The 57,671-nt window shown below is 34.4% G+C and carries 49 protein-coding genes, 2 pseudogenes and 2 riboswitches; of the genes and pseudogenes, 23 read left to right on the forward strand and 28 right to left on the reverse strand.

All coding sequences use genetic code 11. The features are described from left to right. Nucleotides 1-224: 224 nt before the first annotated feature. A complete protein-coding gene (locus HNS40_RS10425) occupies nucleotides 225-518 on the reverse strand; it encodes a helix-turn-helix transcriptional regulator (protein ID WP_172280501.1) in 294 nt (97 codons plus the stop codon). Nucleotides 519-629: 111 nt separating this feature from the next. Further along, nucleotides 630-2,252, reverse strand: a complete 1,623-nt coding sequence (gene ade, locus HNS40_RS10430) for an adenine deaminase (RefSeq protein WP_172280503.1) — start codon at nucleotides 2,250-2,252, stop codon at nucleotides 630-632. A 127-nt stretch (nucleotides 2,253-2,379) separates the two neighbouring features. On the opposite strand from ade, the gene pdxA reads away from it, so the two are divergent. Together pdxA and HNS40_RS10440 are read left to right on the forward strand one after the other, a co-directional pair. Continuing rightward, a complete protein-coding gene (gene pdxA, locus HNS40_RS10435; protein WP_172280505.1) occupies nucleotides 2,380-3,516 on the forward strand; it encodes a 4-hydroxythreonine-4-phosphate dehydrogenase PdxA in 1,137 nt (378 codons plus the stop codon). After that, a complete protein-coding gene (locus HNS40_RS10440; RefSeq protein WP_172280508.1) occupies nucleotides 3,517-6,009 on the forward strand; it encodes a bifunctional UDP-N-acetylmuramoyl-tripeptide:D-alanyl-D-alanine ligase/alanine racemase in 2,493 nt (830 codons plus the stop codon). It begins immediately after the preceding gene. A 749-nt stretch (nucleotides 6,010-6,758) separates the two neighbouring features. On the opposite strand, the gene argS is transcribed toward HNS40_RS10440, so the two are convergent. Both argS and HNS40_RS10450 read right to left on the reverse strand, forming a co-directional pair. Continuing rightward, complete coding sequence (gene argS / locus HNS40_RS10445; protein ID WP_172280510.1) at nucleotides 6,759-8,543, reverse strand: arginine--tRNA ligase; 1,785 nt, start codon at nucleotides 8,541-8,543, stop codon at nucleotides 6,759-6,761. Between the two features lie 231 nt (nucleotides 8,544-8,774). Continuing rightward, complete coding sequence (locus HNS40_RS10450) at nucleotides 8,775-9,392, reverse strand: glucosaminidase domain-containing protein (protein ID WP_172280512.1); 618 nt, start codon at nucleotides 9,390-9,392, stop codon at nucleotides 8,775-8,777. Nucleotides 9,393-9,668: 276 nt separating this feature from the next. Then, nucleotides 9,669-9,765, forward strand: a riboswitch (TPP riboswitch). Nucleotides 9,766-9,803: 38 nt separating this feature from the next. On the opposite strand from HNS40_RS10450, the gene HNS40_RS10455 reads away from it, so the two are divergent. From HNS40_RS10455 to HNS40_RS10475, 5 genes are all read left to right on the forward strand, one after another. Continuing rightward, nucleotides 9,804-12,170, forward strand: coding sequence for a TonB-dependent receptor (locus HNS40_RS10455; protein WP_172280514.1), 2,367 nt, complete (start codon nucleotides 9,804-9,806; stop codon nucleotides 12,168-12,170). 252 nt (nucleotides 12,171-12,422) lie between these two features. Continuing rightward, nucleotides 12,423-13,202 (forward strand): DUF1295 domain-containing protein, encoded by a 780-nt coding sequence (locus HNS40_RS10460; protein WP_172280516.1) that lies wholly within the window; start codon nucleotides 12,423-12,425, stop codon nucleotides 13,200-13,202. A 2-nt stretch (nucleotides 13,203-13,204) separates the two neighbouring features. Beyond that, a complete protein-coding gene (locus HNS40_RS10465) occupies nucleotides 13,205-13,474 on the forward strand; it encodes a hypothetical protein (RefSeq protein ID WP_172280518.1) in 270 nt (89 codons plus the stop codon). A 123-nt stretch (nucleotides 13,475-13,597) separates the two neighbouring features. Continuing rightward, the gene (locus tag HNS40_RS10470) at nucleotides 13,598-14,182 is read left to right on the forward strand and encodes a superoxide dismutase (protein WP_216663690.1); all 585 of its coding nucleotides are present in this window, start codon (nucleotides 13,598-13,600) and stop codon (nucleotides 14,180-14,182) included. A 109-nt stretch (nucleotides 14,183-14,291) separates the two neighbouring features. Continuing rightward, nucleotides 14,292-14,813: a hypothetical protein gene (locus tag HNS40_RS10475; RefSeq protein ID WP_172280520.1), complete on the forward strand. Its 522-nt coding sequence runs from the start codon at nucleotides 14,292-14,294 to the stop codon at nucleotides 14,811-14,813. Nucleotides 14,814-15,067: 254 nt separating this feature from the next. Here the strand turns inward: HNS40_RS10475 and HNS40_RS10480 are convergent, their stop codons facing one another. Next, nucleotides 15,068-15,727, reverse strand: coding sequence for an NAD(P)H-binding protein (locus HNS40_RS10480; protein WP_172280523.1), 660 nt, complete (start codon nucleotides 15,725-15,727; stop codon nucleotides 15,068-15,070). A 63-nt stretch (nucleotides 15,728-15,790) separates the two neighbouring features. On the opposite strand from HNS40_RS10480, the pseudogene HNS40_RS10485 reads away from it, so the two are divergent. Next, nucleotides 15,791-17,233 (forward strand): annotated as a pseudogene (locus HNS40_RS10485) (glycoside hydrolase family 125 protein). Nucleotides 17,234-17,293: 60 nt separating this feature from the next. Here the strand turns inward: HNS40_RS10485 and dapB are convergent. From dapB to HNS40_RS10510, 5 genes are all read right to left on the reverse strand, one after another. Further along, the gene (dapB, locus tag HNS40_RS10490; RefSeq protein WP_172280525.1) at nucleotides 17,294-18,034 is read right to left on the reverse strand and encodes a 4-hydroxy-tetrahydrodipicolinate reductase; all 741 of its coding nucleotides are present in this window, start codon (nucleotides 18,032-18,034) and stop codon (nucleotides 17,294-17,296) included. A gap of 2 nt (nucleotides 18,035-18,036) precedes the next feature. Further along, nucleotides 18,037-18,618, reverse strand: a complete 582-nt coding sequence (locus HNS40_RS10495) for a DUF5683 domain-containing protein (protein WP_172280527.1) — start codon at nucleotides 18,616-18,618, stop codon at nucleotides 18,037-18,039. A 28-nt stretch (nucleotides 18,619-18,646) separates the two neighbouring features. Beyond that, a complete protein-coding gene (locus HNS40_RS10500) occupies nucleotides 18,647-19,540 on the reverse strand; it encodes a ParB/RepB/Spo0J family partition protein (protein WP_172280529.1) in 894 nt (297 codons plus the stop codon). 3 nt (nucleotides 19,541-19,543) lie between these two features. Continuing rightward, nucleotides 19,544-20,341: a ParA family protein gene (locus tag HNS40_RS10505; RefSeq protein ID WP_172280531.1), complete on the reverse strand. Its 798-nt coding sequence runs from the start codon at nucleotides 20,339-20,341 to the stop codon at nucleotides 19,544-19,546. A 208-nt stretch (nucleotides 20,342-20,549) separates the two neighbouring features. Next, nucleotides 20,550-20,885 carry a DUF3276 family protein gene (locus HNS40_RS10510; protein ID WP_172280533.1) on the reverse strand — a complete coding sequence of 112 codons (336 nt, stop codon included), beginning with the start codon at nucleotides 20,883-20,885 and terminating at the stop codon, nucleotides 20,550-20,552. Between the two features lie 130 nt (nucleotides 20,886-21,015). Between HNS40_RS10510 and HNS40_RS10515 the strand changes: the two genes are divergently transcribed. After that, a complete protein-coding gene (locus HNS40_RS10515) occupies nucleotides 21,016-21,402 on the forward strand; it encodes a PKD domain-containing protein (protein WP_172280535.1) in 387 nt (128 codons plus the stop codon). Nucleotides 21,403-21,654: 252 nt separating this feature from the next. Here the strand turns inward: HNS40_RS10515 and HNS40_RS10520 are convergent, their stop codons facing one another. From HNS40_RS10520 to HNS40_RS10530, 3 genes are all read right to left on the reverse strand, one after another. Then, a complete protein-coding gene (locus tag HNS40_RS10520) occupies nucleotides 21,655-23,658 on the reverse strand; it encodes a hypothetical protein (protein ID WP_172280537.1) in 2,004 nt (667 codons plus the stop codon). A 155-nt stretch (nucleotides 23,659-23,813) separates the two neighbouring features. After that, on the reverse strand, nucleotides 23,814-24,998 hold the full coding sequence (locus HNS40_RS10525; protein ID WP_172280539.1) for a hypothetical protein: 1,185 nt from the start codon (nucleotides 24,996-24,998) through the stop codon (nucleotides 23,814-23,816). Nucleotides 24,999-25,080: 82 nt separating this feature from the next. Continuing rightward, nucleotides 25,081-25,968 carry a hypothetical protein gene (locus tag HNS40_RS10530; protein ID WP_172280541.1) on the reverse strand — a complete coding sequence of 296 codons (888 nt, stop codon included), beginning with the start codon at nucleotides 25,966-25,968 and terminating at the stop codon, nucleotides 25,081-25,083. A 160-nt stretch (nucleotides 25,969-26,128) separates the two neighbouring features. On the opposite strand from HNS40_RS10530, the gene HNS40_RS10535 reads away from it, so the two are divergent. Further along, nucleotides 26,129-27,733, forward strand: coding sequence for a CTP synthase (locus HNS40_RS10535; protein ID WP_172280543.1), 1,605 nt, complete (start codon nucleotides 26,129-26,131; stop codon nucleotides 27,731-27,733). Nucleotides 27,734-27,810: 77 nt separating this feature from the next. Here HNS40_RS10535 and HNS40_RS10540 read toward each other — a convergent pair whose 3' ends face one another. Next, a complete protein-coding gene (locus tag HNS40_RS10540) occupies nucleotides 27,811-29,010 on the reverse strand; it encodes a PAS domain-containing protein (protein WP_172280546.1) in 1,200 nt (399 codons plus the stop codon). Between the two features lie 111 nt (nucleotides 29,011-29,121). On the opposite strand from HNS40_RS10540, the gene HNS40_RS10545 reads away from it, so the two are divergent. Beyond that, a complete protein-coding gene (locus tag HNS40_RS10545) occupies nucleotides 29,122-29,610 on the forward strand; it encodes an asparaginase domain-containing protein (protein WP_172280548.1) in 489 nt (162 codons plus the stop codon). 130 nt (nucleotides 29,611-29,740) lie between these two features. On the opposite strand, the gene HNS40_RS10550 is transcribed toward HNS40_RS10545, so the two are convergent. Both HNS40_RS10550 and HNS40_RS10555 read right to left on the reverse strand, forming a co-directional pair. Continuing rightward, nucleotides 29,741-29,956 (reverse strand): YwbE family protein, encoded by a 216-nt coding sequence (locus HNS40_RS10550; protein WP_216663691.1) that lies wholly within the window; start codon nucleotides 29,954-29,956, stop codon nucleotides 29,741-29,743. A 23-nt stretch (nucleotides 29,957-29,979) separates the two neighbouring features. After that, nucleotides 29,980-30,915 carry an alpha/beta hydrolase gene (locus tag HNS40_RS10555; RefSeq protein WP_172280550.1) on the reverse strand — a complete coding sequence of 312 codons (936 nt, stop codon included), beginning with the start codon at nucleotides 30,913-30,915 and terminating at the stop codon, nucleotides 29,980-29,982. Between the two features lie 804 nt (nucleotides 30,916-31,719). Between HNS40_RS10555 and HNS40_RS10560 the strand changes: the two genes are divergently transcribed. The 5 genes from HNS40_RS10560 (at nucleotide 31,720) to HNS40_RS10580 (ending at nucleotide 37,078) form a co-directional block, all read left to right on the forward strand. Next, nucleotides 31,720-32,994 (forward strand): O-acetylhomoserine aminocarboxypropyltransferase/cysteine synthase family protein, encoded by a 1,275-nt coding sequence (locus HNS40_RS10560; protein WP_172280552.1) that lies wholly within the window; start codon nucleotides 31,720-31,722, stop codon nucleotides 32,992-32,994. Beyond that, the gene (locus tag HNS40_RS10565; protein WP_172280554.1) at nucleotides 32,994-33,962 is read left to right on the forward strand and encodes an alpha/beta fold hydrolase; all 969 of its coding nucleotides are present in this window, start codon (nucleotides 32,994-32,996) and stop codon (nucleotides 33,960-33,962) included. Before HNS40_RS10560 ends, HNS40_RS10565 begins: the two co-directional genes overlap by 1 nt. A gap of 95 nt (nucleotides 33,963-34,057) precedes the next feature. Further along, nucleotides 34,058-36,475: a bifunctional aspartate kinase/homoserine dehydrogenase I gene (gene thrA / locus HNS40_RS10570; RefSeq protein WP_172280556.1), complete on the forward strand. Its 2,418-nt coding sequence runs from the start codon at nucleotides 34,058-34,060 to the stop codon at nucleotides 36,473-36,475. Nucleotides 36,476-36,539: 64 nt separating this feature from the next. After that, nucleotides 36,540-36,791: a hypothetical protein gene (locus tag HNS40_RS10575; RefSeq protein WP_172280558.1), complete on the forward strand. Its 252-nt coding sequence runs from the start codon at nucleotides 36,540-36,542 to the stop codon at nucleotides 36,789-36,791. After that, entirely contained in the window at nucleotides 36,788-37,078 is a 291-nt protein-coding gene (locus HNS40_RS10580; protein ID WP_172280560.1) for a type II toxin-antitoxin system RelE/ParE family toxin, read from the forward strand. Before HNS40_RS10575 ends, HNS40_RS10580 begins: the two co-directional genes overlap by 4 nt. 475 nt (nucleotides 37,079-37,553) lie before the next feature. On the opposite strand, the gene HNS40_RS10585 is transcribed toward HNS40_RS10580, so the two are convergent. Beyond that, a complete protein-coding gene (locus tag HNS40_RS10585; protein WP_172280562.1) occupies nucleotides 37,554-38,060 on the reverse strand; it encodes a hypothetical protein in 507 nt (168 codons plus the stop codon). A 165-nt stretch (nucleotides 38,061-38,225) separates the two neighbouring features. Next, nucleotides 38,226-38,353: riboswitch (FMN riboswitch) on the forward strand. Between the two features lie 70 nt (nucleotides 38,354-38,423). Here HNS40_RS10585 and ribD point away from each other — a divergent pair. The 5 genes from ribD (at nucleotide 38,424) to HNS40_RS10610 (ending at nucleotide 42,924) form a co-directional block, all read left to right on the forward strand. Continuing rightward, complete coding sequence (gene ribD, locus HNS40_RS10590) at nucleotides 38,424-39,536, forward strand: bifunctional diaminohydroxyphosphoribosylaminopyrimidine deaminase/5-amino-6-(5-phosphoribosylamino)uracil reductase RibD (RefSeq protein ID WP_172280564.1); 1,113 nt, start codon at nucleotides 38,424-38,426, stop codon at nucleotides 39,534-39,536. Beyond that, a complete protein-coding gene (locus tag HNS40_RS10595) occupies nucleotides 39,536-40,198 on the forward strand; it encodes a riboflavin synthase (protein WP_172280566.1) in 663 nt (220 codons plus the stop codon). Before ribD ends, HNS40_RS10595 begins: the two co-directional genes overlap by 1 nt. Then, nucleotides 40,195-41,418, forward strand: a complete 1,224-nt coding sequence (locus HNS40_RS10600) for a bifunctional 3,4-dihydroxy-2-butanone-4-phosphate synthase/GTP cyclohydrolase II (RefSeq protein ID WP_216663692.1) — start codon at nucleotides 40,195-40,197, stop codon at nucleotides 41,416-41,418. The genes HNS40_RS10595 and HNS40_RS10600 overlap by 4 nt, the downstream gene beginning before the upstream one ends. Nucleotides 41,419-41,501: 83 nt before the next feature. Further along, nucleotides 41,502-41,963 (forward strand): 6,7-dimethyl-8-ribityllumazine synthase, encoded by a 462-nt coding sequence (ribE, locus tag HNS40_RS10605; RefSeq protein WP_172280568.1) that lies wholly within the window; start codon nucleotides 41,502-41,504, stop codon nucleotides 41,961-41,963. 163 nt (nucleotides 41,964-42,126) lie between these two features. Then, entirely contained in the window at nucleotides 42,127-42,924 is a 798-nt protein-coding gene (locus tag HNS40_RS10610) for an alpha/beta fold hydrolase (protein WP_172280570.1), read from the forward strand. Nucleotides 42,925-43,007: 83 nt separating this feature from the next. On the opposite strand, the gene HNS40_RS10615 is transcribed toward HNS40_RS10610, so the two are convergent. After that, complete coding sequence (locus tag HNS40_RS10615) at nucleotides 43,008-43,220, reverse strand: hypothetical protein (protein ID WP_172280572.1); 213 nt, start codon at nucleotides 43,218-43,220, stop codon at nucleotides 43,008-43,010. A 333-nt stretch (nucleotides 43,221-43,553) separates the two neighbouring features. Between HNS40_RS10615 and HNS40_RS10620 the strand changes: the two genes are divergently transcribed. Then, complete coding sequence (locus tag HNS40_RS10620) at nucleotides 43,554-44,153, forward strand: TlpA family protein disulfide reductase (RefSeq protein WP_172280574.1); 600 nt, start codon at nucleotides 43,554-43,556, stop codon at nucleotides 44,151-44,153. Nucleotides 44,154-44,226: 73 nt separating this feature from the next. Here the strand turns inward: HNS40_RS10620 and HNS40_RS10625 are convergent, their stop codons facing one another. From HNS40_RS10625 to HNS40_RS10635, 3 genes are all read right to left on the reverse strand, one after another. Next, on the reverse strand, nucleotides 44,227-44,616 hold the full coding sequence (locus HNS40_RS10625; RefSeq protein ID WP_172280576.1) for a hypothetical protein: 390 nt from the start codon (nucleotides 44,614-44,616) through the stop codon (nucleotides 44,227-44,229). A gap of 286 nt (nucleotides 44,617-44,902) precedes the next feature. Then, a complete protein-coding gene (gene rlmN, locus HNS40_RS10630; RefSeq protein WP_172280578.1) occupies nucleotides 44,903-45,946 on the reverse strand; it encodes a 23S rRNA (adenine(2503)-C(2))-methyltransferase RlmN in 1,044 nt (347 codons plus the stop codon). Then, entirely contained in the window at nucleotides 45,946-46,623 is a 678-nt protein-coding gene (locus tag HNS40_RS10635) for a ferredoxin--NADP reductase (RefSeq protein ID WP_172280580.1), read from the reverse strand. Before HNS40_RS10635 ends, rlmN begins: the two co-directional genes overlap by 1 nt. A 177-nt stretch (nucleotides 46,624-46,800) precedes the next feature. Between HNS40_RS10635 and HNS40_RS10640 the strand changes: the two genes are divergently transcribed. After that, nucleotides 46,801-47,433, forward strand: coding sequence for a hypothetical protein (locus HNS40_RS10640; protein WP_172280582.1), 633 nt, complete (start codon nucleotides 46,801-46,803; stop codon nucleotides 47,431-47,433). Between the two features lie 78 nt (nucleotides 47,434-47,511). On the opposite strand, the gene HNS40_RS10645 is transcribed toward HNS40_RS10640, so the two are convergent. The 7 genes and pseudogenes from HNS40_RS10645 to HNS40_RS10675 form a co-directional block, all read right to left on the reverse strand. Next, on the reverse strand, nucleotides 47,512-48,573 hold the full coding sequence (locus HNS40_RS10645) for a DUF3089 domain-containing protein (protein WP_172280584.1): 1,062 nt from the start codon (nucleotides 48,571-48,573) through the stop codon (nucleotides 47,512-47,514). Nucleotides 48,574-48,711: 138 nt separating this feature from the next. Then, nucleotides 48,712-49,002, reverse strand: coding sequence for a hypothetical protein (locus HNS40_RS10650; protein ID WP_172280586.1), 291 nt, complete (start codon nucleotides 49,000-49,002; stop codon nucleotides 48,712-48,714). Continuing rightward, nucleotides 48,999-49,571, reverse strand: a complete 573-nt coding sequence (locus tag HNS40_RS10655; RefSeq protein WP_172280589.1) for a sigma-70 family RNA polymerase sigma factor — start codon at nucleotides 49,569-49,571, stop codon at nucleotides 48,999-49,001. The genes HNS40_RS10650 and HNS40_RS10655 overlap by 4 nt, the downstream gene beginning before the upstream one ends. Nucleotides 49,572-49,913: 342 nt before the next feature. After that, nucleotides 49,914-51,572, reverse strand: a complete 1,659-nt coding sequence (locus tag HNS40_RS10660; protein ID WP_172280591.1) for a peptidylprolyl isomerase — start codon at nucleotides 51,570-51,572, stop codon at nucleotides 49,914-49,916. Between the two features lie 164 nt (nucleotides 51,573-51,736). Further along, a complete protein-coding gene (locus tag HNS40_RS10665) occupies nucleotides 51,737-54,754 on the reverse strand; it encodes a PAS domain S-box protein (RefSeq protein ID WP_172280593.1) in 3,018 nt (1,005 codons plus the stop codon). Nucleotides 54,755-54,952: 198 nt separating this feature from the next. Further along, nucleotides 54,953-55,408, reverse strand: a pseudogene (locus tag HNS40_RS10670) (sulfatase/phosphatase domain-containing protein); the annotation flags it as partial. A 251-nt stretch (nucleotides 55,409-55,659) separates the two neighbouring features. Then, nucleotides 55,660-57,576: a T9SS type A sorting domain-containing protein gene (locus HNS40_RS10675; protein WP_172280597.1), complete on the reverse strand. Its 1,917-nt coding sequence runs from the start codon at nucleotides 57,574-57,576 to the stop codon at nucleotides 55,660-55,662. Nucleotides 57,577-57,671 lie beyond the last annotated feature (95 nt).

A 57,671-nucleotide genomic window follows, 5' to 3' on the forward strand; every position in this document is an offset into this window, starting at 1 on the left:
TTCTTTAGATTTAACAGAAGGAATCATCGCCAATCAATTTTAGATAAAATCATTCAGAGATGCGTAGAGCATAAACCGATTGCTTACGCTTCGATTAAATTACACGAGACTTAAATGGGTAACCCTATTATTTTATATTGATATTTCATTGTTTTAACTTTATCATCATTAAATAGCTTGGAAAAGTCAATTAAAAGTTAAATGATAAGAAAAAAAAAATCCATTTAATGACAACGATTCAAACATTGAACCATCTCTCCAATAATTTCATTATTTAAACTATAAATAATGTGTTTACCGGTTCTTTCTGATTTTAAGATATTTCTATTCTTTAAAATATTTAGGTGATGAGATGCGCTGGCTTGTTCGATATCTAATTTACAAAAAACTTCGCTTACGCACAAAGGACCATTTTCATCTAACATTTCAATAATAGCAATACGAACAGGGTGAGCCATCGCTTTTAACCTAGCGGCTGCTTTCTCAAGATGTTCTAAATCAAAATCAATTTTATTCATGCGGCATTTAACATTTATGAGGCCGCAAATTTAATAAAAGCATTTCAATACCAAATTCACAGTGTCTAGTTTATAACCATTCTAATAAAGTGATAAGCCAGGAAAAATGTATTAAACCTCCAAAGTTGTTAAACTAAATGTACTTCCATCAAACAGTCCTTTGTCGGAGAGTTTTAATTCTGGAATCACCAACAAAGCCATAAAAGACAGAGTCATATATGGTGCATTTAGCTTCGTTCCGAGAGATTTAGCCAATTGATCCAATTGTTCATATTTTTCAGCTACCTGATATCCATCCATATGTGACATAATACCTGCAACGGGAAGCTCCAAAACTGCTGTTCGATCTCCATCTACCCAGCTCACTCCACCTTCCGACTCATTTACTAAATTTACTGCTTTTACCATTTCCTCATCAGTAATTCCGATGGCTACAATATTATGACTATCGTGGGCCACACTCGATGCTATCGCTCCTCTTGTAAACCCAAAACCTTGAATAAACCCAATGGCAGGTTTCGATTTTTGATAACGATTTAGTACCATTATTTTGAGCACATCGGCTTTGGTATCACTAATAATTCCTGAAGATTCTTTTGGAGGAGTATATTCTATTTTATTAGTAATTAATTCTCCATCCATAGCTTGCATAACCTTTATTGTATTCCCTGTATTGGATATATACAAATCTTCGGGCTTAATCTCATTTACATGAAACTTATTGATAGGTTTAACAGAGATACTCTCAATCAAAGTCTTACCATTCTCAGCTACTAATTTACCATCTACAAAAGTTTTCAAGATAGTAAAATCATTCAAATTATCGACCAATATCATATCAGCAGCATTCCCTACTTGCAATAGGCCAATATCTAATTTATAATGTCGTACAGGATTTAAAATACAAGCTTGAAGAATATTCATAAAATCGTATCCATCAGCCAATGCTCGCTTAATAACCTGGTTTACATGTCCTTTTTCTAGATCATTGGGATGCTTATCGTCGGAACACAACATCACAAAATCAGGATGACTATCAATTAATGAAGAAAGGCTTTCATAATTTTTCGCTGCACTACCTTCTCTAATTTGAACAAACATGCCACTCTTTATTTTATCAATGGCTTCCTCGATGGTAAAGCACTCATGATCGGTAGTAATTCCGGCACCCACATATTTAGCGGCATCTTCACCTTTTAATCCAGGAGCATGACCATCAATAGGTTTACCATATTTCTTGGCCGCATTTATCTTGGCCCAAACTTCTTTATCATTAAATAAAACGCCAGGGAAGTTCATCATTTCAGAAAGATATTTAATATCATCTCTTGCTAACAAATCACCTATTTGCTGGCTATCGATACTTGCACCACTAGTCTCGAAAGTAGTGGCAGGAACGCAACTAGGCGCTCCAAAATAGAACTTAAATGGAACCTGTTTTCCATTCTCAATCATAAAATTCACTCCTTCAATACCCATCACATTGGCAATCTCATGGGGGTCACTAACTGTGGCTACTGTTCCGTGTGCTGTTGCCAAGCGAGCAAACTCAGATGGTATCAACATACTACTTTCTACATGAATGTGAGCATCCACCAATCCTGGTAAGATATAATTAGTCTCGGTGATAGAATCGTTGGGAATAATCTTAGAAATCTTATTATCAATGATATGTAATTCGCCTTTAAAAATCTTTCGGCTTATTATGTCAACAATTTGTCCTTTTAAAATCATATGAAAATATTTTGTGTAAATATACAAATGTTAAAAGAATGAAATCAATTGCAAAATACACTGAAATGAGGAGGCTAAAAACAAGTGAAATTCCAACAATCTTGTATATTTGCACAAAACAAAAAGCATGGAGAAAAGACAAGCGAAGGATCCTCGCCCTAGTATAGGAATCAGTCATGGAGACATCAATGGAATCAATTATGAAATCATTCTTAAAGCTCTGGAAGACAAGCGAATGAATGAGCTTTATAACTGTATCCTTTATGGTTCATTAAAAGTGGCCAATTTTTATCAGAACTCCATGGACTTACCAAAAACTAATTTCAATATCATTAAAAGGACAGATCGTACCAATATCAAAAAGTATAATCTGATAAACATTAGTGATAAAGAAATAAATATTGAACCAGGGAAAAGTACAAAAGAAGCTGGTGAATTAGCCTATTTGGCTTTAGAAAGAGCTGTTGGAGATTTGCAGAAAGGCTATATTCAAGCCTTGGTAACTGCCCCAATCGATAAAAACAATATACAATCAGAGCAGTTTAATTATGCTGGCCATACCGATTATTTAGCTGATAAATTTGAGACTAAAGATTATATTATGCTATTGGTTTCTAATTCGCTTAGAATTGGTGTCGTTACAGGTCATATTCCAATAAAAGAAGTGGCACAATCCATCACCATTGAATTGATTCTTTCAAAACTTAGAGTCATGCATAAGTCTATGATTTATGATTTTGGTGTTAGAGGGCCTAAAATTGCAGTACTGGGATTAAACCCACACGCTTCTGATGGTGGTTTAATTGGTAAAGAAGAACAAGAGATTATTATTCCAGCTATTGAAAAAGCACAAAAAGAAGGAATGTTAGTTTATGGGCCTTATGCCGCAGACGGATTTTTCGCTTCCAATAATTATCAAAAATTTGATGCTGTATTAGCCATGTATCACGATCAGGGACTCATACCTTTCAAAACACTTTCATTTAAAGATGGAGTGAATTTCACTGCAGGGCTTCCTATTGTCCGTACCTCACCTGCCCATGGTACTGCTTTAGATTTGGTAAATCAAAATAAAGCATCTGAAAGTAGTTTAAGAGAAGCTATTTATTTAGCCTCAGATATAATTCAAAACAGAAAGACAAATGATTATTATGGTAAAAACCCGCTAAAAACTCAAAAATCAGTAGATAAGCATAGTAAAGATGAAGATATTTCTGCATTACCTAGTCAACCAGACGAAAGCATAGGAGGCTTAAGCATATAAATGAAGGAATTGAACTATTCCATCTCCTTAATAAACCAAATAGTTAAAGGAGAATTACACAGCAGTTGTGATGATGATACAATTATTTATGAATTATTAATCGACAGTAGAAAACTCATAAATGCCAATAGTAGTATTTTCTTTGCTCTTAAAAGTAAGAGAAACGACGGACATAAATATATTAAAAACCTATATAAACGTGGTTTAAGAAGTTTTGTAGTTAGTGAAATTCCAGACCAATTTGAATACTTGGTTAATGCCAATTATATTCTGGTTAAGGATACGCTAAAAGCACTTCAAGCCTTAAGTGCTTATCATCGTTTGCAAATGGATTACCCAGTATTAGCCATTACTGGCAGTAATGGTAAAACCATAGTGAAGGAGTGGATTTACCAAGTTCTACAGGGTGACAAGAGCATCCATCGTAGTCCCAAAAGCTATAATAGTCAAATTGGGGTCCCGTTGAGTGTTTGGCAAATGAAACCACATCATGAAATGGCTATTATTGAAGCAGGTATTTCGGAACCTGAAGAAATGAATAATCTCCAAAAAATCATACAACCCACTATCGGTATCTTTACTAATATTGGTGAGGCACATGGTGAAAACTTTATCAACAATACTCATAAAGCTGGTGAAAAACTAAAACTTTTCACCAAAGTAGATACTCTCATATATTCTCCAGATCAAAAGAGGATTCAAGAGGTTCTTATTCGTTCTGAATTATTAGAGCAAATAAAATCATTTACCTGGAGCATGGAAAGCTATGCTGATGTTCGCATCACAAAGGTAGAGAAATCACAGCAGCATTCTACCATTAAAGCTATTTATAAGGAGAAAGAAATCTCCATAGAAATATTATTTATTGATGATGCCTCAATAGAAAATGCTATTCAGGTTTGGTGTCTTCTACTTTTATTGGGATATGAAGCTGATGTGATTTCAGAGAAGATGTTAGGTCTGGCTCCTATTGCTATGAGGCTAGAGTTAAATGAAGGAATTAATAATTGTAGTATTATTAACGATAGCTATAATTCTGATATCAATTCTTTAAAAATTGCACTCGATTTTCTAGAACAACAGAATCAACATCAACAAAACACCCTCATTTTATCTGATATCTTACAAAGCGGAAAGAATGAATTGGATTTATACAGTGAAATCGGACAACTGATCGAAAAAAAGAATATTACCCGATTTATTGGAATAGGATCAGCCATCAGAAAATACGCTGATAAATTTAAAATTGAAAAACATTTCTTTCAAAATACTAAGGAATTTCTGAATCAGTTTAGCTTTTCCTCATTTAAGAATGAGAGCATTCTTTTAAAGGGTGCACGCTATTTTGAATTCGAACAGATCAGCAAAGCCCTGCAGCAGCAAACCCACCAAACAGTATTGGAAATCAATATGGACCATATGATTTCTAATTTTAACTATTTTAGATCGAAATTAGAAAAAGACACCAAAGTCATGTTGATGGTGAAAGCCTTTTCCTATGGCAGTGGTAGCTATGAAATTGCCAACCTAATGCAGTACCATAGAGCTGATTATTTGGCAGTGGCATACGCTGATGAGGGAGTAGAATTGAGAAAAGCTGGCATCAGCTTGCCCATTATGGTGATGAGCCCTGATGAAGAAAGCATGGATAGTATTTTAAAACACGATCTAGAGCCAGAAATCTACAGTTTCAATATTTTAAATGCATTGGAGAGTTGTATACAGAAGGCAATTCATCCGAAAGACAAACCTGTTAAAATCCATATTAAATTGGATACAGGAATGAATCGCCTCGGCTTTGAAGAAAAAGATTTGGGAGCACTAATCAAGCGCATTCAAATGAATAATCTTTTGCTACCTCAATCTGTTTTTAGTCACTTGGCAGGTAGTGACAATTCTGAGTTAGAAGAGTTTAGTAGACAGCAATTTGAAAAATTTAATTATTTAGCCGCTCAGATACAACAAAGTTGTGAACAAGAATTATTAAGACATATTCTTAACTCGGCTGGAATCACAAAGTTCGCTGAATACCAAATGGATATGGTGAGATTAGGACTGGGATTGTATGGTTTATCTCCTTTTCCTGAGGAGGAAAAAAATCTAAAGAATATTAATAGACTAAAAACCTGTATCACTCAAATAAAAACTATCCAAAGAGGCGAGAGTGTTGGCTACGAAAGAGCATTTATAGCTGAACGAGAAATGCAAGTTGCTACAGTGGCCATTGGGTATGCAGATGGTGTTCATCGTTTTCTAGGTAATGGTAAATTTGCCATGATGGTCAATGAAAAACCCTGCCCTATTATTGGAAATGTTTGCATGGATATGTGCATGCTCGATGTATCTGATTTAGACTGCCAAGAAGGTGATGAAGTTATTGTTTTCGACAACCAGAAAAAAATTAGAGAAATGGCCAATATTGGTCAAACTATCCCCTATGAAATACTGACTGGCATTTCGCAGCGCGTGAAGCGTGTTTATTATAAGGAGTAAACAAATCCTTTTGTTTTGATATAAAAAATGCCAACGAAGAACTCGTTGGCATTTCTGTATTTATCATCTATCTATAAATGATGTAGCAAAAATATTAAAATAATTGGAATTGAATTATTTTTTTTTCAAAAACATTATTTCTCTGTTAAGCCTGTAACATTGAAAGCTTTCAATTCAATTTACATTATCAACCGAAACAAAATAAATTAATGTAGATCAATACTCTATCCATAAATACCGGACATAAAAAAAAGCCAGCGAAGAACTCGCTGACTTTGCATTTACCAATTATCTATCTCGATTCATTGACAAAAATACAATATTGCCAACCTAAAGTCAAATATTTTTAAACTTTTTTTTCTAAAAATTATTTACATTGAAAAAACCAAAGGAAATTGAGACATAAAAAAAGCCAACGAAGAACTCGTTGACTTTGCATTTACCAATTATCTATCTCGATTCACTAACAAAGGTAAGAAAAAAAATCTTTACGTGAACAATTTTATCAATTTTTATTCCGGAAAAGAATATACACTATAAAAGTAAGTGATTAAATATTGACATAAAAAAAAGCCAACGAAGAACTCGTTGACTTTGCATTTACCAATTATCTATCTCGATTCTTGACAAAGATACACATAAATCAGATTTTGTCAAGTATTTTGACCAATTATTTCTCCCCTTTTTAAATATTAACAAACTAAAAGACTATATATCTGCTAATTACAATTGGTATTTTTTTTAAAAAATTACATTCTATTAGGAACTTGGATACCTAATATCGACATTCCACTTGCAATAACTCCCGCAACTTGCTTGGATAACTCGACTCTAAAAGCTTGTTTATTGGTATCCTCTTCTTTCATAATAGAATGCTCCTGATAGAATTTATTGTATTCTTTTACCAATTCGAAAATATAATTTGCTACCATACTGGGACTATAATGTTCCCCAGCTTGTTTTATGGCAGCTGTATAATTTCCTAAATGTTTTACTAAAGCTTTTTCTTTAGCCTCTAATTTTAGGTTACCATTATAGTGGGCAGAAATACCATTCTCGTGAGCCTTACGAATAATAGATTGGATACGAGCATAAGTATACTGAATAAAAGGCCCTGTATTTCCATTAAAATCAATAGATTCTGCAGGATTAAACATCATCTGTTTTTTAGGATCTACTTTTAATATAAAATACTTTAAAGCTCCTAAACTCACTGTTTTATATAGTTCAGCAGCTTCTTCAATAGTAAAATCTTCTATTTTGCCAAGTTCCTCAGTGGTTGCTTTAGCCGTATCATACATTTCTTGCATTAAATCGTCGGCATCTACTACAGTTCCTTCTCTCGACTTCATTTTACCATGAGGAAGCTCTACCATACCATAAGAAAGGTGATGAATATTTTTTGCCCATTCTTTACTTAATTTCTGAAGTACAATCTTTAAAACATCGAAATGATAGTTCTGTTCATTTCCTACCACATAAATCATCTCATTAGGGCTATAGTCCTCTTGTCGTAATTGCGCCGTTCCAAGGTCTTGTGTCATATATACAGAAGTTCCATCCGCACGAAGCAATAACTTCTCATCCATCCCCTCATCTGTTAAATCACACCAAACGGAGCCATTTTCCTTTTTAAAGAGAATACCCTTTTCTAGGCCCTCCTCCACTAATTTCTTTCCTAAGAGATAGGTTTCTGATTCATGATAAACTTTATCGAAGTCAACACCCATATTGGCATAAGTAATATCAAAACCATCATAAACCCATTGGTTCATTCTAGTCCATAGCTCGTAAACTTTTTTATCTCCAGCTTCCCATTTCAGTAACATTTCTTGAGCTTCTAGCATTAGAGGAGCTTGCTTTTTGGCCACATCCTCCTCTATTCCACTCTCTACTAAAGTTTTGATTTCTACTTTATATTTTTGGTCGAAAAGCACATAATAATCGCCAACAAATTTATCTCCTTTGGTATCTGTTGATTCAGGAGTTTTATTTTCACCCCATTTTTGCCAAGCCAACATAGACTTACAAATATGAATACCTCTATCGTTGATCAGGTTCACTTTTTTCACATTCTTACCATTGGCTTTAAGCAATTCAGCTACCGACCAACCTAAGAGGTTATTTCTAATATGTCCTAAATGCAAAGGCTTATTAGTATTTGGAGAAGAATATTCTAAAACCAGAACATCTTTTTCATCCATGGGAGTAAATCCATACTTTTGAGCATTTACAATATTCTCTAAGATATTGAGATAATAATCATCCTTTATCACAAAATTTAAAAATCCTTTAATCACATTAAAGCTATCGATAAAAGGCTCAGCAGCTAGCATTTTTTGGCCTAATTCCTCAGCCGTTTGCTCTGGAGATTTTTTCGATAATCTGGTAAAACCAAAAACAACAATGGTGAAATCACCTTCTAAGTCCTTACGAGTTTGTTGAACGGGAATTTGTTTGGCTTCAATATCTTGGCCATATAGTTCTTTTAGTGCTAATTGCGCTTTTTCTACGAGTTGTATTTCTAATGTCATGCTTTTAAATTTTGGGCTGCAAAGATAGGATTTTTAGCTTGAATTTATAGCGATGAAAATCAAGGTTGTAAATTTTATAAATATAAAGAAAAAGCATGGATTATCAGTCACATAGATTCAAGTAATGCCAGTAGGAAATGATGCATTCTTATTGATTTTAAAATAAAGGTCATTTCAACATCGGTAGAATTTGAAAAGAAGCATATATTATGCAATCTGTTTTTCGATTTACTAATAATCAGCTATTTCATTAGGAATATAATTCTTAAAAAGGCTATTGATGATCTTCTGATACTCCCCTCCTATTTCACTATAGGAATTTAAGCTTTCTGCTAGAATGATTAAATCTTTATCATCTGTGCTATAATAGTGCTGACGTGCTTTACGAAACCCATTCGTGCCTTTTTTTGTATTTAGGAAAAACATATATCCATCCACAGAAGATTGAAGATTGGGGTAGGTTTTAACGAAAACTTTTTGATCATCCTTACCGAATTTCATACCACAGCCCTCTTCATAACAATGAATACCAAAATAGGCATGCCCCTCTTTGGCAAAACGAGATTCGCCCCATGCTGATTCAATAATAGCTTGAGCTATTGCCAAACGCACAGGCACCATCTGAACTTTTAACATCAATTTATCTATGATTAAAGCTACTTGTGAAGGTTCTGTATGATCAATTTCCTCTTTAAAATCATATTTTTTGAGGATTTTTTCAATTTTTATGATCTGATACTTTGTTAATGAACTACTTTTATTAAAAGCAATGTTGATTTTTTTTAAAATAGATCTGTCCTTGTTAATCTGATAATTAGAATATTGTGCTGCTCTTATAATATCTTTCATAAACACAAGCTTCGGTTCAGTCAATTCTTTCTTCCCTTCAAAACTAAGGTTCAGATCCTTACCTTCATAAAAAGACTTCATATCTCTTTCGTAATTATAGAAAAATAAAATAAGTCCCATGCCTATCAGCATCAGGAAAAACAAAATGAATTTAAATCTATCTAACATCTTCCAAAAATAATACTTTTAAATATATACTATCAATATATTTCATGTCAAGACCTAAAAACATCTAAAAACACTTCTATTCATTAAAAAATTCTACCTTTGCAGCGATAATAACAATAGAGGTGCCTTAATACTACGGGCTGAGAACACACTCTTAAAACCTGATCCAGGTAATGCTGGCGGAGGGAATTAAGTATCAATACCACTCTATTGGTTTTTAATAATTCATTCAAAATCAATAAAATGTTTAAACAATTATTAGTTATTTTAGGAATCATTGCTCCAATGGTTTTATTTTCTCAAATTAAAATGAGTGGCCAAGTGGCTGATGATGAATCAGGCGCACCTTTAGTTGGTGCACACATTCAAATTAATGGAATCCAGAGTTTTCAGATGGTGACCGATAATAGAGGTGCCTTTGCTTTTAACAATATCGCAACAGGAACTTATGAGGTTAAAGTTAGCTTTGTGGGTTATCAAACCTATAAAGAAACTTTAGAGCTTGCTGATGATTCTCATATTTCAGTAAATCTAAAAGAAGGCTTGGTGGGTGAAGAAGTAGTTGTCTTTGCTAATAGAGTTAGTGATAATGCTCCTTCTGCTTTTCAAAATTTAAACAAAGCCGAAATTAACAACAGAAACAATGGTCAAGATTTGCCATTCATTCTTAACAACAGTCCATCTCTAGTGGCTACATCAGATGCTGGTAATGGTATTGGCTATTCTGGCTTCAGAATTCGTGGTTCGGACATGACTCGTATTAATATCACCATGAATGGTGTTCCTATGAATGATGCAGAAAGTCATTCTGTTTATTTCGTGGATCTTCCAGATTTGGCTTCTTCATTAGATAATATACAAATTCAGCGTGGGGTTGGAACGTCTACTAATGGAGCTGGGGCTTTTGGTGCCAGTATCAATATGCAAACGACCACTCTAAACGATCAGCCTTATGCTAAATATGATGGTCGTATTGGCTCTTATAATTCCATGAAAAACACAGTGAGTTTTGGAACCGGTTTATTAAAAAACAATTTAGCATTTGATGGTCGTTTATCAAAAGTTCATTCTGATGGTTATATTGACCGTGCTTCTGCCGATTTAAAATCTTTATATTTCTCTGGAGGATACTATGGAGAAAAAGATGTGCTTAAATTTATGATTCTAACTGGTAAAGAAGTTACTTATCAAGCTTGGGGAGGAATGCCAAAAGCTTCCCTAGACACCAACAGAACCTATAATCCTTATACCTATGATAATGAAGTTGATGATTATCAACAAGATTATTATCAATTACATTATACTCACTCTTTTACTGATAAACTAGGCTTTAATGCTACCGCTTTCTATACCAGAGGAAAGGGGTTTTACGAGCAATCTAAAGAGGGTAGAAAATTTGAGGACTATTTATTAGACGATGTAGTTATTGGCGGCGATACCATCACAAGAACCGACCTAATCCAAAGAAAATGGTTGGATAATCATTATTATGGAGCCAATTTGAGTTTAAACTACCAAGACAGAAAATTGGAAGCCAATATAGGAGCTGGATGGAACCAATATGATGGAGACCATTATGGACAAGTCATTTGGTCACAATATGCTAGTAATGGAGATATTCGCCATCAGTGGTATGATAATAATGGCTTAAAGACAGACTTTAACATATACGGTAAAGCCAGTTATATGATTACTCCTTCTCTTTCTGCTTTTGGAGATCTACAATACCGTCATATTGATTACAAGATTAAAGGAACTCATGATGACTTAAGAGATATTAGCCAAAATCATGATTTCAATTTCATCAATCCTAAAGTTGGTATAACTGGTCATATTGGTAATTTAATGAAGGTATATGGTAGTTTTGCCATTGCCAACCGTGAGCCAAGCAGAAGCAATTATAAAGATGCTGACGAAGGATATAACCCTAAGCCAGAGCAATTACAAGATATTGAAGCCGGAATGAGAGTGAATAGTCAAGCCTTTGCTTTCAATGTAAACTTCTTCTATATGAATTATAAAGATCAATTGGTAGCTACAGGTAAAATCAATGGTGTTGGCGAAGCTATTATGACCAATGTTCCTAAGAGTTATAGAATGGGTATTGAAATAAGCGGGGGAGCTCAAATCATTGATCCACTGCGTTGGGATTTCAACCTTGCTTTAAGCAAGAATAAGATTAAAGATTTCACTATGTTCATTGACAATTGGGATACTTGGGGACAAGAAGAAGTTGCTCTTGGAGAAACCAACCTTATCTTATCTCCAAATACCATTGCCAACAGTATAATCACCTATTCTCCTTTTAAGAATTTCGATATGCAGTGGGTGGCAAAATATGTAAGTCGTCAATATATCGACAATACCAGCTATGAGTATAATAGCATAGACCCCTATTTTGTAAATGATTTGAAGTTTAGCTATGGGTTTTCAACAAGTTTCTTCAAAACTATTCGTTTACATTTAGATGTTCAGAATGTACTTAGCGAAAAGTATGAGTCTTATGCCTGGGTTTATAATTACCAATATGGTGGAGAAAGAGATGTAATTGATGGATATTTCCCAATGGCACCCATTAATGTTATGGGTGGGATAACTATTGAGTTTTAATTAGTCTATTCAATTATTCTAGGGCGTTAACAGCCTAACAAAAGCTTCTTAACACAAATGTTAAGAAGCTTTTGTCTATATATGGATTCCTTTTTCATGCTTAATATGAAAAGAATGTAGATTAAATATCGACCATCCCTTAGTTAAAGAGCTCTTTCCTTTAACAGCTTTTTAATAAACCTAAATCTCACCATTACAGAAACTTTATTACTTTTGTTTAAGTATTATAAATATACATTAAACAAATAAATAATGGATTTTCAATCAATATATTTTCAAGGCTTAGCTCTTATTAAAGCATTTATGACCATACTTTGGGTAATAAGTGTGATTAAGAAAAATGCCAGCATTGTTGATGCTTTCTGGGGCGCTGGTTTTGTTCTACTGGTCTGGTTTTACTTTTTCCAAACAGAAGGTTTAGGAGAACGCAAAATTTTAATCACCACTTTAGTGAGTATTTGGGGGCTGCGCTTATCGCTATTTATTGGCAAAAGGAACTGGGGGAAACCTGAAGATTTTCGCTATCAAAAATTCAGACAGGACTATGGGGCACATAGATACTGGTGGGTGAGTTTCTTTCAAACCTTTATTTTACAAGGTGTTTTATTATGGCTCATTTCTGCTCCTCTTCTAGGAGCTCAATCTGGAATAAACCAAGAATTAAACTTTATTGATTATGCAGCGGCTGTTATTTGGCTCATTGGTTTCGCTTTTGAAGCAGGTGGAGATTATCAATTAGCAAAATTTGAAAAAGAACCCAATAATAAGGGGAAAGTACTTAGTTCTGGTTTTTGGAAGTATACTCGTCATCCCAACTACTTTGGGGATGGTTTTCAATGGATAGCATTTGCATTATTTTCAATAGCTAATGCTTGTTACCTGCCCATCCTCAGTGCCGTTTTAATGAATTTTCTTTTAGTAAAGATATCTGGTGTAGCCTTATTAGAAAAAACTTTAAGTAAAACAAAACCACAATATCAAAATTATATAAATAGAACTCCCGCTTATATACCTTGGCTCCCAAAAAGTTAATTATGGATTGGATATTAGATAACATATGGTTTCTACTCTTTCTAATTTGGGGATTTCCACTTGGGATTTATAGAAGTAAATTCAGAAAATGGGTTTATCAAACCGATAGCTGGACCATTAATATTAAACCCATATTTGTAAAAGAACTAAAAGCGCTATTTCAAAAAGCAAGTTCAGAAGAAGTTGAATTTGTTAGATTTCAAAAGTTCTATAGATTTTATTTAGTAGTATATATGATTTTGTGGATAGCTTATATTAGCTTAGAATTCTAATCAAATGTGCTCCCGCTTTCAACAAAGCACTTATTCATTTGTATAGTTAAAAAATTCTTATTTTGAACAATTCTAAATAATCTTTGCTATTTTTGTATCCTAGTAAACTTAAAACAAACAATCATGCATATATTACCTGAATTACCATTTGATAAAAAAGCGTTTGGCTCCTATATTAGTGAGGAAGGCTTCGATTATCATCATGGCAAACACCATAACGCTTACGTTACCAATTTAAACAACTTAGTAAAAGATTCTGCTCTAGCTGAACTTTCTTTAGAGGAAGTGATCAAAAAGAGTGCTGCAGATGGACAAGTTGGAATTTTCAACAATGCTGCTCAGCATTTCAACCACGATTTCTTTTGGAATTGTCTTTCACCAAATAGTGGTGGACAGCCAACTGGAGAAGTGGCTGGATTAATCACCCGTGATTTTGGCAGCTTTGAAAATTTCAAAGAACAATTTTCAACTTCTGCTGTTAAATTATTTGGATCTGGTTGGGTTTGGTTAGTGGCTAATAAAGATGGTAAATTAGAAATTAAACCATTTGCAAATGCCGATACTCCTGTCACCTCAGATTTCAAACCTATTTTAACCCTAGATGTTTGGGAACATGCCTACTATATCGATCATAGAAATGCACGTCCTAAATTTGTAGAAGGATATTGGGATATCGTAAATTGGGATTTCGCCAATAAAAACTTATAATTCTAGGTACACCTAGTTTTTAAAGAACTATTCTATAACAATTTGAGCCTACATCTTACCTAAGGATGTGGGCTTTTTCTTTATCTTTGACCAAACTAAATGCGTCATTATGCAAAAGAAAACACTATACTTAATTATAACCATATCATTCCTCGCCGGAATCTTAGTACACAGCTACTTAAGCCCTAAAACCACAGAGCTCAAAATAGAAAGAATAGCGATGGCTTCAGACACTAACGCTGTAATGGATATTGTGTTTAAGGATTTCCCCGAAGCTTATCAGAAAGGAGACTATTCCTCTCAAAAGATAGCTGATTTATTTTGGGAAGAAGCTGATTTGGTGGTTCTAAGTTCCCCATGGTTAAAAGGACAAGATGCCGTTAGCGACCGCTTTAGTTATTTAAAAGATTTCCCGGAAGGAAGAAGTATTTACTTCGAGTTGGTATCTATCCGTTTCATTGGAGATTCTGCAGCATGGATTAATGTAAACTCATGTGATAAAGGAGGAAAAAACGAGGAGGGCGAAGCATTAGGAATATACTGCGACAGAGGAAGTTTTCTTATGGAAAAAAGAGCGCAGCAATGGAGAATATTAGCTGTACGAGCCTTTGAAGCTCCTTTAGAAGAATAAATAGCGTTCGTCTATAAAGTCCAATTTCGTCGTTATTGCTCAAAATCCAAATCCTCAAATACACTAGTATTCTGCGGTTTGAATTCTTCACAGCCTAGAACCGACTGAAAGGAGCTCACGAACACAAAATAAATGTACTATTTGACTTGAACTTTATAGTTCAAACACCTGACTTTATGGACAGACTCTAAATAGGGCTATTAGCTTTTTGCCCTTGGCCCTGGCCTTGGATAGTCTTCCTGCTTCCTGCTTAATTACACTTTAAATATTTCATCCAACACAAATACTTTCAAACCTTTATCTTCTTCCTTAAGATAAGCATTGAGCATTCCTCTAGCTACTTCTTCACCTTTTATGGGACGCCACTTTCTCATGGGAGGAATGATTTTTGACAAAACCCGAATTACCTTCGCACTTGACTCCTCCCCACTCCTTTTCTCAGATCGCTCACCCACCAATACACTAGGCTGAAAAACATATAAGTTAGAGAAGTCCAATACTTTTATAGCCTCTTCTAATTCGCCTTTCATTCGGGAATAAAAAATCTTTGATTTGGCATTGGCTCCTGAGGAGGAAACTAAAAAAAAAGAATCGATACCATTCTCTTTAGCTGCTTTGGCAACTCCATATTGATAAGTATAATCAATTTTCCACTGCACATCTTTACTACCGGCAGCTTTCAATGTTGTGCCCATACAAGAAAATACCACGTCAGCCTTAATCATTTCTTTAAACGAAGATATGTGATCAAAATCAACTACATGCTCTTCCAATTTGGGGTGAGATTTACCTGTATTTCGTCGTAAAAAAAGTATTACTTTGTCTATTTTTTCTTCCTCTAATAACTGATTAACAAGATGTCCACCTACCAATCCTGTAGCTCCAATAACAATGGCTGTTTTTTTGTTTTCCATAACACAAAGATAAGTCTATAAATCAATTTTAATGCATATTTTTAAGCTTTCAAAACCATCACTATGAACAGAAGAAATTTCATCATCAAAACGAGTTTAAGCTTAGGCGCATTAAGTTTCTTACCAAATATCGGTTATTCCTCCATTATGAGCTCCTCAAAAGGCTTCACAAGCCAAAGGCCCATGATATCAGATAGAACATACCATAGTGATGCTGTGGAGGATCTTTTATCAGAGGTAAAATCGAAAATAGCTGATGAAGAATTGGGCTGGATGTTTGAAAACTGCTATCCTAATACCTTAGATACTACCGTTGATTTTGAAATGATTGATGGAAAAGAAGATACTTTCATCATCACCGGAGATATTGATGCCATGTGGCTTCGAGATTCTACGGCTCAAGTTTGGCCCTATATGCCATTAATTCCTAAAGATGAAAAAATCAGACTACTCATCAAAGGATTAATCAACAGACAAGTAAAATGTATATTAAAAGACCCTTATGCCAATGCTTTTTATAAAGATTTAAAGAAAGAATCACATTGGAAAAGCGATAACCCAAACCCTATACCAGGAGTTCATGAACGTAAATGGGAAATTGATAGTCTTTGCTATGTGATTAGACTCTCACATGAGTACCATAGAATTTCGGGGGATGCTAGTATTTTTGATGACTCTTAGGATGAAGCCATGAAGTTGATTGTAAAAACTTTTAGAACAGAGCAATTAATTGATGAGCCCTCTCCTTATCGTTTTTCTAGAACCACCAATCAAATGATTGATGCACCTATTTTTAATGGAACAGGAAGACCCGTTAAGCCCGTCGGACTCATTGCCTCTCAATTTCGCCCATCGGATGATGCCACGCTATTTCCTTTCCTCATCCCATCTAATATTTTTGCTATCCTTTCTCTAAATCAGTTAAATGATATCTATTCTAATATTTTTAATGAGCCCGAATTTGCCAAAGAATGCGCTGACTTTGCCGAAGAAGTAGAAACGGCTGTAAGAAAATATGCCATTTTGGAACATCTCGATTTTGGCAAAATATATGCTTACGAAGTGGATGGTTTTGGTAATGCATTATTTATGGATGATGCCAATGTGCCTTCTCTCATGTCTTTAGCCTATTTGGGTGCCCATCAACCTGAAGATGCTTTATATAAAAGAACCCGTCAATTTTTGTTGAGCGATAATAACCCTTATTTTTTAAAAGGAACAGTAGCCGAAGGACAAGGCAGTCCTCATACTTGGAAGGAAAAAATCTGGCCCATGGGTTTCATTCTAAGGGCGATGACAAGTACAGATGAGCAAGAAATAATACATTGCCTACAAATGCTTAAAGACAGCCATGCCGATACTGGGTTTATGCACGAAGCCTTCCATAAAGACGATCCCGCTGATTATAATAGAGCATGGTTCGCCTGGGCCAATACTCTATTTGGGGAATTAATAATTAAGGTTTATCAGGAAAGACCAAGTGTTTTGGAGATGGTTTATAAATAATAAGAAGACGGATATTGGATGACAGATGTGAGAAACAAACTATTCACATTTAGCTGTTACCTATAAACTCTCAAAACCCAAGACATCACTCATATTATAGAAGCCTTTTTTTCCAACCAACCACTCGGCTGCTAAAACGGCTCCACTGGCGAATCCTTTTCTATTTTTGGCTTCATGTCGGAGCATAATTTCATCAATATCACTGGTGTATCGAATCTCGTGAGTCCCCGGAACTTGTCCTTCTCGTGCATGGCTAATAGGTAAATAGGAAGATTCTATTTCGTGACTCTCCTCTAATTTCCAAGTATCTAGAAGTTCATTAGAGTCAATTATCCCATTGGCTAAACTGATAGCTGTGCCTGAAGGGGCATCTAATTTTTGGGTATGATGAATTTCGTGAATATGGACTTTATACTCAGGGAATCGAGCCATAGTTTTAGCCAATAACTTATTGAAATGAAAGGTGATATTAACTCCAAGACTAAAATTGCTAGCCCAGAGCAAACTCCCATTTTTCAGGTTAACCTCATCCTCTATTTCATTCATTTGCTCATACCATCCTGTGGTGCCAATAACTAAAGGAATATTCAGTTTCAGGCACCTTTTCATGTTAGAAATAGCAATTTCAGGAATACTAAAATCTATGGCGACATTAGAATTCAATAGTAATGATTTTTGTGTCACCCAATCTTCAAGGGTATCAATTCTGGCTTGAATGACATGTTCTTTAGATAAAGCCACCTTCTCGATTTCTTTACCCATTCTACCATAACCAATCAATGCTATTTTTAAATTATTCATCTCTAATCTACAGCTAGTTTATAACGTATTCCTATTCCTGGAGTCACTCGAGGGCCAAACTCAGTTGGTACTAATTGTGGTTCAAAGTGTATGCTTAAATCATCATCAATATCATAATCATATAAGTGAGCATCTACGGTAGCATCAACGATTTGTAAAATATAAAATACTCCAGTTAAGATATAACTCAATTCCAAACTACTTTGGTAATACTCTCTTTGAGACAATAAATCAGCCTGTGAATAATTCTCTACGAAAATATTATCAGAAGACTGCCCTTCAGGCAATTCGACTTTTATAGCATAAGCCTCTTTATACCTATTATACTCATATCTATTCTGAATAACAAAAAATGCCATCGTACTAAAGCCAGCATAAATAATAGGAATCTTCCAATATTTCCCATTATAATACTGCCCTAAACCTGGTAAAGCCGCCGACATCCAAGTAGCTTTCACAGGAGAATGAGCAGGAAAATAGCGATATACCGTATCTTGATGAAGATGAAGGTCAGCCGTTTCTTGTGCCATCACTGATGAACTTTCCCCAAATAGAAAAAGAAGTAACATTATTGTTACTCCCATTATTCTTATTAGTCTTTTGGAAAAACGATTAGGCATCTTCTCCTGAGATTATAAGCATTAAATTTCTCAACTCTTCCTCTGAATCAAAATCGATTAAGATTTTACCTTTTCCCTCTTTACCGGGTTTAAGCTGGATATCTCTTCCCAGTACCTGACTAATTCTATTGGAATATTCAATCATAGCCGGAGTAGATTCCACAGGAACTTTTTCAGTGAGTTTGGCTAAAGGATTTATTAGTTCTTTCACTAATTTCTCAACTTCTCTAACAGATAGCCCTTGTTCAATAACTTTCTCTAAAATCTTGAGTTGCGAGCCAATATTGTCAATATTTATTAGGGCTCGCGCATGTCCCATAGAAATCTGGTTAGATCTCAAAGCCAATTGTACTTCTGCAGGAAGTTTTAACAAACGGATATAATTGGTGATGGTTGAGCGATTTTTACCTACTCGTCTACTTAGTTCCTCTTGCGTAATCTGACATTCATCTATCAACCTTTGATAACTGATACCGATTTCAATGGAGTTAAGGTTCTCTCTTTGAATATTTTCAACCAAAGCCATTTCTAGCATTTGCTCGTCATTGGCTACTCGAATATAGGCTGCAATAGTTGTTAATCCAGCTTTTTTACTAGCTCTAAATCTACGCTCTCCAGAGATTAATTGGTATTTATCAAAACCTAATTTACGGACAGTAATCGGTTGAATGATTCCTTGTTTTTTGATAGAGGTAGCTAATTCTTCTAAAGCTAATTCTTCAAATTCGGAACGAGGTTGAAAAGGGTTGGTTTCTATTTTACTTAGTTCAAGTTCTGCTACAGCTCCAACCACATAATTACCTGATATATCGGACGATGTGATATCCGTATCAGGGCTAGATAAAATGGCATCTAAGCCTCTCCCTAATGCTCTCTTCTTACTCATTCGCTATAATTTTTTATCTTGATTTGACATTGCTGTCATATTATTCTTCTGTAAAATTTCACGGGCTAAATTTAAATAATTTATAGCGCCAGTACTCGTTGCATCATGCATAATAGCAGTTTCACCAAAACTTGGTGCTTCACCTAATTTAATATTTCTATTAATCAAAGTTTTAAAAACCATTTTCTGAAAATGAGTTTTAACTTCTTTCACCACTTGTTTTGATAACCTCAAACGGCTATCATACATAGTTAAGAGGATGCCTTCGATATCTAAATTATTGTTTAAACGAGTCTGAACAATTTTTATAGTATTCAAAAGTTTTCCAAGTCCTTCGAGTGCAAAATACTCACATTGTACCGGGATTATCACCGAATCGCTGGCTACAAGTGCATTTACGGTCACTAAGCCTAAACTTGGAGAACAATCGATAATGATAAATTCATAATCTTCTCTAACGCTTTCTAATGTTTTAGCAAGCATTTGCTCCCTATTGGGCATATTTATCATCTCTATTTCGGCTCCAACCAAATCGATATGAGCAGGAATGATATCTAAATTAGGAGTACTTGTTGAAGTAATGATGGTCTTAGGGTCAATATTATCCATAATACACTCATAAACACTTGTTTCCACAGATTTAGGATCAATACCTAATCCACTAGTGGCATTTGCCTGAGGATCTGCATCTATAATAAGTGTCTTTCTTTCTAAAACAGCAAAACCAGCACCTAAATTGATAGCTGTAGTTGTTTTACCTACCCCGCCTTTTTGATTGGCAACAGAAATTATTTTAGCCATTAAATTGAATAGATTTATGTTTCTACAAAATTACAATATTAAACCGAAACCACTTTATTTTTTTGTTAACAGTGATGTTTCGATATTATTATACCAAACAATGAAAATTAGGAGATTTTACGCTTTATCATGACCCAACAATGATCTAAAGAAGCATATCAACAATCATATAAAAGGATTATGGTAAAGATTTGTAGGCAAACTATTATCAGCTATCTAAACTATCGAAATCTACCTCTTTAAGTTTTTCAAGGGTATGATCCTCTTCAATTTCTGTAATTAATTCACCGTTAATATAATTCACCGCGTTTTGAAACCCATCTAGGAACTTCTCAAAATCTTCTTTAAAAAGAAAAAGCTTATGCTTTTCATAGGAGAATTTACCACTTTCGTTATCGAAGCGTCTCTTACTTTCTGTGATTGTTATGTACTTATCATCAGATTTAGTGGCTTTCACATCGAAAAAATAGGTCCTCTTTCCAGCTCTTACTGCCTTAGAATACAATTCTTCTCTTGATTCGTAATTGTCCCTTTTGCTTTCCATTCTCCGTTTATTTATAATATTCTTATTTAAAGTCGAGCAAAAATATAAAAACCTTAAAATAAATCATAAATTAATATACATTTCAAAAGAAAAAAAAACGACTTATATTTGGCAGCTAAAAACTTTTACTATGTTAAAAAAATCCATAGGCTCAGCTCTTCTTACAATAATGTCACTTTTTATTTTCTATGCCTGTTCTAATACAGATAAAGAAATCGAAGTTCCTGCTGGTTTAAACGACCCCATTGCATCATTTTCCTATTCGGGTAATGATGGACCCGCCCCCGTCACGATTGTTTTCACCAACTCCTCTGAAACCATTATTGCAGATAGCGCAGAATACATTTGGACATTTGGTGAAAATGGTCAAACCTCCACTGAGAAAAATCCTATTGAGACCTTTTATAATGCCACTAATAATGCTAAAGTTATGTTGGTAACATTGGAAGTACGAGATTTAGTGAGTGACAGGTACCAGCGTCGTTCTCAAGCCATTACAATTTTACCTAGCAAATAATTGTTATCCCAAGATTATTTTGGCTATTTCATTTAGAAAGCATCCTACTTAACATAAAAAAAAAAAACACTTAATAACTACCTTGATTACAAGGTCTTGTGGTTGCATTACGCCCTTTTATTACAAACTTTAATACGGTCACAAACTAAAAATGCTTGCCTAAATAGAAATCCCAAGCATCTTCAATTCATTTCATTATTCATAAAAAGGGACAGACATTCCAAAAGAATATCTTAGGAAACAGAATTTCTGTTACCGCACTACCTTTAGCCAATTTCCAGCTTTAGTTTCCACCAGATGGGCATCGGGTAGTGCGAATTGCATGCGGACGTATTTTAGGAAGGCTCTTGCAACCTGCTCGTTTTCAAACCTCCCAATGGTGTACCTGTAATCATCCCGATACGTCCACTCTGTAATTTTCTCTTTAGCTACCCAATTTTGAAGCTGTCGTAAGGGTATTGGATAGCCTGGAGATACTGCAATTTCAATGCGGTAAACAGAAATATTATCATAATTAGAAACCACTTCGAAGCTAGGCTTCTTGGGTTCTTTTATATCTTTTTCAGAATCTTTTTTCTTTTTGGTATTTAGTGGCCTTATGCTTTTTTTCTGGTAAGGTGATAATTTAGCCATCTTGGTTTCACCAGTCTCATCTTGGTAAGTAGTTATACTTCTTGATGGTTGTTCGGCAGGAACAGAACGTTCACCATTTTCAAATTCAACAATAAAAGCCTCTCTAATAAGGTGCTTGTTTCTTACCAGCAATAAAGCCTTCTCAGCTTCTTTAATACTGCCCAAATTATATATACTATAACGCCACCAGCCAGCAGATTCATAGGTATACACTTTTCTTTCTATCTGATGCTTTTTCAAAAACTCGTTTACTCTATTACTGGGTTTCCTACAAGCCAATATCTGAATTCTATAGGTTTTATCTCCAGTAGACTCCTCCAATTTATCTGTAACATTAATCGGTGCAATATAATCAGGGTCTGCGCTTTCAGCTTTAGGTTCAACTGATCTCTGGTCTATGGGTAAATCATTATAATCGACTCCTGAAGAAATTTGAACATATTGCGCATTTTTAATGGAAAACATCTTTCCGGCCTGATTCATCACTTCTCCTTCAATAAAGAAAGGATAAGTGCCATCTTCTCTTTCAGATATGTTGATTTCTATAGGAATGTTTAAGGTATCTTTATTCATAGGAAGATAGAAATCGAAGTCATAATTATATCCGATTCTTGTATAGGTCACCTCTTTCACCTTGGGTGCAACAGGATAGAAACCAGAAGGTAATGACATTCTAAAATATCCATTCCCTGTAATTCCACGTTTCTTAATGCTCACTAAAACTTGAAGTTTTTTATGATTGGCTTGACTTGGAACCCAAAATTCTACCCGATATGGATTAGTTGACATTACTATTTTCTCAGACTCCGCAGCTTCCTTTTGAAACATTTCCTTTTTAGTTATCCTATCTACTTCTGGATCCTGAAACGGATCAAGACTCATATAATCCAATAACTCAATTTCATTAGATTTCTTCTTATTCATTAATGGTACATTTCGAATAGCCGATTGTAGCATAAAATGGTAATTAATTCCAATGCCTGTATACCAATAATAATCAAATTCGATTCCTCCTGGTTTGGCATCTAAGAAATCGGAGCCTGAAATAGATAAAGAGGAATGAGCATCAACAGAAAAATTCTTATTGAGATAATACCGCATATATAAGCCTACTGGTATCACCACTGAAGTTTCATATTTCTTGGTTCCCCATTGGAGGAGATTGATGGTATCTTGAGTTGCGTAATTATAGAGAATGCTTTGCCATCGGATTCCTCCAACTCCTAATTCAGCCCAAACAGAGAGTTTATTGAGCCTTGCCCTTCTATTAAAGAGCTCAAAAATATTCACTTGCAAGTTCAGTGTAGCAACTTGAGTCTTGGCATCAAAAGTTCTAATTAGAGCATTGGTTTTCTTTGTTCCAGACAGTTTAGATAGGTTAACATCTAATTTTAATGAGGTTTTAGGAGAAAACTGTTTTCCTAAGTTAAAACCATAGCCAAAAGTAAGTTCGTTATATTTAAAGTTTGGAAGGTATTCTGTATATTTAATATCCCCAAAAAAGATATTAACACCACCTTTAGCTCCAATAAACCAAGCATTCTCATTGAGTTCTGCTTTTCGTTTTTTTTGGGCATAAACATAGTTAGTCATCCCAATAAGGATGACCAATATCATAGCCATATGGTGCCGATTCAGCTTCATATAATTCTGGGATACGGAATTTTACAGGTACACCTTCCCCAGTTTTCTTCTTTTAATAACCAATTTTATACGTAGAACATGAGTATAAAGTTGTATTTTTTATATTTATTTCTCAATAACAAAAGCTAAATAGCTTATATATCTTTTAGCTTTCCCTTACAAAGCTTCTTGATATGCTTAATAGCTTCCTCATCAGACAAACCTAACTTTTTCGATTTATTCATATCACGACAAGCATTTTCCTTGTCCTCCATAAAATATTTCGAAACTCCTCTATTATAGTAAATCCTAACCCAAGCAGGTTTTTGGGTAGGATCGGTTGGTTCAAATAAAATGGCTTTATCAAAAGCCCGCACTGCCATTGGGTAATTCTCCAACTCATGTTGAGTATTTCCTAAATAAGCATACAGCATCATAAATCTATTTTCGGGCTCCAATTGAACAGCTCCATTGAAATCGCTCAAAGCACCTTCAAAATTTCCTCTATTATATCGAAGAACTCCTCTCTTATAAAAATCCACAAAATTTTCAGGTTTATCAATATTAAAATCTGGAATAATTACTTCAACAGAACTAAAAAACTCTACGAAATCCTGATAAGGAACTTCATAATATGATTTATCAAATAGCTTGTCTTTATTTTCTTCTAATAAATACTTTTGATATAGACTCTTCTTATTCAACAACTTAATGAGTTTAAAACGATAATACTTCTTCCCATTCGTAATCACAGGCATGAGATTAAGAATAGCTGTAAACTGAGCCTTACTATTTAATTCCCTAGTTCTTAATATATTATATGATATTTTAGTATCTAATTCTTTTTTATCAAAATTGACTAAGTTATCGTAAGCAAATACTTCAAGGTTCACAGCATAAGGGTCATTAAAGTTTGCTTTAAGAGGAAGGATTTTATCAAGTTTTTTGGCATTAAACACAAAGTATTCTGCATTTTTTGTCTTTTTAAACCCCTGTTCCAGATCTGGAAAAGTATAATACCCTCCTGTATAATAGCGAATGAGAACAACAAACTGCTCATCTCCAACCAAAACCTCTTTAATCAATAACTCTTGAAAATTACTCTTTCCCAACTTGTCCATCGGACTAGGATTCCTATTTCTTTCACTATTTCCTAGTAATATCTTTCCTTGAGTAGAATTCCATAATCCATTGTCTTGTAATACCCAGCCTAAAGCATTTTTTAGCTCACCTTTCGTTTCGCTAAGTATAGGCAAATTGGATTGACTCCTTTGAACACTTTGCCCAAAAAGAGTCAAATGACTAAAAATAATAACTATGATAAATCCTATTCTATACATTTTTAAGCAATTTTATCTAAATATAATAAAAAATCAGCAATGCACAATCATCCTTAAAACGAAATTCAAAGCATTAAAATCATTACATAAAGAATCCAGTGAAGTTAAACCTAATATATGGCGCCCAATGCAAGCCCCAATCACTATAGTGCTCTAAACTGATATAACTATAATAAAACTGAGAAAGTATATCAGCAGAAATACCATCAGCAAATTTTATTTGTAAGCCAGGGGTAGCATAAGCCCCATAACCTATTCCACCTTGTCTAAAATTATACTGCTGCACATTTCCTCCTGGCACATAATCACCAGGTCCTTTATATTTAATATCTAAGACTAAGCTATAAATCTCAATTTTATTCATAACCACAGTGGTATTATTCAAATTGAAACCCACTTCAAATATAAAATTCATACGTTCATGTATTGGAAAGCTATTGACTAATCCAATATCTATATTCACTCTTTCTTCTTGTCCTGCTATATTTCCAAGTACATATTGATCTTCTTTGTTACTTGGTGGAATATCACCATCATTATAAATCACAAATTGGTCTTTGGTTACTAACCTTGAATAATTCATAGAAGCTGAAATAGCCATTTTCCTATTCAGCCAATATCGACCAGTTAAACCAGCATAAATCGCTGGCTGATATGTCATGTTCTGAGGATATTCAGTATGATATAATCCTTCTTCCAAAGGATAGCGATAACCATTCTGTTCGAGAACATCATTAATCATATTCAAGTAGTTAATATTATTAATGATTTTATCTGCACTATTCATTCCATCTTCGTTACCAGCCCCATTATAAAAATTGGCTGTATTATTATTTCCAAAATAAGCTCCTATGTTTAAACCAGCTTCAAATCCACTGTATTCATCATCTAAAGTTTCTGAAGTAACTTGAGCTAGCAAACCCGTATATAAAAAACAGATTAATAGAAGGCTTGTATATATTCTAATCATGGAAAAAGGTTTTTAATTGCTACAAATATAAGGAAGCCTGCAAGAATATCACATAATTAATTACCACTGTGAATAAATAATAAAGAAATCCTGAATTTTTATGGATCTTCAATCATTTTATTCGTTTCTTTGCACACTTATTTATTACAAATAGGTAAGGATGTCAACAAAAACAAAATTTATCTTCGTAACAGGAGGTGTTACGTCTTCATTAGGAAAAGGAATCATTTCTGCTTCCTTAGCTAAACTACTACAAGCCAGAGGTTATAAAGTAGGAATTCAAAAATTCGACCCCTATATCAATATAGATCCAGGAACTTTAAACCCATACGAACATGGCGAATGTTTTGTAACGGATGATGGTGCAGAAACAGATCTTGACCTAGGTCATTATGAACGTTTTCTTAATGAACCCACCAGTCAGGCAAATAATGTAACTACTGGAAGAATATATCAAACAGTTATTAACAAAGAACGCAAAGGTGATTATTTGGGAAGTACTGTGCAGGTGATTCCTCATATTACCGATGAGATCAAATATCGTGTAAAGTTACTTGGAAAGAAAAACAACTATGATTTTGTAATTACTGAAATTGGTGGTACTGTTGGTGACATAGAATCTTTACCTTATATTGAATCTGTGAGACAGATGAAATGGGAATTAGGTAAGGATTGCCTTGTGGTTCATTTAACTTTGGTTCCTTATTTAGCAGCTGCGGGAGAATTGAAAACCAAACCCACTCAGCACTCTGTAAAAATGCTTTTAGAACAAGGAGTTCAACCGGATGTCATTGTCTGTAGAACTGAACATCCCTTAAATGATAATATTAGAGATAAAATAGCTCGCTTTTGTAATGTAAGGTCTTCTAGTGTTATTGAATCTATTGATGCTGATAGCATTTATGATGTTCCGATATTGATGAGACAAGAAAAACTAGATACAGAGGTTCTAAAGCTTACTCATACCCCTGTAGAAAACGATCTCGACATCCAAGACTGGGAAGAATTCCTTTCAAAACTAAAAAATCCTAAATCTAAAATCACCATTGGCTTAGTTGGTAAGTATGTTGAATTGCAAGATGCCTATAAATCTATTCTTGAATCAATAGTACACGCTGGAGCTCATAGTGAAATTAAAGTAAAGGTAAAGATGATTCATAGCGAAAATGTGAATCGCGATAATGCCAATGAAGTTTTAAAAGGTTTAAATGGTATTTTAGTAGCTCCAGGATTTGGAGAGAGAGGAATAGCAGGGAAAATTGAAGCTGTGAAATTTGCCAGAGAAAATAAAATTCCTTTCTTAGGTATTTGTTTGGGGATGCAATGTGCGGTTATTGAATTTGCGAGAAACGTGCTCAATTATCCTGATGCTCATTCCACTGAATTCAATTCTAGAACAAGTTACCCTGTTATTGACATGATGGAAAACCAAAAAAAGATTTCAGGACTTGGTGGAACCATGAGATTAGGTTCTTATCCTTGCGAAATTAAAGCTGAAACCATTGCTGAAACTACTTATGGTAGTAAAAACATAAAGGAACGTCATAGACATCGTTTTGAATTTAACAATGCCTATCTTGAAAGATTCGAAACGGCTGGCATGTCAGCAACTGGAGTAAATACCAAAGATGATTTAGTAGAAATTGTTGAAATAAAAGACCATCCTTATTTTATGGGCGTTCAGTTTCATCCAGAATATAAAAGTACTGTGGCTAAACCACATCCTGTTTTCCTGAGTTTTGTAAAAGCTGCAAATAAGAAATAGGATATCCTTTGATATAAAAAAATGCGCTTCCATATTCATTTGTGAGCGCATTTTTTTATTTTTAAATTCATTCATTCCTACTCCCAATCCAATAATCGCTTGTCACCTTCGAGTTTTACAATCTCACTTATTTCTTGAGAAACCTCTACTACCCCTCTAAAAACACTGTCTTCATCACGAACTGCAAAATATTGGATGAGCACAAAATGAGGCCCCATGTGTATCCAAAAGCTGGCTTGGTCTTTCTCTCCTATTCTAAAAGCCTCCACAATTTTCTCTACCACATGAACTGAATCTGGAGGATGGCAATTACTCACATCACGCCCAAGTATAGCATTGGTTCTAGGAAAAATACGATGTTTCGGAGTCGAATAGTATTGTACCTTATTATGCTCGTCCACATAGGTAATGTCCACTGGTAAATGATTAAATACCATTTTAATTTGGTCTGGTCTCATGGCACCACTTCCCAATTGTACCAATCCACTTATCATATCTGATGCCTCCGATTCTTCTTGTTTACTGTTAAAATCTGGTTTCACGAAGGGAAATTCCAAATCTTTAGACTGACTCAATAATCCATCTACTTTTTCCGTAGAAATAGTATCCAATATATGAGGGAATAATATCTTCTCGTCTCTAAATTTAATAGCCGTTATTCTAAAACTAACATCTCCAATCAAGCGATTAATTCTTGATAAATCAATTACCCCCTTAGCTTCAAGAATAGAAATGACTTCTTTAATGTCTCTTTTTATATCATCATGAAAAGCCCACATCAGTTGAGAACATCTGAAGTCTGGCCACTCTTTCTCCAAAACTGGAAAAACTACATTTTCTTTAATGGTATATATTTTAGTGAAAGCTAATAACTCTTTATAAATGGATAATAATTCTTGAACAGACTCCTCCCAGTTTTTCGAATTAAGTTTCTTGATGAGCTGCGAAGTATCCTCCAATAAACTAATGGCCTTGATATTATTTTGCTCCAAATACCAAAGGATATCTCCTTTTTTAACGGGAGTAGATGGAAAATCGTTAATTGGCTGATAAACTAAATTAAGCAGCTTGTTAATCGCTGTCTTCAAAGCTTCTAGCTCTATTTTCTCTTGCATTAAAGCATCAACAGCAGCAATGATATCAGAAGGCATCAGCTTTTGAATTCCCTCCAAATATTGCTTGTATAAGTCCCCTACGTTCTCCTTCTTCAGGATGGCTTTAGTAAGTTGGACGAGCATTTTCACCCTATTTTGTTTGTGATGTGTGAATTCAGACATGATTATGATTTTTCACAAATATAAGGAAAGATAGTTTTATTTATTAATGCCTATGGGGAATATATACTTCTGTGATTTCTTCTATCTTTGATGAATAATCGAAAAGAAATTATGAATATTGCTTTTATACAAACCGGTGGTACCATTGACAAAGATTATCCTCATTCCATAAAAGGATGGGCTTTTGAAATTGGAAGCCCTGCATTTATCGAGATTCTTAAAAATGCACAACATCAGCATGAGATTAGCTTTTATGAATTTTGCAAAAAAGACAGCATGGAATTGACTCTTGAAGACAGATCTGCTCTTAAGGAAAAATGCATAGCTCTTCAAGAAAAAGCCATCATCATTACCCATGGTTCTGATACTTTAATTGAAACCGCCCAAGTTTTAAGTTCTATATCAAACAAAACTATCATCCTTACGGCTGCCATGCTGCCAGAAAAATTTAAGGATTCCGATGCTGCATTCAATTTAGGAATGGCCGTGGCTGGCGTTCAAAGTTTAGAACCTGGATTATATATTGCCATTCATGGGTATTTAGCTCATTGGAATTCATTTGAGCGAGATATGGAAACAGGAAAGTATTTACTAATATAGGGTAATCATCCATTAATAAGTCGAAATCTTCTATTAAGAGTACTCAATAGAACACTAACTTCATTTTGGTTCATATAACTAGAGAATTAATATTGTGCATATATTATTGAGTTTATAATTAAAAAGATATCTAATCTTCTAATAAGATGTATTTCACTCGTCCCACCTCTCCTGTCTCCAACATCACTTTTATGCCATGGGGATGATTTGGTGAATTGGTCAAAATCTTTTTCACAACACCTTCGGTGAGTTCTCCGCTCCTCTGATCTTGCTTTTGTACGATTTCTACATCTGCACCGATTGCTATATTTTTTCTATTTTTTCCGTCTATTCTTTCTATTTCCATCTCAGTAATTTTCAGCAAATGTACTATTTATTCTTTGTTCCCATGATAAATTCAAGAGGTGTTGTCAATCGTTTTTTCCAGGAGTTTTCCGAATGCTCTTCCCCTTCAAACTTGAGTGTTATCCAATTCTCTTTAGTATATCCTTTTGCTTTCATCACCTCATCCATTCCTTTTTGCGGAAGTTCATAAAGAGCATCTAAAGTCTCCGTTCCATAGTCAAAATAAATAAGGTGAGAGGAGGCTTCCGGAAGGTTTTCTTGCATATAATTTTGGAATGCATTGGGTACTGGATTATTCTCCATTTGGAAAATCCCAGGCCAATGAGTCGACAAGCAAGCCGCTCCAGCAAATACATCAGGATACTCACAAATGGCATACATCGATATTAAACCTCCCATACTAGAACCAGCAACAAAAGTGTTTTCTTTTTCTATGTTGACAGAATAATGAGCATCTATATAAGGTTTAACTTCTTCCACGAGAAATTTCAAATAATTATCGGACTGCACAGCTTTTGAAAACAAGGGATGTCCTTCATATCTTTCAACTCCCATTAATGAGTCTCTAAAATTTTCCGGAAGTGACTCAAATGGCTTTTGTGGAAAGAAATCGCTATGTCTATCATTGGCATCATTAAATATCCCAACAACGATACATGGCTTAATTTTTCCTTCAGAAATTAATTCTGAAATGCACTCATCAACTCCCCACTCCTGCTTATTCCAAGTGGTATTGGCATCAAAAAGCATTTGCCCATCATGCATATATAGAACATTATATTTAGACTCCTCAGAATATCCTTCTGGAAGCCAAACATCTATATTTCTGTCATTTACATATTGAGATTTAAAATTCTCAATCCTTTCAATTTTCCCTGAGCTAACTTGAGGAAGATTTGTTTGTGCATTTGACACTATTATTCCAGTCAATAGTAAAAAAATAATTATTGTTTTTTTCATAAGTCATTTTTGAATGAGTAAAATTACAAAATACACTCTATCAAAAATATAAACTTATTCTTTTGTCAATATTTCTTTACTTCTGAAGTATAAAATCCTGTTAACAGTAAAAAATATCTTGCTCGAATAAAAAAACCTCCTATATTTGCCCCCAGAAATGAATAATCAAAATACAAATATGTCCATGATGATGCGTATGCAAAGCAACGTAAAGGGACGAATTGTATAAAAAACATAAAACAGATATACAAAGACGCCCTTGCCAAACAGCAGGGGCTTTTTTTATGATTTAAATTTACAAGAGATGAAAATAATAATGGCAAATACAATGATGATGAACATGTTTATGATGATGTATATGATGATGCAACACATGCTCCGGTATTGCCTAAAATGACAAATAAAAAGAATCTCTTTTAAGTCCCTTTGGTAATATCGAAACCAAAGGGACTTTTTTTGTAGCTGTAAAGAAGCTTTATCTTTTCGTTGGATTCGAATGAAATCTTAGTCATTTACCTTAGTAAACTCCTGAAATTTCATTCTTCAATCGCCTCAACCTAAAGCTTCTTCAATCACTACAAAAGTTCTCAAAATTTGAATATGGATTTTCTCTACTCCCTTTAGGTCGTAACGATGCTGTTCGCCACGATAAATGTAGCGATAATGATAGTATCGCCATTAATCGAAGCGTCAGCTGTCGGAGCAAATAGAGAAAATAATAAAATTAAATAAATACAAATAAATATGGCAGACTTTGTGTCATAGTGTGGCCAACAAACAAGAAATATAAAAAAATAAATAATAATGGGAAATTTAAAAATAGCAAGCAAAGCTTTACATGCAGGACACGATACCAATTTAACTCAAGGAACCAGAGCTGTTCCTATTTATCAAACCACTTCTTATGTATTTAGAGATACAGAACATGCTTCCAATCTCTTTGAACTAAAAGAGCCAGGATATATTTATACCCGACTTAACAACCCAACCAACGATGTACTAGAACAAAGACTGGCACAAATAGAAGGTGGCATTGGAGCTGCGGTTTTTGCTTCTGGAACAGCCGCCATCTCTACTTGTCTGCTCACCTTACTACAAACTGGCGACCATATTGTTTCTTCAAGCAGTCTTTATGGTGGAACCTATAATCTTCTCAATGTGACCCTCCCCCGTTTTGGTATTACTACCCAATTTGTAAATCCAGATCAAATAGAAAATTTTGAGGAGGCTATTCAAGAAAACACCAAAGCTATATTTATTGAATCTCTCGGCAATCCGAAACTCGATGTTTTAGATATTGAAGCCATAGCGAAAGTGGCACAAGCACATCAGATTCCATTAATTGTAGACAATACAGTAGCTTCTCCTAGCCTATTAAACCCCATAAAACATGGAGCAAACTTAGTGATTCACTCCCTCACCAAATATATAGCTGGACAAGGAAATTCACTAGGCGGCATTGTGATTGATGCCGGAACTTTCGATTGGGCCAGTGGGAAATTCCCAGAGTTTACGGAGCCTTCCAAAGGATATCATGGTTTAATTTATGCTGAAGTACTTGGCGAGGCCGCATTTATCACCAAATTAAGAATAGAAGGATTGAGAGATTATGGTGGAGCTTTAAGTCCATTGAGTGCTTTCCAAATCATTCAAGGATTGGAAACCTTAGAAGTCAGAATTAAACAACATTCTAAAAATGCATTAGAATTGGCTGAGTGGTTAGAAAGCTTAGAGGAAGTAGCTTGGGTGAATTATCCTGGATTAAAGAATAATAAATACTATCCCTTAGCCCAAAAATATCTTCCCAAAGGTCAAAGCGGAATTGTCACTTTCGGATTAAAAGGAGGATTTGAAGCCGCTAGAAAATTCACCGACAGCACTCAACTTTTCTCACTTCTAGCCAATATTGGCGATACTAAATCATTAATCATTCACCCTGCCAGCACCACGCATCAACAGTTAACCGAAGAGCAACAAGAATCAACTGGTGTCACAAAAGATTTAATTCGATTGTCAGTTGGTTTAGAAGATATTGTAGATTTGAAAGCAGATATTGAACAAGCCATAAAGAAAATCTAATGAGACCCGAATTAATCAGCTATAAAATTAAAGATTTCACCACCTCAAGCGGGGTTCTTCTCAATGAGTTGAACCTCACTTATGAGGTTTTTGGAAAACCTTTACATACTGCACCAATAGTAGTAATTAATCACGCATTGACTGGAAACTCTGATGTTTTAAGTGAAGAAAAAGGCTGGTGGAAAACCATCATTGGAGAAAATAAACTCATTGATACAAACAAATACACCATTCTAGCTTTTAATATCCCTGGAAATGCCTACGATGATTTAATTATAGAAAACTATAAAGATTTCTCAACTCGAGATATTGCAAGCTTGTTTTTAGAAGCCATTGATGGTTTAAAGATAGAGAAGCTTTTTGCAGTCATCGGAGGCTCTTTAGGAGGTGGAATCGCTTGGGAAATGGCAGTGTTAAAACCAAAACTCATTGAAAACTTAATCCCCGTGGCTTGTCATTGGCAAAGCTCCGATTGGATTATTGGGTTTAATGAAGTGCAAATGCAAATTTTAGAATTCACTGATAAGCCTTTAGAAATTGCTAGAATGATGGCCATGTTATTTTATAGAACACCGGCCAGTTTAGAGTCTAAATTCAACAGAAGCCAAACTGCAGATGGAAAATTATTCAATATTGAATCTTGGCTTCGGCATCATGGAAATAAATTAAATGGCCGCTTTGAGGTTTCTGCCTATCGCTTAATGACTCATTTATTAACCACGCTTGATATCACCAGTCATCATGAGACTTTTGAGGAGGCTGTTAAAGAAATCGAGTCCAATATTATTCAAGTAGCTGTAGACACAGATTGGTTGTTTGTGAAGGATGAGACCATCGAGACCAAAAACAAGATGGACAAGTTGGAGATTAAAAACGAATACCATGAAATAAAATCCATACATGGCCACGATGCTTTCTTAATTGAATTTGAACAACTTGAAAGTTTCTTGAAACCCATATTCAAATAGAATCATCCTTCACTAGAATTTTACAAGTCAATAATTCACAACAAACTTTGTGCAACTCTGTGTCTTAGTGCCTCTGTGGTAAATAAAATAAAAATATGAAAATAATAAAATTCGGAGGGAAATCCCTCTCCAACGGAACCGGAATAAACGCTGTAATCAGCATCATAGAAAATAAAATTAATAATAATGAGAAGTTTGTTGTTATAGTTTCTGCTAGAGGAAATGCCACAAATGAACTAGAAAACATATTAGAACTAGCCAGACAAGGAAAGGAATATAAAACGCAGTGGCAAGCATTTAAAAGTTACCAAATTTCACCTGCTCCTGCTATAGATTTCAGCAAAGAATTCCAGCTATTAGAAAAAATATTCGAAGGCGTTCAATTATTAGAGGAAGTGAGTTTAAAAATAAAAGACCTCGTATTAGCCCAAGGGGAATTACTCGCTGCCAAAATGATATCGAAGCTTCTGAATGACAAAGGAATTAAGGCAAAAAACATTGATAGCAGAAAAATTATTGTCACTGATGAGCAATATGGAAATGCAGTTGTCTTAGAAGAAGAATCAAAAAAAAGATGTCAAACTTTCATCGATGAATTAGAAGAAAACACCTTGGCTATTCTTACTGGTTTCATTGCCAATAATGAACAAGGTTCTACCACCACTTTGGGAAGAAATGGTAGCAACTATTCAGCTGCATTATTTGCCAATTTCCTAAATGCAGAAGAATTACAAAATTATACCCATGTAGATGGAATATACACTGCCAATCCTGATTTAGTAGAAGAGGCAAGAATTATTGATCAAATCAGCTTTCAAGAAGCCAATGAATTGGCCAGTTTTGGAGCTTCCATTTTACATGCCAAAACCATTATTCCACTTATTGAGAAAAACATTCCCCTTAGAATCCTCAACACTTTTAATTCTGAAAGCAAAGGAACACTCATCTGTAGGAATGGTCAGAAAAAAGGTGTAAAATCCATTTCTGTAAAATCAGGAGTGAGTCTGATTAATTTGGAAGGAAAAGGCTTATTGGGGAAAATAGGTGTAGATGCAAGAATATTCAACACTTTAGGAAGAGAAAATATTAATATAGGTGTCATTTCCCAAGGAAGTTCAGAAAGAGGAATTGGATTTGTGGTAAATAGTAAAGATGACGACAGAGCAGTAAAATCTCTCCGTAAAGAATTTTCAAATGATTTTTCCAATAAAGATGTGAGCAATATCACTACCATTAATGATGTATCGGTGGTTAGTATTGTGGGTCAAAATTTACAAGGCTTTTCAAAACCCTATCAATCTTTGGTGAAAAATAATATTGAAATTCTATTGATTAATAATAATATTTCGGGGAATAATATCAGCTTATTAATCGATAACCAGCAGGTTCACAAAGCCATCAACATTATTCATTCTCAGATATTTGGGGTAGCTAAGAATATAAATATCGCTATTTTTGGAAAAGGAACAGTGGGCGGAAGTTTAATTGAACAGATTTTAAAAAGCCAAGAACAAATCTTAAGGAGAAAAGAAACTCGTCTAAATATTTTCGCGGTTGCCGGAAGTAAAAACCTTCTTCTCCAAAAAGAGGGCATTGGAAATAATTGGAAATCTGAATTTAAGAATGCTAAGCAAACAAAAGATTCTATCAAAGAAGTTATTGCCTTTGCTGAACAACATCATTTAGAGAATTTAATAGCCATTGATAATACTGCTTCTAGCGAATTTATCAAAAGCTATCCCCTCTTGATTGAGAATGGATTCGATTTGGTTTCCTCCAATAAAATAGCCAATACTGTAGGTTTTGATTTCTATAAATCATTAAGGAAAGAATTGAAGACTCATAACAAACAATATTTATACGAAACCAATGTGGGCGCAGGTTTACCGCTCATCGATACCATCAAACTATTACACGATTCCGGAGAGAATATCACCAGAATTAAAGGCGTATTTTCAGGCTCACTGAGTTATATTTTTAATGCTTTTTCTGAATCTGAAGAAAGCTTCTCAAGCATTGTGAAACAAGCCATGGAAAAAGGATTTACAGAACCTGACCCAAGAGAAGATTTATGTGGAAACGATGTGGCTCGTAAATTACTCATTTTGGCTCGTGAACTCGATTTGGAAAATGAACTAGACGAAGTTCAAATTAGAAACCTCATTCCTGAAAACTTAAGAGGAGGCCAAGTGGATAACTTCCTCCAAAGAATTGAAGAATTAGACCATCCTTTTGAATTACTAAAAGAAGCACAAGAAAAAGACCATGTTCTCAGGTATGTGGGCGATTTACATGGCGACCTTCAACAAAGCAAAGGTGAGTTGGATGTGAGTTTGGTAAGTGTCCCAAAAAACAGCGCTTTAGGCCAATTGAGCGGAAGTAATTCCATCTTCGAAATCTATACCGAAAGCTATGGGGAGAACCCAATTGTGATCCAAGGAGCCGGTGCTGGTGCGGCAGTAACTGCCCGTGGTGTATTTGGTGATTTGTTGAGGATTGCTGAGAAGAGGTAGACTTAATGACAAAATAAATATTCAGTATCTTTGCTCTTTAATTATGATTATAAAAATCTGAAATATGAACTCAAAGACTTCTGAATTAAAAGAAATATTACATCAACTAGTTACTAATACTAATGATGAAGGTATTTTGAGTCAGGTTCAAGCCTATTTTTCAGCTTTGCAAAAAAAGCCAATCGATTGGTGGGACTATTTAAGTGAAAATGATAAATCAACAATTGAATTAGGATTATCTCAATTGGAGAATAATGAAGGTCATTCTCATGAAATTATTCAATCAAAAGTTGACCATTTATTGGGCAGAAAATGAGACCACCTCATATCATATGGTCTCCAGTTGCAGAAGATTCATATTTAAAAACTATTGAATATATTCTAGCAAAATGGTCTCTTAGGGAAGCTGAAAAATTTGAATCTAAAGTTAACCATCTATTAAATAAATTGATGGTTCATCAAAAACTTTGTCCTGAATCAATAAGTTTCAATGGCTTAAGAAAATGCGTAATAAGCAGTCAGACTTCTTTAATTTATAGAGTTCATAAAAACTCCATTGAATTGATTGCGTTTATTGACAATAGAAGTAATCAAACGATTTAATTATCTGAATCTGATTCTGTAGCTTGGCATATTTTTTTTGTGATACTTTTATAGAGGTCATCGAGGCTCTGTCCATTCTAATGATTACCTTTTTTAGCTATTGTCTTTTAATTACAAACAAAAGGTGCAGAGCACCGAAACATCTATAGAAATTTGAATGCAATGATAATTTCAAAGTCACCAGATAAGTCTCAGCAATTTGCTAACAGAGCAGCGACGACAACAGAAATCCCTAAAATACCTAAATTGTTTCGCTACTCTGTAGCTTGATACCAAATTTTCTTATTTCTTTTATAGAGGTAGACGGGTCTCTGCCCCTTGTTAATGATTGTTCTAAATTAGCTCATTATCTTTCAATTACAAACAAAAGGTGCAGAGCACCGAAACATCTATAGAAATAAGAACATCGTGAATATTTCAAAATCGCCAGATATACCTATGTAACATAGCAATAGAACAGCAATAATATCAGAAATTAATCATCAAATGGATTTACATCAATAGCCTCAAAATATACCTTTGTTTCTGTTGAAAGCTTTGGAACCTTAGCCCAATAAACAAAAGGTATTGAAATGATACCAGAGCCTGCACACTGATTTTCCATAGAGTATTTCACATACATTTTAACTTCATCTTTTTGTGTATTCCTACATACCCATGCCATTGTATTAATGCCTTGGCCAGAACCTCCCCCTCCCATGCCTAAAAGAGTGTGTTTTTCAAAATCTACCTCTATTGGCTTATGCTCTGACATTAAAGAATCATATTGAGTTTGTCTCCTTATGACTATTGGAGAATTATTAAAGTCAAAACCAGTAATAGATCCTTCAATTATTTCAGCAACTGTCCATTCATTATAACCATTATCACAGAAAGGTTGGCCAAGTGATTTAGTATTACATTTACCACAGCTAAAAAACAAAGAAGAGATACAAAGAATAAATAGAATTAGTTTGATTGTGTTTCTATAGATTGATATCATTCGAATCTGATTTTGGTTAATGATAACCAAAGATATAACCTTTTTGCTATTGCTATAAATCGATTGGCTATTTAAACCCATTCCAAAATACCAACATTAAATAGCTATTTTGCATTTGTTAACATCCATATCCATAAAAATGAGATACTTTTGCAACGTAATAAAAAAATTCTTCAGGGCAGGGTGTAATTCCCGACCGGCGGTGATAGTCCGCGACTCATGACGATAATCGTCACGATTGATTTGGTGAAATTCCAATACCGACAGTAAAGTCTGGATGATAGAAGAAGATTTACAGATGAATAGCCTATTTTGGCTTTTCTTTGCACTGCCCTGTCGACCAAAAATACGAGGGCTTTTTTTATGTCAAAGAAATCAGCAAACTTTAGCAAGTTTGACCAAAAAATGATGAAACGCTGCCTTGAGCTCGCTGCACAAGGAAGTGGTTTTACAGCTCCTAATCCTATGGTAGGTGCAGTTATCACAAAAGATGATGAAATCATCTCAGAAGGTTTTCATGAGTATTATGGTGGGCCTCACGCCGAAATTAGAGCTATTGAAAATGCTAGCCAAGACTTAAAAGGAGCACATTTATATGTGAACCTAGAACCCTGCTCCCATCAAGGCAAAACCCCTCCTTGCTCCCTTGCACTTGTCAAACAAGGATTTTCTAAAGTATTTATTGCCAATATCGACCCCAACCCTTTAGTGTCTGGAAAAGGAATTAAAATATTAAAGAAAGCTGGCATTGAAGTGGTAACTGGCTTATTGGAAAAAGAGGGATTAAAACTGAATGAAAAATTCTTCCATTTTATCCAATATAAAACTCCATTCATCGCCCTTAAAACGGCTACTAGTTTAGACGGTAAAATTGCCACTTATAGTGGGGAGAGTCAATGGATTACCAGTGCTGAAAGCAGAAAAGTAGTTCATCAATTGAGACAAGATTATACAGCCATTTTAGTAGGAATAAATACCGTATTAAAAGACGATCCCGCCCTTACAGTAAGATTAGACAAAGAAGTAAAAAACCCTATTAAAGTAGTGGTGGACACCACTTTAAAAACCCCTCATGGATTTAAAATACTCGATGACAAAGCTCCTTTGATTATTGCAACTACTCGTATGGCAAGCCAAGCTCGTATAGCTGAATTTGAAGAATACAAAAACGTTCAAGTTTGGGTTTGTCCATTAAAAGATGGAGTAGTAAACTTGGAGTACTTACTCGAAAAACTAGGAGAAGAAGGTATTGATAGTTTGATAGTTGAAGGTGGTGGCTCTATCAACTTCAGTGTTTTACAACATCACCTTCCTCAAAAAATATATGCATTTATCGCTCCCAAAATTATAGGAGGAATGAATTCGAAATCATCTTTTACAGGTAAAGGAATCAAACATTTAGGCGATGTTCCAGAATTAAAAGAGGTTCATTATAAAACTATTGGAAACGATTTATTAATGGAGGGCTATTTTTAATGTTTACAGGATTAATAGAAGAAGTAGGAGAAATAAGTAGCATCAGAGCTGGCCAAAATTCTTATCAATTTACCATTAAAGCCAATAAAGTTTTAGAGGATGTAAAAATTGGAGATAGTGTCTGTACCAATGGAGCATGTCTTACAGTTACAGCCATCACATCTCAAAGATTTACCGTCGACATAATGTCTGAAACGGTTGAAAAAACCAATTTCTCGGAATTAAAAATCGGTTCAAAAGTAAATCTAGAAAGAGCCTTAAGGCTATCCGATAGGTTAGGAGGTCACTTGGTTTCAGGACATATAGATGGCATTGGAAAAGTAAAAGCCATTCATAAAGATGATATTGCTTGGCGGATTCATATTAGTACTACAGCCTTTATTCTTCATCAAATGCTAGATAAAGGCTCCATTGCTATCGATGGAATCTCTCTAACTATTATAAAAGTGGAAGACGATTCTTTTGAAGTTTCCATTATTCCACACACCGCACAAGAAACTACCCTTTTAGGAAAAAACATAAACGATACTGTCAACCTGGAAACAGATATGATAGGAAAATATGTGCAGAGGTTTTTATCTCCAAGCACAGCACAAACCAAAAACCAACCAAAGAAATCATTCGATATGGATTTCTTAGCTAAAAATGGATTTTTATCATGAACAAGATATTCAACACCATAGAGGAAGCTATTGCCGACATAAAAATGGGCAAAATGGTCATTGTAGTCGATGACGAGCAGCGAGAGAACGAAGGTGATTTAATTATGGCCGCAGAAATGGTCAGCCCCGAAGCTATCAATTTTATGGCCAAAGAAGCTGGCGGATTAATTTGTACACCTATGACCGGAGAAAGGCTACAAGCCTTGAAACTTGGTAAGATGGTGGAAAACAATACTGATTCCCATCAGACAGCTTTTACAGTAAGTGTTGATGCCATGGAAACTACCACAGGTATCAGTGCCCACGAAAGAGCTCATACCATTCAGCAATTAATTAATTCTGAGGCTTTTGCCGAGGATTTCAAAAGACCTGGTCATATTTTTCCTCTGGAAGCAAAATCTGGTGGAGTCATACAAAGAGCAGGCCATACCGAAGCAGCTGTTGACTTAGCAAGACTAGCTGGTCTTTATCCTGCTGGTGTCATTTGCGAAATCATGAACGAAGATGGTAGTATGGCTCGAGTTCCTGATTTGGAAATTTACAAGAAGAAACATGACTTAAAATTAATCACCATTGCTGCCCTCATTGAATATCGTCGTCGGCACGAAAGCTCTGTGGAGAAAATCACAAGCGTAGAGCTCCCCAATAAATGGGGTGATTTTATCGCTCACGGATTTCTAAGTAAGAATAATGGTGAAGAACATATTGCAGTTAGTTCAAAAGATTTTAATCCTGAAAAGGCTGTGTTAGTGCGAGTGCATTCTGAATGTTTAACAGGTGATGTTTTCGGAAGTCATCGATGTGATTGTGGTGAACAAAGAGACGAGTCTATGAAACGTATTGCTGCTGACTCCAATGGTGTTCTCATTTATTTAAGACAAGAAGGACGAGGAATTGGGCTCAATAATAAATTAAAAGCTTATAAACTTCAAGAAGCGGGAATGGATACCGTAGAAGCCAATGAAGCTTTAGGTTTTGCTCCAGATTTAAGAGATTATAAAGCCGCTGCAGACATGCTTAGAGAATTAAGGGTAAAAAAGGTTCGTTTACTTACCAATAACCCAGATAAAGTTCATTCTCTGGAAAACTATGGAATCGAAGTAGTAGAACGCGTTCATATTGAAGCTAATCACCATGAAAGAAATGCTTTTTACATGGCAACAAAGGCTAGTAAGATGGGACATGTTCTTAGAAATTTGGATGTGAAAGTGAAAAGTTAATAGTGAAAAACTAAAAGTTATTAGTTTCTAGCTACCAGCCATTTGCAAAAGCTAATTAAAAAAAAAATAAATACATATACAAAATGAAAATAATAGAAGGTAAATTAACAGCTGGAAATAACCGATTTGGTATTATTGTAGGTCGTTTCAATGAGTTTATAGGTGGCAAATTATTAGAAGGAGCGATTGATGCGCTAAAAAGACACGATGTCAATGAGGAGAATGTTGAAATTGCATGGGCTCCTGGTGCTTTTGAGATTCCATTGGTAGCACAAAAAATGGCACAAACTGGTCGATTCGATGCCATTATCTGCTTGGGTGCTGTCATCCGTGGTTCAACCCCTCACTTTGATTTTGTTTCTTCTGAAGTTTCTAAAGGTATAGCTTCTGTTTCTATGGCAGAAGGATTACCAGTTATCTTTGGTGTTCTTACTACAGATAGTATTGAACAAGCTATTGAAAGAGCAGGAACAAAGGCTGGGAACAAAGGCTTTGAAGCAGCTATGGGAGCCATTGAGATGGTTAACTTATTGAATGAAATATAAACATTTAAAGAAGCTTTATCTAGTCAACGCTATAAAACGCAAGCTTCGGTTTGCGTTTTTTTTAATTTAAGAATGTTCAAATATTCGAAGATAGGATTGAAAACTTCAAATTGCTATCCTACAATGACAATGAAAAACCTTATTTTTACACAAAATTTATTGCATGCAAAAACAAATTATATTTCAAAATAAAAATATCAATTATCAAATTGAAGGTCAGGGAGAATGCATCGTATTATTACACGGATTTATGGAAGACCTTGGCATGTGGAATTACCACTCCGAGGAACTTTCGAAGAATTATCAAGTTCTTTGCATCGACTTACCAGGGCATGGTGAAACAGGAATATGGAGCAAAAGTCATGGAATGGACTTTATGGCCGAAATAGTAGAACAAGTTTTACTTGCCGAAACCATTGAAAAATGTATCATGGTGGGACACAGCATGGGTGGATATACCACACTAGCTTTCGCTGAAAAGTATCCACAGCGCTTGAATGGTTTTGGATTATTCCATAGCCACAGTATGGCGGATTCTGATGAAGCTAAAAAAAATAGAGAGCGGACTATAGAAATAGTAAAGCAAGAAAAAATGAGCTTCATCAATCAATTTATTCCTTCTCTTTTTGCGGAAAATAATCAGTTAATGTTTAAAAAGGAGATTGAGAATCAAATTGAAATGGCTAATGCCATGAATCCCAAAGGAATAATAGCAGCTCTAGCAGGTATGAAAGAGAGAACAATGCGTTTGGATGTAATAGCATTTTCAAAAGTTCCTGTATTGTTTATTCTAGGTAAGAAAGACAGTAGAATTGCTATTGATCATGCATTGGCTCAAGCTTCAATAGCTCCTTTAGCACAAATTACTATTTTAGGGAACTCTGGACATATGGGATGGCTAGAAGAAAAAAGCAAAACTACAACCGCCATCAAAGGTTTTTGTGAATTTTGCTTCAGTTAATTTCTTGTTTTAAGTAAAGACCCTAAGGGTCATTCTATTATGCCCCTTATAATATACTTATTATTATAAAAACATATACAATACTACATCGTAAACTTACTTTTTGTTTTATCCCAACGAATATACACAGCGTCTGGATGTTTACCAATAAACTGTAAATATTGTTCTGCAATTGCTGGATTAACTTCTAAGTATTTTTGATAAGTGGTATATTTCCCCTTATGGATAGTCATGATTTTCTTACCACGTTCTGTATAATCCTTCCCTTGGAAAAGTTTGCCAAATAATTTACTCATATTCTTTGTGTTTTGGTGTAATGTGTATTCAATTTGTGTGTGTCAAATTTATTAAAAAAGATATCTTTCAGAAAACTAAATCGTTTTAAATTTTCTGAGTTATGCACAAGACATGTTGATAAATAAAAAGTTGGCTATTTTCAAATATTTCACAACTCACTAAGTGCCATACACATAAATGCATAACCATAATGAAATTGAATAGAAACAAACAAAATGGCATAGAATTAACGAACCAATTCTCATTCTATTGTTTATAATTTCATTTTCCTCTAAAAAATTTTCAAAACGGAATAGAGAAGAATAATACTACTTTTGCAAAAAAACCTAATCATGAATTTTTTGCAAAAATACTGGGTCAAACAAAAGAAGAAATCTTGGTGGGCTTGGGTGTCTGATATATTCTTTATTCTTTTATTCGCAGGCCTTTTAATTCCTGCTACTCGAACTCCCATCATGGTATTCATTAAAGAATTAACCAATTTTGCACCTTCAGTTTCAGCTGACGATCAGTATGGTGAATTATCACCTATTGATTATCAATGGACCTTATTAAATGGTGATAATCAAAAAATCCAACTAAAAGAATTATCAGACAAACCCATTCTTATTAATTTCTGGGCAACTTGGTGTCCACCTTGTATTGCTGAAATGCCTTCTTTTGAGAGATTGCAAAATGATTATGGCGACAAAGTATATTTTCTATTTATCAGTAATGAAAACCAAAGTATTACAAGAAATTTTTTAAAAGACAAGAATTGGGATTTAAAATCTTACCGCCCACTAGATCAAGAACCTAGTCAACTTTCTAGCACAAGTCTTCCAACCACCTATATTATAAATAAAGAAGGTATCATCGTTGTGAAAGAAACTGGAAATAAAAAATGGGACAGCCAAAAAGTAAGGGATTTACTTGATGAACTTATAAAGTAACACCCCAAATTGATGGAGGCCAAAAGCCAAAACCCAATATCAAATTTCGACTTCTTACCCCTAAATGATATCATCAATCGTTATACTGCGAACAAGATTCACTTAAAGAAAGTGAGGAGCTAGCTGAATTCCCAGTTATACTAATAGAAATACTTCCATTTGTGGTAGTAGCATCTGCTGTAAGCGCTATAGTACTTCCAGCTTCTCCTGAAGCACTTAGGGTCCATGGAAGTGTAGGATTAGTGAGTATTTGTTCTGATCCTGCAATAGAATAAGTGATTTTAGTACAATTAGCATCCCCAGTTTTAACAACAGTGAAGACCAGTGCCATATCCGTATCGAGGGTATCACTCTTTATAAGGTTGCATGTTTTTGTTTCTGGGTCATCGTCTTTTTTGCAAGAGTTAGTTAATAAAGCAAAGCCGATAAGGAGAATGCTCAATAGTAAAATATTCTTTTTCATTATTTAAAAGTTTAATGTGTTGCATAGTAAAGTTAAGGAAAAATATAGCTCTCACTCCTTATTATCCATATTTTCTTTGAACGAATAAACACACTTCTCAAAAGAAATTTCATTCATATAGCAAGACTCTGATTACGAACATGATCATAAACGCAATGTTTCGCTTCGTCAAAAAAACTAGAAAATAGAATTACCTAAATACAGCAAAAACTACTGAAATAATAAGAGTTAAGCCAAATAAAGTGATCAATTAGGAGCAATATATAGAATGATATTCCATAAAAGGTTAAAAATCCTCCTCTTCCTTTCGTTTCACTAATTCTTTGGTAGAAAGAAGTCCACAAGCCGCAAAAATGTCTTGTCCACGAGAAGCTCTAATGGTAGTCATGATGCCTTTTTTCTTAAGGTCTGCTTGGAATTTGAGGATGGTTTCATCATCGGAACCCAATAGAGGAGTTCCTGGAATGGGATGAAATCTTATTAGATTGATTCGAGATTTAATACCATTTAGAATTCTGGCCAATTGGTCAACTTGAGTTTTTCCATCGTTGAAATCTTTGAACATGATATACTCAAAACTCACTCGTCTTTGCCCACCAAACTCAAAATTACTAATCACTTCCAATAATTTCGGTAGATTATATACATTTTCTATGGGCATAATCTTTTTACGTTCCTCTTCAAAAGGAGAATGCAGACTAATAGCCAAATGCGCTTCTGATTTCTCCAAGAAAGTTTTCATTGCAGGAATGATACCAATGGTAGAAACGGTAATTCTCCTTGGACTCCAAGCCATTCCATAATCAGCAGTAAGAATCTCAATACTTCTCAAAACATTATCTAGATTATCAAAAGGCTCTCCCATTCCCATATATACCACATTGGTCAATTGGTCGAATTCTGGAAGACTATAAATTTGATTCAAGATTTCGCCAGTTGATAAGTTAGCTTGGAAACCTTGTTTTCCCGTCATACAGAATAAACAGCCCATTTTACAGCCTACTTGAGAAGAAACACAAAGTGTTGCACGGTCTCTATCTGGAATAAAAGCAGCCTCAATAAAATGGCTACCTCTTACATGAAAAAGATATTTCTTAGTTCCGTCAACTGATTTTTGTACAGTTCCATGCTCCACTCTTTCCAATTGATATTTCTCATCTAATAAAGCCTTGGCCTTTTTAGAGATATTATGCATATCCTCAAATGTTCGAGCATTATTTTTATACATCCACTCTGCTAATTGAGTTCCAATAAACTTTGCCAAACCTAAGCCTACAACCAGTTCTTGTAATTCTTTTTTCGTTTTACCGAATATATTTTCTTTTACCATTAAAAGTATATTTCTGCTATGATTTTATCGTAATCTACTCCCCTATCTATCAATATATCTCGAACTTGCACCACCATTTCAGAGCTACCACAAATGAAGAATGTTCTATCTAATTCCAGCTCTTCAGTTTTTAAGTATTCTGTAAGTCTTCCACTATAAAAGCCTTCCTTCTCCATGGTAGAACTACAAGGAATATATTTCAATGAATCATCCTTAATAAACAATGAATCAAAGTAAAAGGATTTTTCAGCTCTCCCACCATGTATCAGAGTCTTCTGAGGAGCTAAACCACTTTTTTGCATAGATACAAATGGAGCAATTCCTGTTCCTACAGCTATCCAATAATCAGCTCCTTTACTACCATAAAAGGCCCCAAAAGGCTGGCTAACTAATATGGTGCCGCCTATTTTAACTTCAGCCAAACGAGGTGTTAAAAAACCATCAGGTTTTACCTTAAACAAAATAGCTACCTCTTCATTTTTAGGTTCACTCGCAATACTATAAAGCCTAGGAGGCTCATCTTTTTGTAATGAAATAGCCACCACCTGCCCTGGTTTAAAATCGAAAAACCGTTTGAAATAATAGACAAAAGCATTCTCACCTAAATCATCTATTCTGGTCACTTTTGCTTTGAATAATTCTATTTCACCTAAGCTATGTTTATCTGCGTAATGCATAAATTAAATTTGTGCAAAGGTAGCATTCCCATGAAATCTAATTTGAAGCAATGGTTCTTAAAGTTTTTATTTTTTGTTAAAATTATTTTTAATTCCTCAAACCCTTATATTTGCTATAAATAACGCTAAGAAATCTTCATTTTATTTCTGAAGGTTCTGGATCAAAACTAAACTCAAATGAAAAAACTAATACTCATTGCCCTTCTATTTACAGGTTTATCCACCTATTCACAAGTAGAACTCTCTCCAATGGTTGGATATTTCTTTGGTGGAAAAAGTAATTTCTACGAAGGAAGCCTAAAGATAAAAGACAATATAAACTATGGCCTTCACTTAGGTTTCGACGCTGGTGGGCATAGTATGCTGGAACTTTCCTATGCAGTTAGTTCTTCAGATGCACAATGGCGACCAAACTTTAGTTACATAGACTTATTACCTTCTAGAGAATTTGATATACAAACTCATATGTTTCTTATTGGAGGAACAAAAGGGGTAGAATTATCTAATCCTCAGCTTATTGGTTTTGGTACTTTTAAAGCTGGAGCAGTATATTATAATGCTACGAATGGCGATATTACTGATGTGTGGCGTTTTATGATCAATTTGGGTGCAGGAATAAAATACTATTTTACAGATAAAGTTGGAATCAAATTCCAAGGAAATATGTATATGCCTATGTACTTTAATGGAGGAGGGATTTACTGTGGTATTGGAAGTGGAGGAAGTAATTGTGGTGCTAGTGTAAGCAGTACAGTGGTTATTTTCCAAGGTGATTTAACTGCTGGTTTGATATTCAAATTGGGACAGTAGGGTCATAAATCCTAGTTAATAAAATAAATAGCCATTAGATTTGATTTTATCGAACTAAAGGCTTTTTGGATCTCCTATTTATCTCTTTTCTTGAAAATAAATAGCCTTTCTTAGCGCGATATTTGCCTGCAAATTTCTATAGAAGAATAGATAATCATAGATATGATATTCGCCTTCTTTAAAAATAGGCAGTATTGGAGGATAATCCTCAGGAAGAATATCGATGACTTTAAGGGTTCCCCTAGAAGGAGAAATATAGGCTCCAGAAAACTCTTTTATTTCCCTATTTATACCTCCAGCATAATCGGTGAAACAAGCCCCTAAATTTAAGCTTTTATCAGCAAGCACTGAATCAATTCTCCAATTTAATGGATTGATAGACAGACTAAATTTGGGAACAATAATAGAGGAAGCTATACCCTCTGATTCACTGCTATAACAGATAATCACTCCTAAATCCCTATCGTTTTGAGCAGGTTTTAAATGAGGATATTCCATGACCTCCTCTTCCTCTAAACGCCAACCAATAGCATAGGCGGCGATTAATCGGTTTTGCAATCCCTCATTTTGAAAACGATGCTTTAACAGCTTCATTATCATCTCACTCCCTTGACTAAACCCTGCTAAAATAAAAGGCTTATCACTTTGAGAAAGATAATAATCAAAAGCCTCCTCCACATCAGAATATGCCAATTTAAAAGCCATATTTACTGAAGGATTTTCAGATTCCTCTGCATATCCTCTGCTCATATAAGCTGTTAAACTAGCTTGACGATAATAAGGCGCATAAAAATTAGCTTCAGCATCATAAATACCTTTTTCCATATTTATGGCACCTATAAAGTTCCCTTTTAGATCCTCATTCTCAAGCGAAAGATTAAAACTCACACTGTCGCCACTATATACAGTTGGAGCAATAAAGAATATATCCATATCATCCTGATTAGAAACCGGATAACAAGCCCAATTTTGGTTTAAGGAATAGTCTATTTTAATAAAGCCTTGCTTGACTTTTCTTTGAGTACAGGAATTTATAAAAAGTAAAAAACTCAATAGAATAATCAACTTTGAAAAAACTAAAATCTTTGGACTTTGGGGAAATAGTTCGATTTGATGGTTATAGTTCCTTAGTGCTTTCATATGAAAAAATAGACTTATTTAAATGTTTATACCAAAGGTAATATAAATCTAATATAGGAGATTTAATTAAGGCAATAGGATAAATAGGAGATTCAACGTAACCATAGAAATCTAAAGAAAAAGCTTAAATGAGAATCATTAAGTCTGCTCACATAATTTTTGTAACTCTTCTTTCTTCTCTTGTGGGAGCTCTATGTTTGGAGAGGTATTATTAAGCTTTAATTTTTCAAGATTGACTAAATTTTTATCAATAAAATCGCTCTGAATTTTAAAACGACGACATAATTCACATCCTGCCAAATGCATTTTTAATTGCACTCGCTTGATGCAGCCCACCTTAGTCATCTCCGACTTGGTAATTAAGTATGTAGCTTCTTCGCAACTCAACATGATGGCATCCATCCCTCTTATCATCATTTTCTTCATCATACTTCTAACCAATTTTTTTCAATACAAGCTCTCATCTTCAACTTTGCTCGATGCATAATCACCCACAAATTAGACGAAGTAATATTTAAGTCCTTACAAATTTCTTCTCCACTACACTCCTCCATCATCTTCATATGAAAAACCTCACGCCATTGAGGAGGTAGAAGACTCAAGCATAAGTCTAAAGCTTTTTGAAATTCATCTTTTTCCAGATCATTTGATTGATCAATATTCCATTGTCCAGGTTCACCATCATCACTCCAATGGTTCTTAAAAGCTCCATCGGCATTAAAAGGAAGACTGAAATCTGTATTTGTTGTGTTTTTCCTAACTGAAGATTTGCGATAATGATCGATAACTTTTCGCTTCAAAATAGATACCAACCAGGTGCGCTCCGTGCTATTTCCCTTAAAAGAATCTTTACCCTTAAGGCCAGCAATAAAAGTGTCTTGAACCAAATCTTGAGCAATCACATCATCACTAACTTTATATACAGCGTAATTATAAAGGTAGTCGGAATGGTTTTGCACCCATTTCTCAGGATTTAATATATTGGCAGTTTTGCTCATATCTAGCAAAAATACTCAAAGTTTATAGCTATCAAAATATTTTGGAAACAATAAATATTCACTGCTTTAAAATAGTATTTACTATTCTTCTCTACGAATGAATTATATAGTTTGAACTGGACAAACATATTGACGTCCTACGGTAGTATGTTTAGCACAACAACTAATAAATGATAACGAAACTCAACTTCAAATATAAATAGAGATAAAAGTAACAGAAGCCAGAGCCTGTTATTCACTTTGTGCCTCAATTTTATCAGCTATATTGCAAAGTCTTTCAAAGAAAAACCATGAACAATAAAACTGCTCATGGTTTTCTAAATCTTTCTGTTCTATGTCAATTTACATCTTTATAAACTTCAAACTACTCTCCTTTTTATCAGTTTTTACATTGATGAAATAAATGCCCTGAGGAAGTTTTTGAGCATCTAAAATTGTTTGATTATTTTGTATTTCCTCAGTTTTCATTTCTTGTTCTAATACAACCTGACCATTAGAATTATAGATTTTGATGGTGGCTTTCTCTTTTCCAGAAATCACATTTTTCAAATCAATATGGATATAATCGTTTACTGGATTTGGAGATATTGTAAATGCTTGTTCATTTAGTTCATCAACAGTCCATAATATATCTATTCCAAATTTCTCACTAATTGAGTAAATATCAGAATTACTAGGATATGATAATCTAAGATAGCAGTCTTGTGAATTAGCATCAGGGACCAACCAGCTATACACCTGACTACCTGCTGGTAAGCTAGTTTCCAACACTGACCAATTATCACCATTATCCGATGAAAACTCTATTTTAACATTTGAAATCACCTCACTATTCCATGTAATATCATACTCATATTCTGGCATCAATAACTCACCATCCATAGGCGTTAAAACATCCAATAAATAAACAAAGAACCTAAAATCAGACTCATCACTCAATTCTGGGAAAGCAGTTTCTTCTAGTTTTACTTTACACCAATCTGTGGCTGTTTCTGGAGTCCACATATAGGAACCGCTTGCTGCATCAATACCATCGGCTACAAATACCCATTCACCTCCATCGGAAGCTTGATAGTATAAACTCAAATCACCTATCAACTCACCTGACCATGTCACCTCATATTCTCTTCCCACTTGGTAAGTAACGAAGCCATTAGGTTCTAATAACTCGAGAGATGCAAAGGTGAAAGCCTCCTCATTCATACTCATGATATCTGGATAAGCTACATCAGAAATTCTTACAAAACAGGCATCTGATGTTACATTTGGGGCGTCCCACTCGTAAGCACGAGTATTGGCAGAAATAGACTCCTCTATGGTTTCCCAAGTAGTTCCATTATCCGATGAAAACTCCAATTTCACATCTGCAATAAAAGCACTATTCCAAGTAATGATGCTTGTTCCAGCGGCATTCCATTTTCCATTAGAAACTGGTGCTGTTAGTTCTATTGTTCTGTCTCCAGTAACCACTCTAATGCTATCAATCACTACATCAATTAATGGCTTGTCATTGGCATTGGTTTCCACTTCACTTATGGCATAAACCACATCCATTCCATCTATAATTTTTCCAAATACAGCATGAGCATCATCGAGCCATTCTGTTGGAGCCACAGTTATAAAATACTGTGAACCATTGGTATTTGGTCCTGAATTAGCCATAGAAAGTATACCAGGCTCATCATGACGTAAATCAGGATGAAACTCATCATCAAAAGAATACCCTGGTCCACCGGTACCAGTACCATAAGGACAACCATCTTGAATCATAAATCCACTAATGACTCTATGAAAAATTAAATCAGTATAAAAATGATCGTTACAAAGGTTGATAAAGTTCTGACCTGTTTCAGGCACAAGATCCTCGCGCAATTCGGCTCTAAAATCGCCCATAGAGGTATACCATTGCACAACAGTTTGGGATTTGCTTTCATTAGAGATTCCAAGAATCAATAGGATTAAAAAGACTGAAACAAAGGAAGTAAATTTTAATGCTTTCATAAATGAGTTTTAGGTTAGGAAATGAATAAAGAAGAAAATCGCTAACATCTATAGAAATACCAGCTCATTTCGTTTGCTCAAAAATACAGAATAAAAATAATACAATGGTATAGAACACAGAATCAATCTGTACTTTTTTTTGTAAATATTTAAGGGGGAAAGCTTTAGTTTTTTAGTTTTCCTTTTATAGGAAGTGTAAAAATAAACTCTGTACCTTTATGCTTGCACGATTTAAGTTCTATACTTCCTCCTAAAAGTTCTACATAAGCTTTGGTAATAGACAAACCCAAACCAGCGCCTTCGGTAACTTTATTATCCACCTTCTCTGCCTGTACAAAACGTTCAAAGATGAGTTTTTGCTTAGGCTCAGAAATTCCAATTCCCGTATCTTTCACAAAGAACTTGATGGTTTTACCAAGAATTGAATATCCAAAAGATATTTGTCCTTCTTTGGTGTATTTAATAGAATTCTTGATTAGGTTGGTAAAAATATCAGCAATTTTTGTGGAATCAGACCAAATATTTAATTCGCCAATATTGGGTGTTTCAAGCTTTAATTCTAAACCATTTCTTTCTGCCTCGGGTGAAAAAAAAGCATATTGAAAATACAATAATTCATTCACGTTTACTTCGCTATAATCTACATTCATTTGCCCCGATTCTATTCTGGAAATATCAATGATATTATTAATTAAACGTAACATCTTACCACCACTTCGTTCAATAACACTAATATACAAACCCTTTTCTTTTTCTGATAAATCTTCTTCTTTTAATAAATCTGCAAAACCCATAATTCCATTCATAGGAGTTCGAATCTCGTGACTCATGTTTGCTAAAAAATAAGATTTCATTCTATTATTCTCTTCTGCCTGATTTTTCGCTATCAATAATAATTGCTGTGTTCTTTCTCGTTCTGAAACATCTTTAGAAACCACAGATGCTCCAGAGATATGCTGCCCATAAACAATAGGATTAATGGTAATTTCAAAATAATAGGGTTTATGATCTATCTCGAATTGATCAATTTCTACAACAGACTCGCCTGAAAAAACCCTTAAATATCGAGATTTCCATAAATCTGCAGTCTCTTTGGATACAAAATCCAAAATACAATTCCCTTTATTGAGTTTAACACCATAGTTATAATGAAATTCATTTCTAAACTTTGAATTGATCGTCAGTAGTTTGAACTCCCTATCAACCGACCAAATAGCATCTTGAGAACTCTCTAAAACAGACATTAAATTGGCTTCACTATCAATTAGAGCCAACTCTACTTTTTTTCTTTCAGTGATGTTTCTATTGATACTTAAAATGGCCTTATTTCCCTGATAGTTTATTAAGGAAGCATTAATCTCAAAATGTAATTCCCTGCCATCTTTATGATATTGTGTAGTTTCGAAATTGGTATAAACTCCATCTTTTTGGGTTTGATCTATCCTTAATTTCCCTTTTTTTGGATTCTTTGAAAAATTAGTGATAGAACTTCCTACAAATTCTTGATAAGAATATCCATAAACTTCACAAGCCGCTTTATTGGCCTCCAGTATCACTTCATCTTCAGGATTAAAAGTAAGGATAGCATCATGGGCTTGTTCAAATAATTGTTTATAATCCTCTTTTGATTTGATGAGGTGATCTATGGTCTTCTTTTCTTTGGTGATATCCGTATGTGCACCAAACATCCTAATGACATTAGCATTTTTATCTAAAACAGCTGCTGCTTTATTATGAATCCATCTATAAGTCTCATCCTTATGCTTCATTCTAAATTCCTCAATAAAGAAGTTTTTAGGCTTCTCTAAAAAGGCTTGCACTGTATTTATCATTCTTTCCTTATCATCAGGATGAAGTAAATCCTCCCAAGTAGAAAACTCATTGCCCAATTCGTGAGCTTGATAACCTAAAAGTCCTTTCCATTGATCACTATAAAAAACAGAGTTGTCTTTTAATTTCCAATCCCAAATACCACTTTCGGAAGCAGCAGTTGCCAATTGATATCTTTCCTCACTTTCTTTTAATGCCTGGGTAGCTAAAACCGAATCTGTAATATCAATAATAAATCCATTTGAATACTCTAACAATTCAGCTTCTTGCCGATATGCGATTCCTGTGGCTTCTAGTTTAAAATATCGTATTCCTCTTTCAGGATGTACTATTCTAAACTTCATTTGATGTTTAAAAGGAGGCTTTAAATTCCTATATATTTCTCTAAATACTGTTTTAATATCTTTAGGATGAACATTTTCAAACCAGCTGGCAAAAGTATTTTTCTCCTGAGGTGAAATTCCAAATAAATGAATAATAGAATCACTAATCATTAGAACCTCAGCATTATTAGTCTGAAGGTCTATCTTTAATCTAAAAAGTGCATAATCTTTTGGACTGTCTACAATGGATTTTAAATGAAGGTTTAGATCTTCAATTTGCAAACGTCTCTCCTTTTCCTCAGTAATATCAACAGCTAATTCTAACCTTACATTTTTGCCATTGAACCACTCTATTACTCTGTCATAACAACGATACCAATGATTATTCTGCTTGTTTTGAAATTCCCAAACATAAGAATCATTTTTTTTATTATTGAATATAATAGGATTAGTACAAAATGAACAAGGACTATCTAAACCTTGCATAACTTGATAACACTTCTTTCCGATAATACTTTGTTCAACACCCAAAGAATCTATAAGCTCTTGATTGGCAAATAGTATTTCGAAACTGAATGGGTCGCTTACATAGACTATTCCATCTAAAGCACTGAATATTTTTAATGAGGCCTGTTGTTGTAAAGCTAATTTCTGCTGGGATTCTTTAAGTTCACTAACATCCCTAGATTGAGTATAAACAGCTTTAGCCCCTTTATAAGCTATCACTTTTGCAATAACCTCTACTGGCAATTCACTTCCATCTTTACAAAGAAATAGGCTTTCGAATTTTGCTTCACCTTTTTCCATCAGTTTTTGGGTGATGCCTTCTAATTCTTCTAAGGAATACTTTTTTTGAATTTTTGAAATAGGTTGTCCCAATACCTCACTGGCTTGATATCCTATCTTTTTTAAACCTTCCTCGTTTACATCCAAAATTTCATGATGGAAATTTTGAATCGCTAAAATATCTGAAGACGTATTGAATAAAAAATGATAAAGCTCATCTTCGGTATGTCTTCCCTTGCCCATATAGAATATTCGTTTATTTGGTTCTATCTAATAATTAAATCCGAAAACAGAATGCAGAGAAAGAGAAATGACTGATGCGATGCTATATAATCCCAAATGTAATGATAATTCCGGATTAAACCACAAAATTAACATTCCCATAAAATACTAAATATCAACAAACAAAGCAGCTAACGTGCTTTTATTTTCAAAAGCAAACTAGTCTATATTATATAACTGAAATGGTGTAATACTTGATTTCACATGAGATTCTTTCATGAATATGTTTATTGTTTTTATGATTTCAGGGTGAAGCTCAGCTACATTATTCTGTTCTTGTGGATCGCTGAGTAAATGATATAACTCAAGCTCTAAGTTTCCATTCTGAATATTTTTTCGAATCGCCTTCCAATCTCCAAACCGAATGGCTTGTTGACCATTATACTCAGGAAACTCCCAATACAAATACTCATGATTTACTTGATGCTGCAGATTTAAAATAGTCGGCAAAAAACTTATTCCATCAGACTCCTCAGGAATATCTATTTGTGCAATATCACAGAAGGTGGGCATCATATCACTAAATGAAGAAATATATTCAGAAACAGAAGCAGAATCCAATTCATCAGGCCAAGAAACTATTAATGGAACTCTTATTCCTCCTTCGTGCACAAATCCTTTGGTATATCATAATCATTTAGAAAAGTGGAAAGTCCTTTGTGGATTAGACTTGCTGAGCAGTTTTCTGAGTAAGCCTTTGTATACTCCCAATAATTTTCAATGTGACCCATATGATGCGCTATGAATTGAACTTTATCCTTATTGGCAAAGCAATGGATGGAGAAAAAATACAAATATTTAAAAAGCACAAAAAAAATCGGATTCCATAAATATGAAATCCGATTTTATAAGAGTAAAGAAATTGACTATTCGATAATCATTTTCTTTGTTATGCTTTCGTTACCAATAGTAACCGTGTAAAAATAAACACCAGACTCTAAGTTCTCAGCATTAATTTCAACATTCTGACTACCATTAATGATACCAGCATTCATGCTATAAACAGTTTGTCCTAAAAGGCTAGTTACTTCAATAGAAGCTGGACTAACAGTTTGAGTAGTAATTTCTATTATAGTAGAACCTGTGAATGGATTAGGTTGGTTTTGAGAAATTTTGAAGCTTGCTTGATTTTGCATATCACTAACACCATCAACAATTAAATTTACCAAATTAATTCCTGTAATATAATTAACAGTTATAGGATCTGTACCACCATTAGATGCAAATTCACCAGGTGTTACACATTGCATATAAGGAATGGTATAGCTACCTTCTTCATTTAAATAGGCTATCTCAGAACCATAAGTAAAATAATAGAATTTTTCATATAATGTTCCTTCTGTTAAACATATTGGGTCAATAGATTCGTAATATACTAAATCTCTAGTCCAGCCAAAAACATCTGGCTCTACATTTAATTCATTTGCAACGTCTCTTGTATCAGTCCATGTCAAGAAAATTTGACTTCCATTTTCATTTCTTGCAGCACTTAATCTGTGGTTCCATCCATTACCAGCATAGTTTCCTTCGTCGTCATCACCTAAATTTGAAGTAAATAAAGAATCAATCCAAATGATATCTGTTAAACCATTATCATTAACCACCAAATTCATTAAATCACCAGGATAAGTCCAACCCCAACCTAAAGAATCCGGATAATTATAAATATCAGCAGAATGCGAACCTGTTGCAGCAAATATTTGAAGATCTCCATGCATATCAACAACACTAGCAGATTCAAAAACAGAAGGAATCATATCACCTTTCCAGTTTTCAATAATAAATGGCTCCAATAAAGCTTGCATCTCGTCAGTAGTGAAATCTAATTCAATAAGGTCCCAGTTATCACCAGCATCTTCTGTTCTATAAACGATAGGTTGATATCCTGAAGGAAAATCATTAGTAGCTCCTACCATATACATATAACCAATTTGTCCATCTTCGGACCATGCCATATCAATACCACCATCGTGAGCTTGATAAGAACCAATCCAAGCCATTTGACCATCTTCAGAACTTTGAGATAAATCCATTTCAATTAACATAGATTCATCCCACAAAAAATCAGTTCCTTCAAAATCACCAAATATAGGCTGTAATTCAGCAGATTGATAATTTCCCCAATCACCTTGAGGTAACATATTTAAACAACGAACTTGATCTTCAATTTGTGTTAAACCGTATTGGTTCCAATATCCATCTTCAATATTATCTGGGTTATGACTAATTTCAATAGCATGGTTTTCACCACCTAAAGTCATACTTCCCCACATTTTATAACCCCAGTCACCTCCAACATGAGAAATGTTTTGCATAACTCCATAAGCATCCTCAACAGCGGTATTACCATCGGGATTAAAAACGATTCCAGAAGGATAATCATTTGTATAAGAATTACCATTGTCAAATATTACTAATGGCTCAGACCAAGTTGCTCCTCTATCAGTAGAATAAACCATACCCATATCTGTTCCATTGGTTCCGTAGGTAGCAGGATCTAAAACATAAACAATAGAAATAATGTCTAATTCAGGGTTATAAGATATAGCTCGTGTATCTTCTTTACGAACCGTACGAAAATCTTTAGCCTTTCCGACATAAATACGGTTGATATCTTCTGCTACTGCTTTATCTGCATTAATTACTGGGGCAGGAAGGTTATTCTTTTGAGAAACCTCAATGTCTTTTGATTTTTTTAAATTTTTAATGTTTACAGTTTCATATTGCGCCATAGAAGCCAATGAAAAACTGAAAAGCATTGCAAAAAGTAGAATTTTTTTCATAGTATGTGATTTTATTAATGTTAGAGAGCAAATATAGGAAATTTTAAAATGAATAAAAACCAATAAAATCAACATTTATTTTCTCTTAATCATTT

The sequence above is a fragment of the Lentimicrobium sp. S6 genome (genome assembly GCF_013166635.1).
GTDB lineage: Bacteria > Bacteroidota > Bacteroidia > Bacteroidales > UBA12170 > UBA12170.

What these genes read in the sequence shown, in the direction of transcription:
- HNS40_RS10620 (WP_172280574.1), top strand. Translation starts at nt 43,554, where the DNA reads ATGAATTTTTTGCAAAAATACTGGGTCAAACAAAAGAAGAAATCTTGG.
- HNS40_RS10465 (WP_172280518.1), top strand. Translation starts at nt 13,205, where the DNA reads ATGGATTGGATATTAGATAACATATGGTTTCTACTCTTTCTAATTTGG.
- HNS40_RS10475 (WP_172280520.1), top strand. Translation starts at nt 14,292, where the DNA reads ATGCAAAAGAAAACACTATACTTAATTATAACCATATCATTCCTCGCC.
- pdxA (WP_172280505.1), top strand. Translation starts at nt 2,380, where the DNA reads ATGGAGAAAAGACAAGCGAAGGATCCTCGCCCTAGTATAGGAATCAGT.
- HNS40_RS10450 (WP_172280512.1), bottom strand. Translation starts at nt 9,392, where the DNA reads ATGAAAGATATTATAAGAGCAGCACAATATTCTAATTATCAGATTAAC.
- dapB (WP_172280525.1), bottom strand. Translation starts at nt 18,034, where the DNA reads ATGAATAATTTAAAAATAGCATTGATTGGTTATGGTAGAATGGGTAAA.
- ribE (WP_172280568.1), top strand. Translation starts at nt 41,502, where the DNA reads ATGAAAATAATAGAAGGTAAATTAACAGCTGGAAATAACCGATTTGGT.
- ribD (WP_172280564.1), top strand. Translation starts at nt 38,424, where the DNA reads ATGTCAAAGAAATCAGCAAACTTTAGCAAGTTTGACCAAAAAATGATG.
- HNS40_RS10595 (WP_172280566.1), top strand. Translation starts at nt 39,536, where the DNA reads ATGTTTACAGGATTAATAGAAGAAGTAGGAGAAATAAGTAGCATCAGA.
- HNS40_RS10625 (WP_172280576.1), bottom strand. Translation starts at nt 44,616, where the DNA reads ATGAAAAAGAATATTTTACTATTGAGCATTCTCCTTATCGGCTTTGCT.
- HNS40_RS10520 (WP_172280537.1), bottom strand. Translation starts at nt 23,658, where the DNA reads ATGGCTATGATATTGGTCATCCTTATTGGGATGACTAACTATGTTTAT.
- HNS40_RS10455 (WP_172280514.1), top strand. Translation starts at nt 9,804, where the DNA reads ATGTTTAAACAATTATTAGTTATTTTAGGAATCATTGCTCCAATGGTT.
- HNS40_RS10500 (WP_172280529.1), bottom strand. Translation starts at nt 19,540, where the DNA reads ATGAGTAAGAAGAGAGCATTAGGGAGAGGCTTAGATGCCATTTTATCT.
- HNS40_RS10655 (WP_172280589.1), bottom strand. Translation starts at nt 49,571, where the DNA reads ATGAGCAAAACTGCCAATATATTAAATCCTGAGAAATGGGTGCAAAAC.
- HNS40_RS10640 (WP_172280582.1), top strand. Translation starts at nt 46,801, where the DNA reads ATGAAAAAACTAATACTCATTGCCCTTCTATTTACAGGTTTATCCACC.
- HNS40_RS10675 (WP_172280597.1), bottom strand. Translation starts at nt 57,576, where the DNA reads ATGAAAAAAATTCTACTTTTTGCAATGCTTTTCAGTTTTTCATTGGCT.
- HNS40_RS10580 (WP_172280560.1), top strand. Translation starts at nt 36,788, where the DNA reads ATGAGACCACCTCATATCATATGGTCTCCAGTTGCAGAAGATTCATAT.
- ade (WP_172280503.1), bottom strand. Translation starts at nt 2,252, where the DNA reads ATGATTTTAAAAGGACAAATTGTTGACATAATAAGCCGAAAGATTTTT.
- HNS40_RS10530 (WP_172280541.1), bottom strand. Translation starts at nt 25,968, where the DNA reads ATGATTAGAATATATACAAGCCTTCTATTAATCTGTTTTTTATATACG.
- HNS40_RS10665 (WP_172280593.1), bottom strand. Translation starts at nt 54,754, where the DNA reads ATGGGCAAGGGAAGACATACCGAAGATGAGCTTTATCATTTTTTATTC.
- HNS40_RS10535 (WP_172280543.1), top strand. Translation starts at nt 26,129, where the DNA reads ATGTCAACAAAAACAAAATTTATCTTCGTAACAGGAGGTGTTACGTCT.
- HNS40_RS10480 (WP_172280523.1), bottom strand. Translation starts at nt 15,727, where the DNA reads ATGGAAAACAAAAAAACAGCCATTGTTATTGGAGCTACAGGATTGGTA.
- HNS40_RS10660 (WP_172280591.1), bottom strand. Translation starts at nt 51,572, where the DNA reads ATGAAAGCATTAAAATTTACTTCCTTTGTTTCAGTCTTTTTAATCCTA.
- HNS40_RS10425 (WP_172280501.1), bottom strand. Translation starts at nt 518, where the DNA reads ATGAATAAAATTGATTTTGATTTAGAACATCTTGAGAAAGCAGCCGCT.
- thrA (WP_172280556.1), top strand. Translation starts at nt 34,058, where the DNA reads ATGAAAATAATAAAATTCGGAGGGAAATCCCTCTCCAACGGAACCGGA.
- HNS40_RS10470 (WP_216663690.1), top strand. Translation starts at nt 13,598, where the DNA reads ATGCATATATTACCTGAATTACCATTTGATAAAAAAGCGTTTGGCTCC.
- rlmN (WP_172280578.1), bottom strand. Translation starts at nt 45,946, where the DNA reads ATGGTAAAAGAAAATATATTCGGTAAAACGAAAAAAGAATTACAAGAA.
- HNS40_RS10545 (WP_172280548.1), top strand. Translation starts at nt 29,122, where the DNA reads ATGAATATTGCTTTTATACAAACCGGTGGTACCATTGACAAAGATTAT.
- HNS40_RS10525 (WP_172280539.1), bottom strand. Translation starts at nt 24,998, where the DNA reads ATGTATAGAATAGGATTTATCATAGTTATTATTTTTAGTCATTTGACT.
- HNS40_RS10585 (WP_172280562.1), bottom strand. Translation starts at nt 38,060, where the DNA reads ATGATATCAATCTATAGAAACACAATCAAACTAATTCTATTTATTCTT.
- HNS40_RS10515 (WP_172280535.1), top strand. Translation starts at nt 21,016, where the DNA reads ATGTTAAAAAAATCCATAGGCTCAGCTCTTCTTACAATAATGTCACTT.
- HNS40_RS10635 (WP_172280580.1), bottom strand. Translation starts at nt 46,623, where the DNA reads ATGCATTACGCAGATAAACATAGCTTAGGTGAAATAGAATTATTCAAA.
- HNS40_RS10560 (WP_172280552.1), top strand. Translation starts at nt 31,720, where the DNA reads ATGGGAAATTTAAAAATAGCAAGCAAAGCTTTACATGCAGGACACGAT.
- HNS40_RS10510 (WP_172280533.1), bottom strand. Translation starts at nt 20,885, where the DNA reads ATGGAAAGCAAAAGGGACAATTACGAATCAAGAGAAGAATTGTATTCT.
- HNS40_RS10540 (WP_172280546.1), bottom strand. Translation starts at nt 29,010, where the DNA reads ATGTCTGAATTCACACATCACAAACAAAATAGGGTGAAAATGCTCGTC.
- HNS40_RS10495 (WP_172280527.1), bottom strand. Translation starts at nt 18,618, where the DNA reads ATGGGAGTAACAATAATGTTACTTCTTTTTCTATTTGGGGAAAGTTCA.
- HNS40_RS10565 (WP_172280554.1), top strand. Translation starts at nt 32,994, where the DNA reads ATGAGACCCGAATTAATCAGCTATAAAATTAAAGATTTCACCACCTCA.
- HNS40_RS10610 (WP_172280570.1), top strand. Translation starts at nt 42,127, where the DNA reads ATGCAAAAACAAATTATATTTCAAAATAAAAATATCAATTATCAAATT.
- HNS40_RS10550 (WP_216663691.1), bottom strand. Translation starts at nt 29,956, where the DNA reads ATGGAAATAGAAAGAATAGACGGAAAAAATAGAAAAAATATAGCAATC.
- HNS40_RS10555 (WP_172280550.1), bottom strand. Translation starts at nt 30,915, where the DNA reads ATGAAAAAAACAATAATTATTTTTTTACTATTGACTGGAATAATAGTG.
- HNS40_RS10575 (WP_172280558.1), top strand. Translation starts at nt 36,540, where the DNA reads ATGAACTCAAAGACTTCTGAATTAAAAGAAATATTACATCAACTAGTT.
- HNS40_RS10615 (WP_172280572.1), bottom strand. Translation starts at nt 43,220, where the DNA reads ATGAGTAAATTATTTGGCAAACTTTTCCAAGGGAAGGATTATACAGAA.
- argS (WP_172280510.1), bottom strand. Translation starts at nt 8,543, where the DNA reads ATGACATTAGAAATACAACTCGTAGAAAAAGCGCAATTAGCACTAAAA.
- HNS40_RS10600 (WP_216663692.1), top strand. Translation starts at nt 40,195, where the DNA reads ATGAACAAGATATTCAACACCATAGAGGAAGCTATTGCCGACATAAAA.
- HNS40_RS10505 (WP_172280531.1), bottom strand. Translation starts at nt 20,341, where the DNA reads ATGGCTAAAATAATTTCTGTTGCCAATCAAAAAGGCGGGGTAGGTAAA.
- HNS40_RS10440 (WP_172280508.1), top strand. Translation starts at nt 3,517, where the DNA reads ATGAAGGAATTGAACTATTCCATCTCCTTAATAAACCAAATAGTTAAA.
- HNS40_RS10650 (WP_172280586.1), bottom strand. Translation starts at nt 49,002, where the DNA reads ATGATGAAGAAAATGATGATAAGAGGGATGGATGCCATCATGTTGAGT.
- HNS40_RS10645 (WP_172280584.1), bottom strand. Translation starts at nt 48,573, where the DNA reads ATGAAAGCACTAAGGAACTATAACCATCAAATCGAACTATTTCCCCAA.
- HNS40_RS10460 (WP_172280516.1), top strand. Translation starts at nt 12,423, where the DNA reads ATGGATTTTCAATCAATATATTTTCAAGGCTTAGCTCTTATTAAAGCA.